The 57671-nt window shown below is 64.8% G+C and carries 49 protein-coding genes (1 of these 49 running past the window's edge); 28 read left to right on the forward strand and 21 right to left on the reverse strand.

What is annotated here, in order from left to right:
• Window positions 1-354: 354 nt before the first annotated feature.
• Both dapF and mtaB read left to right on the forward strand, forming a co-directional pair.
• Entirely contained in the window at window positions 355-1233 is an 879-nt protein-coding gene (gene dapF, locus QMZ05_RS14715; RefSeq protein WP_353701409.1) for a diaminopimelate epimerase, read from the forward strand.
• 5 nt (window positions 1234-1238) lie between these two features.
• Window positions 1239-2516, forward strand: a complete 1278-nt coding sequence (mtaB, locus tag QMZ05_RS14720; protein ID WP_353701410.1) for a tRNA (N(6)-L-threonylcarbamoyladenosine(37)-C(2))-methylthiotransferase MtaB — start codon at window positions 1239-1241, stop codon at window positions 2514-2516.
• A gap of 75 nt (window positions 2517-2591) precedes the next feature.
• Here the strand turns inward: mtaB and QMZ05_RS14725 are convergent, their stop codons facing one another.
• The 3 genes from QMZ05_RS14725 to QMZ05_RS14735 all read right to left on the reverse strand — a co-directional run bounded on the left by QMZ05_RS14725 (window position 2592) and on the right by QMZ05_RS14735 (window position 4435).
• Complete coding sequence (locus tag QMZ05_RS14725) at window positions 2592-3887, reverse strand: NAD(P)/FAD-dependent oxidoreductase (RefSeq protein ID WP_353701411.1); 1296 nt, start codon at window positions 3885-3887, stop codon at window positions 2592-2594.
• A 16-nt stretch (window positions 3888-3903) separates the two neighbouring features.
• A complete protein-coding gene (locus QMZ05_RS14730; protein WP_353701412.1) occupies window positions 3904-4125 on the reverse strand; it encodes a hypothetical protein in 222 nt (73 codons plus the stop codon).
• Window positions 4126-4192: 67 nt separating this feature from the next.
• The gene (locus QMZ05_RS14735; RefSeq protein ID WP_353701413.1) at window positions 4193-4435 is read right to left on the reverse strand and encodes a DUF1127 domain-containing protein; all 243 of its coding nucleotides are present in this window, start codon (window positions 4433-4435) and stop codon (window positions 4193-4195) included.
• Between the two features lie 169 nt (window positions 4436-4604).
• Between QMZ05_RS14735 and QMZ05_RS14740 the strand changes: the two genes are divergently transcribed.
• Entirely contained in the window at window positions 4605-8576 is a 3972-nt protein-coding gene (locus QMZ05_RS14740) for a BTAD domain-containing putative transcriptional regulator (RefSeq protein ID WP_353701414.1), read from the forward strand.
• 453 nt (window positions 8577-9029) lie between these two features.
• Here the strand turns inward: QMZ05_RS14740 and QMZ05_RS14745 are convergent, their stop codons facing one another.
• Together QMZ05_RS14745 and QMZ05_RS14750 are read right to left on the reverse strand one after the other, a co-directional pair.
• Complete coding sequence (locus QMZ05_RS14745; RefSeq protein ID WP_353701415.1) at window positions 9030-10169, reverse strand: DUF2336 domain-containing protein; 1140 nt, start codon at window positions 10167-10169, stop codon at window positions 9030-9032.
• Window positions 10170-10274: 105 nt separating this feature from the next.
• Entirely contained in the window at window positions 10275-10976 is a 702-nt protein-coding gene (locus QMZ05_RS14750) for an RNA pseudouridine synthase (protein ID WP_353701416.1), read from the reverse strand.
• A 49-nt stretch (window positions 10977-11025) separates the two neighbouring features.
• On the opposite strand from QMZ05_RS14750, the gene ftsY reads away from it, so the two are divergent.
• On the forward strand, window positions 11026-11973 hold the full coding sequence (ftsY, locus tag QMZ05_RS14755) for a signal recognition particle-docking protein FtsY (RefSeq protein WP_353701417.1): 948 nt from the start codon (window positions 11026-11028) through the stop codon (window positions 11971-11973).
• 37 nt (window positions 11974-12010) lie between these two features.
• A complete protein-coding gene (locus QMZ05_RS14760) occupies window positions 12011-12610 on the forward strand; it encodes a septation protein A (protein ID WP_353701418.1) in 600 nt (199 codons plus the stop codon).
• A gap of 155 nt (window positions 12611-12765) precedes the next feature.
• Here QMZ05_RS14760 and QMZ05_RS14765 read toward each other — a convergent pair whose 3' ends face one another.
• From QMZ05_RS14765 to ccmA, 6 genes are all read right to left on the reverse strand, one after another.
• Complete coding sequence (locus QMZ05_RS14765) at window positions 12766-13143, reverse strand: helix-hairpin-helix domain-containing protein (protein WP_353701419.1); 378 nt, start codon at window positions 13141-13143, stop codon at window positions 12766-12768.
• Window positions 13144-13312: 169 nt separating this feature from the next.
• Window positions 13313-13906: a DsbE family thiol:disulfide interchange protein gene (locus QMZ05_RS14770; RefSeq protein ID WP_353701420.1), complete on the reverse strand. Its 594-nt coding sequence runs from the start codon at window positions 13904-13906 to the stop codon at window positions 13313-13315.
• Window positions 13903-14082 carry a heme exporter protein CcmD gene (ccmD, locus tag QMZ05_RS14775; protein WP_353701463.1) on the reverse strand — a complete coding sequence of 60 codons (180 nt, stop codon included), beginning with the start codon at window positions 14080-14082 and terminating at the stop codon, window positions 13903-13905. Before ccmD ends, QMZ05_RS14770 begins: the two co-directional genes overlap by 4 nt.
• Window positions 14083-14086: 4 nt before the next feature.
• On the reverse strand, window positions 14087-14872 hold the full coding sequence (locus QMZ05_RS14780; protein ID WP_353701421.1) for a heme ABC transporter permease: 786 nt from the start codon (window positions 14870-14872) through the stop codon (window positions 14087-14089).
• Between the two features lie 64 nt (window positions 14873-14936).
• Window positions 14937-15605 (reverse strand): heme exporter protein CcmB, encoded by a 669-nt coding sequence (ccmB, locus tag QMZ05_RS14785; RefSeq protein WP_146989868.1) that lies wholly within the window; start codon window positions 15603-15605, stop codon window positions 14937-14939.
• A 262-nt stretch (window positions 15606-15867) separates the two neighbouring features.
• Window positions 15868-16470: a heme ABC exporter ATP-binding protein CcmA gene (gene ccmA, locus QMZ05_RS14790; RefSeq protein ID WP_353701422.1), complete on the reverse strand. Its 603-nt coding sequence runs from the start codon at window positions 16468-16470 to the stop codon at window positions 15868-15870.
• A 242-nt stretch (window positions 16471-16712) separates the two neighbouring features.
• On the opposite strand from ccmA, the gene acnA reads away from it, so the two are divergent.
• From acnA to QMZ05_RS14805, 3 genes are all read left to right on the forward strand, one after another.
• Complete coding sequence (gene acnA, locus QMZ05_RS14795) at window positions 16713-19433, forward strand: aconitate hydratase AcnA (RefSeq protein ID WP_353701423.1); 2721 nt, start codon at window positions 16713-16715, stop codon at window positions 19431-19433.
• Window positions 19434-19658: 225 nt separating this feature from the next.
• Window positions 19659-20420 carry a DUF1223 domain-containing protein gene (locus QMZ05_RS14800; protein ID WP_353701424.1) on the forward strand — a complete coding sequence of 254 codons (762 nt, stop codon included), beginning with the start codon at window positions 19659-19661 and terminating at the stop codon, window positions 20418-20420.
• 527 nt (window positions 20421-20947) lie between these two features.
• Window positions 20948-21319 (forward strand): DUF2794 domain-containing protein, encoded by a 372-nt coding sequence (locus QMZ05_RS14805; RefSeq protein ID WP_050400886.1) that lies wholly within the window; start codon window positions 20948-20950, stop codon window positions 21317-21319.
• Window positions 21320-21507: 188 nt separating this feature from the next.
• Here QMZ05_RS14805 and QMZ05_RS14810 read toward each other — a convergent pair whose 3' ends face one another.
• From QMZ05_RS14810 to QMZ05_RS14820, 3 genes are all read right to left on the reverse strand, one after another.
• Window positions 21508-22299 (reverse strand): Bax inhibitor-1/YccA family protein, encoded by a 792-nt coding sequence (locus QMZ05_RS14810; protein ID WP_353701425.1) that lies wholly within the window; start codon window positions 22297-22299, stop codon window positions 21508-21510.
• 234 nt (window positions 22300-22533) lie between these two features.
• Complete coding sequence (locus QMZ05_RS14815) at window positions 22534-25131, reverse strand: FtsX-like permease family protein (RefSeq protein ID WP_353701426.1); 2598 nt, start codon at window positions 25129-25131, stop codon at window positions 22534-22536.
• Window positions 25128-25847 (reverse strand): ABC transporter ATP-binding protein, encoded by a 720-nt coding sequence (locus QMZ05_RS14820; protein ID WP_074125617.1) that lies wholly within the window; start codon window positions 25845-25847, stop codon window positions 25128-25130. The genes QMZ05_RS14815 and QMZ05_RS14820 overlap by 4 nt, the downstream gene beginning before the upstream one ends.
• Window positions 25848-25902: 55 nt before the next feature.
• On the opposite strand from QMZ05_RS14820, the gene QMZ05_RS14825 reads away from it, so the two are divergent.
• From QMZ05_RS14825 to QMZ05_RS14880, 12 genes are all read left to right on the forward strand, one after another.
• On the forward strand, window positions 25903-26550 hold the full coding sequence (locus QMZ05_RS14825; protein WP_353701464.1) for an arylesterase: 648 nt from the start codon (window positions 25903-25905) through the stop codon (window positions 26548-26550).
• Window positions 26551-26717: 167 nt separating this feature from the next.
• Entirely contained in the window at window positions 26718-27254 is a 537-nt protein-coding gene (gene thpR, locus QMZ05_RS14830; protein WP_076864751.1) for an RNA 2',3'-cyclic phosphodiesterase, read from the forward strand.
• A 150-nt stretch (window positions 27255-27404) separates the two neighbouring features.
• Window positions 27405-28592: a cell division protein ZapE gene (gene zapE / locus QMZ05_RS14835; protein WP_353701427.1), complete on the forward strand. Its 1188-nt coding sequence runs from the start codon at window positions 27405-27407 to the stop codon at window positions 28590-28592.
• 222 nt (window positions 28593-28814) lie between these two features.
• Window positions 28815-29783 (forward strand): malate dehydrogenase, encoded by a 969-nt coding sequence (gene mdh, locus QMZ05_RS14840; RefSeq protein WP_021078790.1) that lies wholly within the window; start codon window positions 28815-28817, stop codon window positions 29781-29783.
• A 160-nt stretch (window positions 29784-29943) separates the two neighbouring features.
• The gene (gene sucC, locus QMZ05_RS14845; RefSeq protein WP_353701428.1) at window positions 29944-31140 is read left to right on the forward strand and encodes an ADP-forming succinate--CoA ligase subunit beta; all 1197 of its coding nucleotides are present in this window, start codon (window positions 29944-29946) and stop codon (window positions 31138-31140) included.
• A 2-nt stretch (window positions 31141-31142) separates the two neighbouring features.
• On the forward strand, window positions 31143-31619 hold the full coding sequence (locus QMZ05_RS14850; protein ID WP_146989856.1) for a DUF1579 family protein: 477 nt from the start codon (window positions 31143-31145) through the stop codon (window positions 31617-31619).
• Window positions 31620-31712: 93 nt separating this feature from the next.
• On the forward strand, window positions 31713-32594 hold the full coding sequence (gene sucD / locus QMZ05_RS14855) for a succinate--CoA ligase subunit alpha (protein WP_028340814.1): 882 nt from the start codon (window positions 31713-31715) through the stop codon (window positions 32592-32594).
• 258 nt (window positions 32595-32852) lie between these two features.
• Window positions 32853-35813, forward strand: coding sequence for a 2-oxoglutarate dehydrogenase E1 component (locus QMZ05_RS14860; RefSeq protein WP_353701429.1), 2961 nt, complete (start codon window positions 32853-32855; stop codon window positions 35811-35813).
• Between the two features lie 173 nt (window positions 35814-35986).
• The gene (gene odhB / locus QMZ05_RS14865) at window positions 35987-37225 is read left to right on the forward strand and encodes a 2-oxoglutarate dehydrogenase complex dihydrolipoyllysine-residue succinyltransferase (protein WP_353701430.1); all 1239 of its coding nucleotides are present in this window, start codon (window positions 35987-35989) and stop codon (window positions 37223-37225) included.
• A gap of 72 nt (window positions 37226-37297) precedes the next feature.
• Window positions 37298-38047 carry an SDR family oxidoreductase gene (locus QMZ05_RS14870; RefSeq protein WP_353701431.1) on the forward strand — a complete coding sequence of 250 codons (750 nt, stop codon included), beginning with the start codon at window positions 37298-37300 and terminating at the stop codon, window positions 38045-38047.
• A gap of 83 nt (window positions 38048-38130) precedes the next feature.
• On the forward strand, window positions 38131-39531 hold the full coding sequence (gene lpdA / locus QMZ05_RS14875; protein ID WP_353701432.1) for a dihydrolipoyl dehydrogenase: 1401 nt from the start codon (window positions 38131-38133) through the stop codon (window positions 39529-39531).
• Between the two features lie 138 nt (window positions 39532-39669).
• Window positions 39670-40209 (forward strand): hypothetical protein, encoded by a 540-nt coding sequence (locus QMZ05_RS14880; RefSeq protein ID WP_279707190.1) that lies wholly within the window; start codon window positions 39670-39672, stop codon window positions 40207-40209.
• Between the two features lie 200 nt (window positions 40210-40409).
• Here the strand turns inward: QMZ05_RS14880 and QMZ05_RS14885 are convergent, their stop codons facing one another.
• Both QMZ05_RS14885 and QMZ05_RS14890 read right to left on the reverse strand, forming a co-directional pair.
• The gene (locus QMZ05_RS14885) at window positions 40410-41000 is read right to left on the reverse strand and encodes a DUF4337 domain-containing protein (RefSeq protein ID WP_353701433.1); all 591 of its coding nucleotides are present in this window, start codon (window positions 40998-41000) and stop codon (window positions 40410-40412) included.
• Between the two features lie 145 nt (window positions 41001-41145).
• Window positions 41146-42117, reverse strand: coding sequence for a tyrosine recombinase XerC (locus QMZ05_RS14890; protein ID WP_353701465.1), 972 nt, complete (start codon window positions 42115-42117; stop codon window positions 41146-41148).
• Between the two features lie 223 nt (window positions 42118-42340).
• Here QMZ05_RS14890 and QMZ05_RS14895 point away from each other — a divergent pair, with 223 nt between their 5' ends.
• Window positions 42341-44551: a primosomal protein N' gene (locus QMZ05_RS14895; RefSeq protein WP_353701434.1), complete on the forward strand. Its 2211-nt coding sequence runs from the start codon at window positions 42341-42343 to the stop codon at window positions 44549-44551.
• A gap of 192 nt (window positions 44552-44743) precedes the next feature.
• On the opposite strand, the gene QMZ05_RS14900 is transcribed toward QMZ05_RS14895, so the two are convergent.
• The gene (locus QMZ05_RS14900) at window positions 44744-45235 is read right to left on the reverse strand and encodes a septal ring lytic transglycosylase RlpA family protein (protein ID WP_353701435.1); all 492 of its coding nucleotides are present in this window, start codon (window positions 45233-45235) and stop codon (window positions 44744-44746) included.
• Window positions 45236-45865: 630 nt separating this feature from the next.
• Here QMZ05_RS14900 and QMZ05_RS14905 point away from each other — a divergent pair.
• The 7 genes from QMZ05_RS14905 to QMZ05_RS14935 all read left to right on the forward strand — a co-directional run bounded on the left by QMZ05_RS14905 (window position 45866) and on the right by QMZ05_RS14935 (window position 53940).
• The gene (locus tag QMZ05_RS14905; RefSeq protein ID WP_353701436.1) at window positions 45866-46426 is read left to right on the forward strand and encodes a F0F1 ATP synthase subunit delta; all 561 of its coding nucleotides are present in this window, start codon (window positions 45866-45868) and stop codon (window positions 46424-46426) included.
• On the forward strand, window positions 46426-47955 hold the full coding sequence (gene atpA / locus QMZ05_RS14910) for a F0F1 ATP synthase subunit alpha (RefSeq protein WP_353701437.1): 1530 nt from the start codon (window positions 46426-46428) through the stop codon (window positions 47953-47955). The genes QMZ05_RS14905 and atpA overlap by 1 nt, the downstream gene beginning before the upstream one ends.
• 91 nt (window positions 47956-48046) lie before the next feature.
• On the forward strand, window positions 48047-48925 hold the full coding sequence (locus QMZ05_RS14915) for a F0F1 ATP synthase subunit gamma (protein ID WP_074125632.1): 879 nt from the start codon (window positions 48047-48049) through the stop codon (window positions 48923-48925).
• A 26-nt stretch (window positions 48926-48951) separates the two neighbouring features.
• Window positions 48952-50394 (forward strand): F0F1 ATP synthase subunit beta, encoded by a 1443-nt coding sequence (atpD, locus tag QMZ05_RS14920; protein WP_050424259.1) that lies wholly within the window; start codon window positions 48952-48954, stop codon window positions 50392-50394.
• Between the two features lie 116 nt (window positions 50395-50510).
• Window positions 50511-50918, forward strand: coding sequence for a F0F1 ATP synthase subunit epsilon (locus tag QMZ05_RS14925; RefSeq protein ID WP_353701438.1), 408 nt, complete (start codon window positions 50511-50513; stop codon window positions 50916-50918).
• Between the two features lie 218 nt (window positions 50919-51136).
• Entirely contained in the window at window positions 51137-52792 is a 1656-nt protein-coding gene (locus tag QMZ05_RS14930; protein WP_353701439.1) for an adenylate/guanylate cyclase domain-containing protein, read from the forward strand.
• Window positions 52793-52944: 152 nt separating this feature from the next.
• Entirely contained in the window at window positions 52945-53940 is a 996-nt protein-coding gene (locus QMZ05_RS14935; RefSeq protein WP_353701440.1) for an AraC family transcriptional regulator, read from the forward strand.
• Here QMZ05_RS14935 and QMZ05_RS14940 read toward each other — a convergent pair.
• From QMZ05_RS14940 to QMZ05_RS14955, 4 genes are all read right to left on the reverse strand, one after another.
• Entirely contained in the window at window positions 53898-54398 is a 501-nt protein-coding gene (locus QMZ05_RS14940; RefSeq protein WP_353701441.1) for an RNA pyrophosphohydrolase, read from the reverse strand. The two genes, QMZ05_RS14935 and QMZ05_RS14940, sit on opposite strands and share 43 nt — an antisense overlap.
• A gap of 45 nt (window positions 54399-54443) precedes the next feature.
• Entirely contained in the window at window positions 54444-54947 is a 504-nt protein-coding gene (locus QMZ05_RS14945; RefSeq protein WP_050424263.1) for an RNA pyrophosphohydrolase, read from the reverse strand.
• Between the two features lie 78 nt (window positions 54948-55025).
• Entirely contained in the window at window positions 55026-56237 is a 1212-nt protein-coding gene (locus QMZ05_RS14950) for a divergent polysaccharide deacetylase family protein (protein ID WP_353701442.1), read from the reverse strand.
• A 147-nt stretch (window positions 56238-56384) separates the two neighbouring features.
• Window positions 56385-57671 carry the 3' portion of a S41 family peptidase gene (locus tag QMZ05_RS14955; protein ID WP_353701443.1) on the reverse strand. The gene runs 90 nt beyond the window's last position, so the window shows 1287 of its 1377 coding nt (coding positions 91-1377); its start codon lies off the right edge, out of view; the stop codon is at window positions 56385-56387.

The raw sequence follows: 57671 nt of genomic DNA on the forward strand, positions 1-57671 counted from the left end.
TCACAGACCCCGGCGCCGCCGCCGGGGTCGGGGCGGGGGTCGGGCTCGGGCTCGCCGCTGGAGCGGGCGAGGCGGACGGCGACTGGGCAGGCGCCGGGCTTGCCAGTGCGATTGCGGCCAAAGGGAGTAGCGCGACCAGGGCCGCGCGGAGCGTGTTGATACGGTTCATTGATACTTCTCCATCCCCTTCCTCAGACGGCCGCTCGATCTGTCCCGGCGCGCGCGGTCCGCGAGGTGCGATATTCCTAACACGCGAGTTCTGCATTCGTCCCATGACAGATGTGTCATAGGGCCATTCAGACTGGCCTTCCGGCCACCACTCGCCATATAACCGGGCAGAATTTGGGAAAATCGATGAGCGCGCTCGCCAATCACGCATTCGCCAAGATGAACGGCATCGGCAACGAGATCGTCGTCGTCGACCTGCGCGATTCCCAGGGTCGGGCACAAGTCTCGGCAGCCGAGGCGCGCGCGGTGGCGTCGCCGGCCGGAGCGCCCTATGACCAGCTGATGGTGCTGCAGCCGCCGCGGCTTGACGGCACCGAAGCGTACATCACGATCTACAACAATGACGGGTCGGAGGCCGGGGCCTGCGGCAACGGCATGCGCTGCGTGGTGCGGCGGATCTTCGAGAAGACCGGCCAGGCCACGGCGACGTTCCAGACCCGCGCCGGCCTGCTCAACTGCTGGCAGGGGCCGGCGCCGGATCTCTACACTGTCGACATGGGCGCGCCGAAGTTCGGCTGGCAGGACATTCCGCTGGCTGAGGAATTTCGCGACACCCGCTACATCGAGCTGCAGGTCGGGCCGATCGACAATCCGGTGTTGCATTCGCCCTCGGTGGTCTCGATGGGCAACCCGCATGCGGTGTTCTGGGTCGATGACGTCAATGCCTACGACCTCGAACGTTTCGGGCCGCTGCTGGAAAACCATCCGATCTTCCCGGAGCGCGCCAACATCACGCTGGCCCATATCGTCGATCGCGACCACATCACGATCCGCACCTGGGAGCGCGGCGCCGGCCTGACCAGGGCCTGCGGCTCGGCAGCCTGCGCCACGGCGGTCGCAGCGGCGCGGCTGAAGCGTGCCAACCGCATCGTCGAGATTACGCTGCCCGGCGGCAAGCTCGGCATCGAGTGGCGCGAGCGCGACGATCACGTGCTGATGACCGGCACCGCCGATTTCGAATATGAGGGCCGCTTCGATCCGGCGCTGTTCGCCAGCGTAGCTTAATTGCGATGGGCGTCGATGTCGTCACCTTTGGCTGCCGCCTCAATTCGTTCGAATCCGAAGTAATTCGCCGCGAGGCGGAGCAGGCGGGACTTTCCGACACCATCGTCATCAACAGCTGCGCCGTCACCAACGAGGCGGTGGCGCAGGCCCGGCAGTCGATCCGCAAGCTGAAACGCGAACGCCCCGAGGCGCGCATCGTGGTTACCGGCTGCGCGGCGCAGACGCAGAGCCAGATGTTCGCAGACATGGCCGAGGTCGATCGCGTCGTCGGCAATGACGAGAAGATGCGTGGCGACGCCTGGCGCGCGACACGTTCAGCATTCGATATCGGCGCAAGCGAGAAAGTCGCGGTCGCCGACATCATGGCAGTGAGGGAGATGGCGCCGCATCTGCTCGATGGATTCGAGCGCGGCCTGCCGCGGGTGTTCGTGCAGGTGCAGAACGGCTGCGATCATCGCTGCACCTTCTGCATCATCCCCTATGGCCGCGGCAATTCGCGCTCGGTGCCGATGGGCGCGGTGGTCGACCAGGTCCGCGCGCTGGTCGAGCGCGGCCATGCCGAGATCGTGCTGACCGGCGTCGATCTGACGAGTTATGGCGCCGACCTGCCGGGCGCGCCGAAGCTCGGCCAGTTGACCCGGCAGATCCTGCGCCATGTGCCCGAGCTGAAGCGGCTGCGCATCTCCTCGATCGATTCGATCGAGGCCGATCGTGATCTGCTCGACGTCATCGCCGACGATGCGCGGTTGATGCCGCATCTGCATCTGTCGCTGCAGTCCGGCGACGACATGATCCTGAAGCGGATGAAGCGCCGCCATTCACGCCGGGACGCGATCGATTTCTGCGCGCAGGTGCGCCGGCTGCGGCCCGACATCGCGTTCGGCGCCGACATCATCGCGGGCTTCCCGACCGAGACTGAGGAGATGTTCGCGCGCTCGCTCGATCTGGTCGAGGAATGCGATCTCACCTTCCTGCATGTGTTTCCGTATTCGAAGCGTCCCGGCACGCCCGCTGCACGGATGCCGCAGGTCGCAGGCGGCGCGATCAAGGAACGCGCCAGGCGGCTGCGTGCGGCCGGCGACGCCGCGCTGCTGCGGCGGCTGGCAGCAGAGGTTGGCGCGACGCGCGAGGTGCTGATCGAGAGCGATAGGCAGGGCCGCACCGAACATTTTCTGCCGGTCGCGATCGATGGCGATGTGCCGGGCGCAGTGCGGCGGCTCACCGTGACCGGTCATGATGGCGCGCGCCTCGTTGGATCGCGCGGCGTCAAAACAATGAGCTAGCGCCCCGTTCCGATTCCGTTGGATCGAAGTGGCTCCAGGTCCGCCTCCGAAAGCGGGCGTGAATGCACGTCGGCTTCAGAGCCAACAAGCGATATCGCGATTGATGGACTCGCCATCTCGCTCGAACCGGGGATGATCCCGGCGTCGTGCGATAATGTGGTCGACGAGACGATGCGCCTCTTCCACGATCCCAAAGATGGTGCCTGATTTGCGGGTTGAGGAAAAATCGACACCAGCGAAATAGAGCCCGGGTGCTTCGGTCAACCCCTCGCTCTCCAACGGCTGGCCGTCTGTCTTGAGCACGCCCGGCACCTGCACAAAGCTGTAATCACCCTTGAGACCAGTGCACCAGATCACCGTCGTAAGGTGATACTCGCTCGGGTCCAAAGACAGAATCGGCGGATCAGGCAGGCGCGGCGCAACAGTCTCGGCTGGATCGTCAACCGCCGGCGGCGCATCGAGGTAGTTGCGGGCAATGTAATCGTCGATGTGCTGCCTTGACCTCGCTGCGACTTCGTCGCCCAGCCGTAAACTCTCGTGGACATCGTCCGCGAAAGTAAGCCGGCCGTTGGCGATCCCTGTGAAGCGGCCGAGCAGCACGACACCCTGCGCGCTCAGCGATTGCAGGCTTATCGTGTGGAGCGCACCGAGCAGCGGCCGCCCCGCAAGGCGCCCATCGGGGCCGACGAAGTCCTTGCGTGGGACGTCAAATAGACCGCTTTCCCGCTCCCAGAACCCGATATCGCGGCCCCGATATCGCCGCGGCTTCCGCCCGGTCCGTCCAGTGGACAGGAAGACGGTTCGCCCCGCCATGACCAGGTCTTCGGCAATCTGGCCCCCGGATTGAGCGCTTCCAACCACCAGGACTGCCCCCGCAGGGAGCGCCTGTGGATTGTGATAGGCAGATGAGTCGATCTGCAGCAGGTGCGGTGGAAGCGCTCGCGCCGCCGCCGGTCGCCGTGCGCAGTTCAGGCTGCCGCTGGCGATGATCACGGCTCGGGCCGTGAGTTCGCCGGCTGAGGTGATGAGGCGGTAGATGCCGGCCTTCCAGTCGCGCGTCAGCGCCGTCACTGCCGTGTTGATCGCCACCGGAAGACGGTGGACCTTCGCATATTCCTCCAGCAGATCGACGAATTCCTCGTGCGTGAAAAACCCGTCAGGGTCGGATCCCTCATAACGGCTACCCGGCATCAAGGTCAGAGACTTCGTCGTGTTCAAATGGAAGGAGTCCCAGCGTTGCGTAAGCCAGGTCTCGCCGATCCGGCCGCGCTCCAGCACGAGATGCGAGAGGCCGGCTTTGGTCAATACATAGCTGACACCGAGCCCGGCCCAGCCAGCTCCGATCACCGCCGCGTCAAGTGGTCTGATCATGCTGATGACTCAGGTCTCAAATCGCGCCGCCGATTCGGCTGCGAATGAAAGCGGCCAACCCCGAAACCATCGCCGCGTACAGCTGGAAATGAAGCTGCATGATCGAATGGCGCCATTTGATTGCAGCAGGCTGCGAGGTCTCCTTCGGCTTCAACCAGTATTCCTCGTACCAATCGGGACGAACCTGAAACGCTCTCGTCGCCCGCTCGAGATCCAGAGGAAGGTTTTTGGGCCTCATGACGCAACTCCTTTCAGTCGGCGCAGGGTTTCCCGTCGCTCACGATTCCTGCGGTCGAGCATTTCTGTCATGGAGGGCAGACGGCGCTTCGTGGGTCCATCGCGCGGTTCGATGCGACGTATTCGATCTCGCCGCGTGAAATGCCGATGTCCGTCAGCTCACTGTCACTCAGGCCGGACAAGGTGGTGCGTAGCCGTGCGCTTTTGCGCCGTTCCTGAAACGCCTCGCAATGTCCTTCCAGGAAGCTGACGACCCGCCGGGCAAAAGCGAACGGCCTGTCCCACCCCGTTGCGATATAGGTCGTACTCATTGCGCAATCTCCGGATGCTCAACTCGGCCGGGCACGCGCATCACCGGTGCCGCCTTGCGAAAATGAACTACCGCTGTGTCGCAATCGACCTGTGGCGCCGAGCGTGATAAATTCGCAAAATCCTCGGCCCGGGCGCGTTTGTTGCCCCTAAGACCCAAGTGCGACCGATATGGCGACGGTCAATCTCGCACTTCTTGGTGGTTTCCGGTTTCAGACCGAGCCCGGAGAGCCGATTCCGCTGTCGACCAAGAAGGCTGCGGCGCTGCTGGCTTATCTGGCGCTCCATCCGGGCCAGGCTCAGGCGCGCGCAAAACTGGCGACCTTGTTGTGGGGTGACCGCAGCGAGGTGCAGGCGCGCGACAGCCTGCGACAGGCGCTGAGTCTGGTGCGCAAGGCGCTGTCGCACGTCGACCCAGGCGCCTTGATCGCTCACGAGGATACAATCAGCTTTGAGCCGACGGCGTTGACCATCGATGCGACCGTGTTCGGAGATCTGGCCGCGCGCCAGGAAATCGCGAGTCTTGAGCAGGCGATCGCGCTCTATGACGGCGAGCTTCTCGATGGCTTCGAGGTTGTCGCACCGGAGTTCGAAGGCTGGCTGACGGCGGAACGTGAGCGATTTCGCGAAATCGCGCTCGAAGCCATGACCAGATTGCTGGACCACCATCTGTCCAACGGCGCGATCGAAGGCGGCATTCGCATCGCGGCGCGGCTGCTGGCCGCCGACCCGTTGCAAGAACGTGTCCATCGCACCCTGATGCAGCTCTATTGTCGACAAGGCAGATACGGCGCGGCGCTTCGCCAATATCGCACCTGCGCCGATTTGCTCGCAAAGGAGCTGGGGATCGAGCCGGATGCGACAACCAAGGCATTGCGTCGGGATATCCTTCGCGAGTGGAATCAACGGAAAGGCGCGACCCCGGGCGATGCCGCGGCAATATCTCCCGGAGAGGTCGAGGAGACCGAAGCACCGACAGCGCCACGCTCGCCGGAGCGCCGCCAGGTTACGGTTCTCGCCTGTGATCTGGTCGGCACGAGCGCCCTTGCGGCTCGACTCGATCCGGAGGAATTGCGGTCGTTGATCACTGCCTATCAGCGCTGCTGCATGCCGATCATCGCTCGATCCGGCGGCACGGTGGGCAGGCTGTCCGGCACCGGGATGCTGGCGTATTTCGGCCACCCACAGGCGCACGAGCATGACATCGAATGCGCGGTTCGCGCCGGCCTGAGCCTCGTCGATGCGGTCTCCCGGCTTGATGGCGGCAGCGCCGGCTGCTTTCAGTTGCGTACAGGCATAGCAACCGGTCCGGTCGTGGTCGGCGATCTTTCCGGCAGTGGCGACGATCAGCAGATGATGATCGGCGAGGCCGTGCAACTCGCCGGGGCTCTGGAAAAGATCGCCGAGCCGAACTCCGTTCTGATCGCGTCGAGCACCCGCCAGTTGATCGGCAATCTGTTCGACTGCGACGACCTTAGACCGATGGCGCTCAACGGATTCTCCCAGCCGGTCCCGGCGTGGCGGGTGAAGGGGGCAAGCAGCATCGATAGCCGCTTCGAAGCATTGCGCGCGCCCACCACGCCGCTGATCGGCCGAGATGAAGAGCTCGAATTGCTGTTGCGCCGCTGGCGGCAGGCGGCCAACGGGGGGCGCGTGGTGCTGCTGTCGGGCGAGCCCGGAATTGGCAAGTCGCGGCTAACGGTCGAGCTGGAAGCACGAGTCCAGGGGGAGCCGCGTACCTGCGTGCGTTATTTCTGCTCACCACACCATCAGGACAGCACGCTTTATCCGATCAGCCACCAGCTGCAAGGGGCGGCCGGATTCCGGCGCGATGACACCGATGCGCAGCGACTTGACAGGCTCGAGGCCGTGCTGGCCCGGTCGATCGACGATTACAGCGAAGCTGCCCCGCTCATCGCCAATCTACTGTCCGTGCCGACCGGCGGCCGCTATGCGCACGTCGACCTTGCTCCCCAGAAGCGCAAGGAGAAGACGCTTCGGGTGCTGTTGGCGTGGCTTGAAGGACTGGCTGCTCGGCAGCCGGTGCTTGTTGTCTTCGAGGACATCCACTGGATTGACCTCACCTCACTGGAATTGCTGGACCTGATCGTCGACCGGGCGTCGACGATACCGGCCCTCGTGGTCATCACCTGTCGGCCCGAGTTCACGCCCTCGTGGATCGGCCGTCCCCAGGTGACCTTGCTTGCGCTCAACCGTCTGTCGCCTGCGCAGCGTGCTGAGATGATCGCGGCGGTGGCCGGCGGCAAGGCGCTGCCGCTGGAGATCGCCGACCAGATCATCGATCGCGCCGACGGAGTGCCGTTGTTCATCGAAGAGCTCACCAAGACGGTGGTAGAGAGCGGCTTCCTGGTTGAAGCCAATGATCGTTACGCGCTAACGGGGCCGGCGGCGGCGCTGTCGATCCCGTCGACATTGCAGGGCTCGCTGCTCGCGCGCCTTGATCGTCTTCCCGAGACGCGAGAGGTGGTGCAAATCGGGGCGGCGCTCGGTCGCTCGTTCTCTCACGAATTGATCTCCGCGGTGGCGCAGATGCCGCAGCAACAAGTCGATGATGCGCTCGCACGCCTCGGGAGCGCGGAACTGATCTTCCGGCGGGGCGCTCCGCCCGACGCGTCCTATACCTTCAAGCACGCGCTGGTCCAGGACGTCGCGTACGGCACCCTGTCGCGCAACCAGCGGCACCTGCTGCACGAGCGGATTATCAGGACGCTCGAGCAACAATTTCCAGATACCGTGGCGGCCCAGCCGGCGTTGCTTGCTCACCACTGCGAACAGGCGGGGTTGATCGGAAAGGCGATCAGCTACCGACGGAAAGCCGGGGAGCTGGCGCTTGCACGCTCGGCAACGGCGGAGGCGGAGGTTCAATTACGCAAAGGCCTGGGCCTTCTCGCCAGCTTGCCCGAAGGCCCCGCGCGCGACAACAAGGAGTTCCGCTTGCAAGCGGGGCTTGGCGTGGCTCTGTGTGCCGCCCATGGCTGGGGCGCGCCGTCGGCAGGTCAGGCCTTCGACCGCGCCCGTGAACTCTGCGCAGCTATGGATCAAACGGATCGGCTTCCAAGCATCATCGTGGGCCAATTTGCCCATCGCTTGTATCGCGCCGAGCTGAGGTCGGCATATCGGCTTTGTGACGAGCTTCTGAGTTTGGGCAAGACCTGGAAGAATACAACGGCTACCTTGCCCGCCTGGCGATGGACCTCTGAAGCAATCACATGGGTGGCGCGTTTCTCGAAGGTACAAAGTCGGCTTTGGTTGGGTGAGTTGGCTGCCGCGCGCGCGGGTGCTGAAGAAGCGCTTCGACTTTATAACAGCGCCGGCTTGGATGTCGTCTCCATCGGCGGGCATTGGACCAATGACGTTCGAATTGCTCCACTTTCGGTAAGCATCGAGTCGCTGACCTATCTTGGACACCTTGATCAAGCGCGTCGGCGACGTGATGAGGCGATCGAGCGCGCGCATCAAATCAGACATGCGGGCTCGATGGGCTTCATACTGTCGTGCATTGCAGGTTGCGAAGCGCATACTGAAACCGATCCCGCCATCCGGTTGGATCATGTCCGGGAATTGGAGACCTTCTGTGCGCAGCACGGCTTTGCGCATTGGGAAAATTCCGCAAAATGGCAGCGTGCATGTTGCCTGATGGCCCTCGGCCGCACAGCGGAAGCAGCCGAACTGCAGGCCGATGCCGGTGCGGAATTGCGCGCCACGGGGAGCTATCTTCACAAGCCGACGCGGCTGATGTCGCTTGCGGAAGCGCTTGGGAGAGCTGGTCACCCGAACGAAGGACTGAAAAAGCTCGAAGAGGCGGCAAGTGAAATCGAGGTCACCGAAGAACGTTGGGCTGAATCAAATCTGCACCGTATCCGTGGCGAACTCCTGATTACAATTGGCGACGTAGCGGGAGCGGAAGCAAGTTTCCGCCAGGCTATCGAAATTGGAATCGGCCAGAGCGCAAGATTGTGGGAGCTGAGAGCCGCCACTTGCCTCGCCCGTCTTTGGCGTGACCAGGGCAATCGTGGGCAGGCGCGCGATCTGCTCGCGCCGGTCTACAATTGGTTCACGGAAGGGTTGGACACGCCCGTTCTGAAAGAGGCCAGGGCGGTACTGGCGGAGATCACCGATTGAGCTCGGCGATGCGAAATAGCGCAATCGAGATGCGGCCCTCTGCTCAAGAGAGGCGAGATGAAGAGCAAGACTCGGACGGTTCATGTCGCGAGAACGCGAAGCTGCGACCTCCGCCCGCGCAACACATTCGGTGTCGTCCCTACGAAAGCAGGGACCCATAACCACAGATGCAGATTGTTGCGCGACGGCGGAACGACGAGTCCCAGCCACAACCTCCGCCGCGGCGTATGGTCCCGGCTTTCGTCGGGACGACGTGCGGAGAGAGCCGCGCGCTCCACTCTGTTCAGTGTCATCGCCCGGTCGATGACCGGGCGATCCAGTACGCCGCGGCCTATCGGTTCAAGCACTGCCGCCTCTGGAATACTGGATCACCCGCTTTCGCGGGTGATGACGCTGAGCAAGTTGTTTGACAGGTTAAATCGGTACCTATCGCCTGCGTCGCGCATGACGCGATCAGGGGGTGCGTCCGCCAGGCCTTGCAGGCTGCGACGCGCGAACCTGCCAGAATCGCAGCAGGCGATCGGCGTTTTCGCGGGTCATTTTCGTGAACTGGCCTTTCGCATGGGCGAGCTCGACGGGGCCCATGGAGCCGGTCGTGTAGCGGCATTCCATCACCGCGGCGGTGGTCTCCCAGCTCAGGCCAGCCGCGCCGCACGGCACCAGCAGGCCCTCACTGCGCAGGCTTTGCATCAGCGAGCGGATCACCTCGATGCTCGACTGCGCAAGATCCGCCAGCGCGACGACGGTCTCTTCATATTTTCGCTGCCTGGCAAAGCCGAGCAGGGCGGCTTCATTGAGCTCGCCGCTGTCCCTGAGCTTTGCGACGTGACGCCTCGCTGTGGTGAAATCGCGGACCTGCGACATGTCGCGCTCGACGCCGGCCGCGACCGCGGCGACCGCGTGCCGGATCTCCTCGAACAGATACGGCGGCGCGCGTTCCAGCAAACGGCCGCGAACCTCTTCCGTCGCGCGGCGCAGGAGCTGAAGGCGGAGCTCCGACGGCAGGTCGGCGCGGATACCGGTCTCGACGGCGAGAACCGGATCGTACTCGGCCTGCGCGAGGATGACGGCAAATCCGTCCGGCGATACCTTGGCGCCGGGATTGTTGACCAGGCGGTGGCTCACACTGGCGAAGCGACGCGCCAGAAGCGCATCGGTGACGACTTCCTTCAGCCACCAGCGGCCGGCGACGGCGAGCAGATGCTGCTCGCTCTTGGTCTGCGCGATCTCGACCAGGTCGTCCGCGCTGAGCCGCGACGACTCCTGCAGCACCGGCCGCGCGATCCTGATCTCGTCATTGCCGGCGAGACGGCGAATGATCGCAGGCGGAGCCTGGGTCACGGGTGCGAGCTGCTCGCTGATGTCGGTGAGCGCCATCCGGGCGCTGATGTCGGCAAGCGCCCTCAGCTCGATGGTCTTGACCAGCCGATCGAGCACGTTATCGAACAGCTCGACCTGTTCGCTGTTGAAACTGCCGGCGGAGGCGAGGAACAGGTCGGTGACGCGCTTGGCGGTGGCAATGCATTTTTCGGCGGAGCCGGCGCGTATCGCCGCCTCGACTTCGTCGACAATTGCCTGCCCGGCAGTCAGCATTGCTCGTCCTGAGCCCGTCGTGATGCGCTTTTCTAAGCCGCCTGCAGGACTACCGGACGAGGCTGAAAGTTCCGTAAAGGGTAATGGTCCGTAAAACCCCGGAGATCACTGGCCGGTCCAGCCGCAGGCCCTGAGCCGCTGCCACATATGCTCAGGCGCCGGCGCGACCACATGCACCGGGTCCTTGTTGCGGGAAATCGGGATGCCGATTTCGCGGGAATGCAGATGCAGGGTCGGTTCGCCGAAGCGGGGGCCATTGCCATAGATATTGTCGCCGACAATCGGCCAGCCCATCGCCGACGCATGCACCCGGAGCTGATGGGTGCGGCCGGTGACCGGCTCCATCGCCAGCCAGGCAAGGCCCTCGCCGCGCCCCAGCACCTTCCAGTTGGTGATCGCCTTCTGCCCGTCCGGATCCGGCTTCTGCCACCAGCCGCGCTCGGCGTTGAGCCGGCCGAGCGGCATGTCGATGGTGCCTTCGTCCTCGACGGGGCCGCCCTCGACCACGGTCCAATAAGTTTTCGAGATCTTGCTGTGCTTGAACAGCAGCCCGAGCGAGGCGGTCGCCTTGCGGTGACGTCCCAGGACGAGGCAGCCGGAGGTGTCCTTGTCCAGCCGATGCGCCAGCACCGGCGGCCGCGGCAGGCCGAACCGCAACGCGTCGAAGGAGGCCTCCAGGTTGGGCCCGCCCTTGGGGCCGCGATGCACCGGCAGGCCGGCCGGCTTGTCGATGACCAGCATCAACCCGTCACGGTGGAGCACCCGGCCCAGGATTTCTTCCGCGGTCAATTGGGGAACATCGATCAATTCGTCGAGACTTTCGTTTATGGGCCGAAACGGCTAACACGTCCGCGTCATGAACGATACCACTGCAGGAACTCCAAAACAGAGCTGGTGGCAGCGCCTGAAGGGCGGCCTGAAGCGGACCTCGAGTTCGATCGGGACCGCGGTCGCGGACCTCGTCACCAAGCGCAAGCTCGATTCGGCTATGCTCGATGACATCGAGGATGTGCTGCTGCGCGCCGATCTCGGGACCGATGTCGCGGTCCGCATTGCGGAGGCGGTCGGCAAGGGCCGCTACGACAAGGCGATCTCCGCCGACGAGGTCAAGGACGTCGTTGCGACCGAGGTCGAGAAGGTGCTGGCGCCGGTGGCGAAGCCGCTCGAGATCGACGCCGCGAGGCAGCCGTTCGTCATCCTGGTCGTCGGCGTCAACGGCTCCGGCAAGACCACGACGATCGGCAAACTGTCAGCCAAATTTGCCGCCGAGGGTCGCAAGGTCATGCTGGCTGCCGGCGACACCTTCCGCGCCGCCGCGATCGAGCAGCTCAAGGTCTGGGGCGAGCGCACCAAATCGCCGGTCATCGCGGGGGCCCAGGGCTCGGATTCGGCAAGCCTCGCCTTCAGCGCGCTGACCGCCGCCAAGGAGCAGGCGCGCGACGTGCTGCTGATCGACACCGCCGGCCGGCTGCAGAACAAGTCCGAGCTGATGAACGAGCTCGAGAAGGTCGTGCGTGTCATCAAGAAGGTCGATGCCTCGGCGCCGCACGCGGTGCTGCTCGTGCTCGATGCCACCGTGGGACAAAATGCGCTGTCGCAGGTCGAAGCGTTTCATCGTACGGCGGGCGTCACCGGCCTCGTGATGACCAAGCTTGACGGCACCGCGCGCGGCGGCATCCTTGTCGCGCTGTCGGAGAAGCACAAGCTGCCGGTGCATTTCATCGGCGTCGGCGAAGGCGTCGAGGACCTCGCGCCCTTCACGGCGAAGGATTTTGCCAAGGCGATTGCCGGGATCGAGGCATGACCTCGAAAATCATGCCTCAAACCAACATAGAAAATTAATGGACAAGACCCAACCGCATCCGCTGTTCAAACTTGCGACCGAGCTCGGGCCACTGCTCGTGTTCTTCATCGCGAACGCCAAGTATCATCTGTTCGTCGCCACGGCTGCGTTCATGGTGGCGATCGTCGCGGCGATGATCGCATCCTATGTGGTGACCAGGCACGTGCCGATCATGGCGCTGGTGACCGGCGCGATCGTCTTGGTGTTCGGCACGCTGACATTGGTGCTGCACGATGAGACCTTCATCAAGGTCAAGCCGACCATCATCTACGGCCTGTTCGCGGCCGTGCTCGGCGGCGGGCTGCTGTTCGGGCGCTCCTTCATCGCCGTGATGTTCGACCAGATGTTCAACCTGACGCCGCAGGGCTGGCGCATCCTCACCATGCGCTGGGCGCTGTTCTTCGCCGGCATGGCCATCCTCAACGAAATCGTCTGGCGCACGCAGACCACGGATTTCTGGGTGAACTTCAAGGTGTTCGGCGTGACGCCGCTGACCATGATCTTCGCCATCGCGCAGATGCCGCTGACCAAGCGCTATCATCTGGAGCCGGTCTCGCTGGAAACCAGCGAGGCCGACGCCGGCGATCTGCGGAAGTAACGAGCCGTTTTTTGGCCGTCATTGCGAGCGCAGCGAAGCAATCCATTGCGCGGCATATGTGGAACGATGGATTGCTTCGCTGCGCTCGCAATGACGAGAGGCAAGAGCTTCGACCTCTCCCCGTGAGAAACGGGGAGAGGTGAAGGCGATTGCCATCAGCTCTTCTGCTTGGCGACGATCTTGTCCTTGATCTTGTCGTAGGTCGCCTGCGGAAGGATGTTCTTCTGCACCAGCTCATCCTTGCCCTTATAGGGGCGGCCCTTGATGATCGCGGCCGAATAGGCCTTGCCGACACCAGGCAGCGCGTCGAGCTGGTCTGCGCTGGCGCTGTTGATGTCGAGCAGGTCGTCTTTCGCCATTCCCGTCGTCTTCGCATCGGGTGCCGCCGCCTTCGGCGCCGGCGCCATCTTGCCGGTTTCCGACTTGGTGGCGGGCGTAGCCGGCTGAACGCTCTGGGCCATCGACGGCGTGGCCGTCAGCATGCCGAGCGTAAGCGCGGTGGCGAGCAGTGAAGCGAGTGTGGTCTTGCGCATATGTCCCCTCCAGAGGAACGTTGATGTCAACGCTGCTGAGTTGGGGTTGCGTTCGTGGCGTTGCCGTGGCCGCGAAATGAACCGCAGATAAACGTGTCGAAATATTTTGTCGCAGGCATTTCGCTCGCCATTCACCGGCGGTTCACGGTACCGCTGAATGACGGTGCGCTTACTGTCCGGCGCGCAGCGCCTTCTCGATCTCGGCCTTGAGCACGCTGTTGACGTTCTCAGGCGTCACCGGTCCGACCAGCTTGTAGACGATGGTGCCCTCGCGTCCGACCAGGAAGGTCTCGGGCACGCCATAGACGCCCCATTCGATCGAGGCGCGGCCGTTGCCGTCGACGCCGACGATGCCGAACGGGTTGCCGTAACGGCCGAGGAAGCGCCGCGCGTTCTCGGGCGAGTCCTTGTAGTTGATGCCGATGATCTGGAAGCGCTTGTCTTTGCCGAGCTCGGTCAGCAACGGCGCTTCGTCGTGGCAGGGCACGCACCAGGACGCCCAGACGTTGACGACCGAGACCTTGCCCTTGAACGCTGCGGGATCGAGACCGGGGACCGGCGCGCTGTCCTTCACAAGGCCGTCGAGCGCGGGCAGGGCGGTCTGCGGCGCCGGCCGGCCGATCAGCGCCGACGGAATGCGCGAGGGATCGCCGCCATAGAGCCGCAGCAGGAACAGTCCGGCGAGGCCGAGGAAGATCAGCAGTGGCAGCACCACCAGCAGGCGGCGGGCTTGCGGTGGGCCGTTGGTCGCCTGCTCGCTCATCTGATATCCGCCGCGCTGCGGCCGGAGCGGCGCGTGACGCCGCTGGCCTCGATCTCCTTGAGGCGTGCCTGCTGGCGGCGATAGTCGGCGATGATCCAGACGATCAGGAGCAACACCACGGCTGCGACCAGCAGATAGGACGTCACGATGAAGGAAGCGTAGGGACCAAGCGATATCACGTCACGCCGCTCCAATTTCTTTTGGACCGCTGCTCGCCTCGCTCGTGAACGAGACGCGGCTGGCCTGCATCATCTGCAGGCTGCGCACGCGCCGGCGCAGGATCTCGTTGCGCATTGCCGCGAGGTGCAGGGTGATGAAGAGCAGCGAGAACGCGATCGCCATCACCAGCAGCGGCCACAGGAACGCCTTGTCGAGCGTCGATCCGCCCATCCGGAGCACGGATGCCGGCTGATGCAGCGTGTTCCACCAGTCGACCGAGAATTTGATGATCGGGATGTTGATCGCGCCGACCAGGGTCAGCACCGCCGCCGCGCGCGCCGCGCGCGAGGGATCCTCCACCGCGCGCCACAGCGCCATCAGGCCGAGATACATCAGGAACAGGATCAAGACCGAGGTCAGCCGCGCATCCCACTCCCAGTAGGTGCCCCACATCGGGCGGCCCCACAGCGAGCCGGTGACGAGCGCAAGGAAGGTGAAGGCGGCGCCGATTGGCGCGGCGGCTTTCGCGGCGACGTCGGCGAGCGGGTGCCGCCACACCAGCGTGCCGAGCGCAGCCACGCTCATGACGCTCCAGACGAACATCGACAGCCACGCGTTCGGCACGTGGATGAACATGATCTTGACCGTGGCGCCCTGCTGGTAGTCGTCGGGCGCCATCGCCGACTGGTAGAGCCCGATCGCCAGCAGGATAGCGGTCGCGGCCGCGAGCCACGGCAGGATGCGCGCGGTCAGCACCAGAAACCTGGTCGGGTTGGCGAGGTCGGTCAGCGTCTCGGTCAGCTTCATGGCACCCTGATAGTCGTCCGCTGTGAGCGAGGCAATTGGCCGAATTCCCCTCGGCGAGATTTGATCAGTCCAGCCCGTGCCGCAGGCTCGCCGCGGCGGCAAACGGGCCGATCACGAGGCTGGCAAGCGAGAGCGCGCAGAGGATCGAGAACGGTGTTCCAAACGGCAGCGGCCCCGAGATCGCCGCCTGTGAGGCCGCGACGCCGAAAATCAGCACCGGGATCGACAGCGGCAGCACCAGCACCGCGAGCAAAAGCCCGCCGCGATGCAGCGTCACTGCCAGCGCCGCGCCGATCATGCCGGTGAAGGTCAGCGCCGGCGTTCCCGCCAGCAGGGTCGCCGCGACGGCGAGCGTCGCCGTGCCGTCGAGATTGAGCAACAGGCCGAGCACCGGGGTTGCGACGATCAGGGGCAGCCCGGCGGCGATCCAGTGCGCCAGCGCCTTGGCCGCGCAGGCGAGTTCCAGCGGCGTCCGGCTCATCACGATCAGGTCGAGCGAGCCGTCCTCGTGGTCGGCCGTGAACAGGCGGTCGAGGGTCAATAGGCTCGCCAGCAATGCGCCGAGCCAGAGGATGGCGGGGCCGAGCCGCGACAGCAGCGCCAGATCCGGCCCCACCGCAAACGGCATCAGCACCGTGACGGTGAGGAAGAACAGCACGCCGATCAGCGCGCCGCCGCCGACGCGCAGCGCAATCTTGATGTCGCGGCGGATCAATGCGGCCAGCGCACTCATGCCGCGCCTCCGCGGCGAACGTAGCGACTGGCGTGCCGCGAACTGGCTGCGCTCCCTCCCCCCTTGCGGGGGAGGGTTGGGGAGAGGGGTGGCCCCGGGCGAGATGTTCGACGTGAATGTCGCCCTCGCAATCTCGGCCACTGATCGCAAAGAGACGAATGGACAGAGCCCGCCGTGTGGCACCCCTCTCCCTGACCCTCCCCCGCAAGGGGGGAGGGGACGGAGAGACCTGTGCGCAGCGACGAGAGATAGAACAGCGCGCTCATGCCGGCGCTCCCATCCGCAAATCGCGCGCTTCGATGCCGAGCGGCAGATGGGTCGCGGCGACGATCAGGCCGCCGCTGGCGAGATGGTCGCGCATCAGGGCGACGAACAGCGCCTGTCCGGCCGCATCGAGCGCCGATGTCGGCTCGTCCAAGAGCCAGACGGGCCGCCGCACCGAGAGCAGGCGCGCGATCGACAGGCGGCGGCGCTGGCCCGCGGAGAGGTAGGCCGCCGGCAGATGCGCGGCGTGGTCGAGCCCGACGGCCGCAAGGCACCGGCCGGCATCCTGCGTCTCGCCGCCGAGGAATTCCCGCCAGAAGGAAAGATTTTCCGCAACGCTCAGCGCCGGCTTCAGGGCGTCGCGGTGGCCGAGATAGTGGGCCTGCTCGGGCAGGCTGAGCTCGGCGTCGCCGCCTTCGAGCGCAACGGTCCCTTCGGCTGGAACCAGCAGCCCGGCGAGCACGCGCAGCAGCGAGGTCTTGCCCGCGCCATTGGGACCGGTGACGGCGAGCGCCTCGCTGGCCGCAGCCGAAACGTCGAGGCCGGAAAACACCTCGCGTCCGCCGCGCACGCATTTCAGATTTCGTCCCGAGAGCCGCATGGTTCGTCTTGTCACAGCCCTCTGAAATCTTTCGCTACCGCGTGAGAATTTTTGGGTCGCGCGATGCCGCCGCACGCTTGTCGGTGTGGCGGTGCTTCTAGAAAGGTTCTATAAGCCCGGAACTTGATGCAGCACACACAATCGGCGGCCGCAACCCACCCTCCGGGCTATCCCTTGGCCAGTGTCGTTCGCCGGTGTTTAGTTACCCTTGCCGGGTATAACTGAGAATTGGGATTCCTCGCATGACCTCACTCGACAGCTTCAAATGCCGCAAGACCATGAAGGTCGGCGCCAAGTCCTACGTCTATTACAGCCTGCCCCAGGCGGAGAAGAACGGACTGAAGGGTATTTCGAAGCTGCCGTACTCGATGAAGGTTCTGCTCGAGAACCTGCTGCGCAACGAGGACGGCCGCACGGTCAAGAAGGAAGACATCGTTGCGGTGTCGAAGTGGCTGAAGAAGCGCCAGCTCGAGCACGAAATCGCGTTCCGCCCGGCGCGCGTGCTGATGCAGGATTTCACCGGCGTTCCGGCCGTGGTCGATCTCGCGGCGATGCGCAACGCGATGCAGAACCTCGGCGGCGATGCCGAGAAGATCAACCCGCTGGTGCCGGTCGATCTCGTCATCGACCATTCGGTGATCGTCAACTTCTTCGGTGACAACAAGGCGTTCGCGAAGAACGTCACCGAAGAATACAAGCAGAACCAGGAGCGCTACGAGTTCCTGAAGTGGGGCCAGAAGGCGTTCTCGAACTTCTCGGTGGTGCCGCCCGGCACCGGCATCTGCCATCAGGTCAATCTCGAATATCTCGCCCAGACGGTGTGGACCAAGAAGGAGAAGATGACGGTCGGCAAGAAGACCGGCACCTTCGAGGTCGCCTATCCCGACTCGCTGGTCGGCACCGACTCGCACACCACGATGGTCAATGGCCTTGCCGTGCTCGGCTGGGGCGTCGGCGGCATCGAGGCGGAAGCCTGCATGCTCGGCCAGCCGCTGTCGATGCTGCTGCCCGAGGTGGTCGGCTTCAAGCTCAAGGGCCAGCTCAAGGAAGGCGTCACCGCGACCGACCTCGTGCTCACCGTCACCCAGATGCTGCGCAAGCTCGGCGTGGTCGGCAAGTTCGTCGAGTTCTTCGGTCCGGGCCTCGACTATCTCTCGGTCGCTGACAAGGCCACCATCGGCAACATGGCGCCCGAATACGGCGCGACCTGCGGCTTCTTCCCGGTCGATGCCGCGACCATCGATTATTTGAAGACCTCGGGCCGCAAGGCCGATCGCGTCAAGCTGGTGCAGGCCTATGCCAAGGCGCAGGGCCTGTTCCGCACCGCCAAGTCGACCGACCCGGTGTTCACCACCACGCTGACGCTCGATCTCGGCGACGTTGTGCCGTCGATGGCCGGACCGAAGCGTCCCGAAGGCCGCATCGCGCTGCCGGCGGTGTCGACCGGCTTCGCGACCGCGCTGGTCGGCGAATACAAGAAGCCCGAGGGTGAGCAGAAGCGCTACGCCGTCGAGGGCCGCGACTTCGATCTCGGCCATGGCGACGTCGTGATCGCGGCGATCACCTCCTGCACCAACACCTCGAACCCGAGCGTGCTGATCGGCGCCGGCCTGCTGGCGCGCAAGGCGGCCGCCAAGGGCCTAAAGGCCAAGCCGTGGGTGAAGACTTCGCTCGCCCCGGGCAGCCAGGTGGTGGCGGAATATCTCGCCAATTCCGGCCTGCAGGCCGATCTCGACAAGGTCGGCTTCAACCTGGTCGGGTTCGGCTGCACCACCTGCATCGGTAACTCCGGCCCGCTGCCGGAGGACATCTCGAAGTCGATCAACGAGAACGGCATCGTCGCCGCCGCAGTGCTCTCCGGCAACCGCAACTTCGAAGGCCGCGTCTCGCCGGACGTGCAGGCGAACTACCTCGCCTCGCCGCCGCTGGTGGTCGCGCATGCGCTGGCCGGCACCGTGACCAAGGATCTCGCGGTCGAGCCGCTCGGCATCGGCAAGGACGGCAAGCCGGTGTTCCTCAGGGATATCTGGCCGACCGCCAAGGAGATCAACACCTTCATGAAGAAGTACGTCACCGCGACGATCTTCAAGAAGAAGTACGCCGACGTGTTCAAGGGCGATACCAACTGGCGCAAGATCAAGACCACGGAAAGCGAGACCTATCGCTGGAACATGGGCTCGACCTATGTGCAGAACCCGCCCTATTTCGAAGGCATGAAGAAGCAGCCCGACCCGGTCACCGACGTGGTCGACGCGCGGATCCTCGCGATGTTCGGCGACAAGATCACCACCGACCACATCTCGCCGGCCGGTTCGATCAAGCTGACCTCGCCCGCCGGCAAGTTCCTCAGCGAGCACCAGGTGCGCCCCGCCGACTTCAACCAGTACGGCACGCGGCGCGGCAACCATGAAGTGATGATGCGCGGCACCTTCGCCAACATCCGCATCAAGAACTTCATGCTGAGGGGCGCCGACGGCAATATTCCGGAAGGCGGTTTGACCAAGCACTGGCCCGACGGCGAGCAGATGTCGATCTACGACGCCGCGATGAAGTACCAGCAGGAGAACGTGCCGCTGGTGGTGTTCGCCGGCGCCGAATACGGTAACGGCTCGTCGCGCGACTGGGCCGCCAAGGGCACGCGCCTGCTCGGCGTCCGCGCGGTGATCTGCCAGAGCTTCGAGCGCATCCATCGCTCCAACCTGGTCGGCATGGGTGTGCTTCCGCTCACCTTCCATGAAGGCACGTCGTGGTCCTCGCTCGGCCTCAAGGGCGACGAGAAGGTCACGATCCGCGGGCTGCAGGGCGATTTGAAGCCGCGCCAGACGCTGACCGCCGAGATCGTCTCCGCTGACGGCGGCAAGCGGGACGTCCCGCTGCTCTGCCGCATCGATACGCTGGACGAGCTCGATTACTATCGCAACGGCGGCATCCTGCATTACGTGCTGCGCAAACTCGCGGCCTAAGGGCCCTTGTTTGAGCATGGTCTGTTCGGAAAACCGCTTCACACTTTTCCGGACCATGCTCCAACGCGGATTTGTGATCGGTGCCTCACTGCTTAGTGAGTAGCGGCTAAAAAGAAGGCGGCCTATGACAAGGCCGCTTTCTCGCGTTTTGGGGCACGCAAGTTCAGGGACAGACTTCATGCTCCGTACAATTACGGATGGAAATCATCACGACTGGTTCGCAGTATGACAGCGATGATGGCCTATAATTCGATTTCGCGATGGTCCAGCGCGCTTGGTATCTGCGCGATCGTCGCGATCATCCGCCCCGCTCACGCCGATCCGCGTGCAGTCGTCGAACTCTTCACCTCGCAGGGATGCTCGTCCTGTCCGCCCGCGGACAAGATCATCGGTGATCTCGCCAAGGACCCCAACGTCATCGCGCTCAGCATGCCGATCGACTATTGGGACTATCTCGGTTGGAAGGACACGCTGGCCGATTCCCGTTTCAGCGCGCGCCAGAAAGCCTATTCCCACATGCGCGGCGATCGCGACGTCTACACGCCGCAGGCGGTGATCAACGGCTCCGCGCATGTCATCGGCAGCGATCGCGCCAGCATCGAGGACGCCATCAAGAGCACCGAGAAGGGCGGCACCGTGATGTCGGTGCCGGTGACGATGACGCTGACCGGCAAGCAGATCAACGTGTCGGTCGCGGCGTCGAAGTCGCCCGCGGTGTCGCGCGGCGAAGTCTGGATCTGCTCGATCTCGAAGTCGGTGCCGATCTCGATCTCGCGCGGCGAGAACCGTGGCCACGAGATCACCTACCACAACGTGGTGCGCAATCTGCTGAAGGTCGGTGACTGGAACGGCTCGTCCGGCAGCTGGACCGTGCCGCTGGAGAATATCACGCGCGATGGCGTCGATGCCGCGGCGGTGTACGTCCAGGACGGCAATCGCGACAAGCCGGGCCCGATGCTCGGCGCCGCATTCACTTCGCTTCACTAGCGCGTTGCTGCGCTCAGCCGGGCCGCACGCAGGCTGTCGTGCAGGCTTGTGCGGCGACCAACCTGCATCCAGTGATTTGCTGAAGAGAGAGCCGAAGGCTTGCGCGCGTATTTCGATCGCGCGTGGTCGAGCAGGTCCCCAAAAACAAAAAGGACCAACTTTCGTTGGCCCAGTGTTGGGATTCTAACTCCCCTGCGAACAGGCCCGATCCCGACGGCCCCGGGGGGCTGGGGGCTGAGGAATCCGGAACCGAAAGGACCGGGCCAACGCAGGATTTTCTTTTCGCAGGGCAGCGGGGCGGGCGATGGGCGGAAGTGGGGCAGCAATATGATTCCGCTAACGTTCCCGTGACTCTTCGGTTTTCCGGACAATCCGTCGCGGCTGACCCTGGTTAAGGCCCGGTTGCGGTGCGAATGGCCCCTTGCGGGTCCCCGCGCTTAGCGCGATCATGTCACTCTCGTGACGATCCCGAAGCAGGGGGCACCGGCTTTCGGAACCGTCGTCACCGGGATGACAGGAGGCGCTCGATGAGTTTGATCTCGGAGGACACCGATCCGAGCGGGAGCCGTGCCGCGGCGCGCCCCGCCGCCGCGACACCCCAGCCCAACCGCGTGACATTCAATCGACTTGAGCTCAACCGCATTCTCAATCTCTACGGCCGCATGGTCGCCGACGGCGAGTGGCGCGACTATGCGATCGACTTCCTGAAGGACCGTGCCGTGTTCTCGGTGTTCCGGCGCGCCTCCGAAATGCCGATCTACCGGATCGAGAAGGATCCCCGGCTGGCGCGCAAGCAGGGCATGTACAGCGTGATTTCGGCGACGGGCCTGATCTTGCGCCGCGGCCACGAACTCGAGCGGGTGCTGTTCGTAATCGACCGCAAGCTGTCGCTGGTGTAGGCCGCACCGGCTAGCCTTCGTAGCCCGGATGGAGCGCAGCGTAATCCGGGGCAGTATCATCCGCGGGGACAGTCCCCCGGATTACGCTGCGCTCCATCCGGGCTACGCCGCTGATCTCATCCTCTCCGCCCAAAACAAAAGCCCCGGCCGATGGCCGGGGCTTGGATCGATTGCCTTGCTCGAGGCGCTTAGTCGCGCTGGCCGAGCAGCTGCAGCAGCAGCGTGAACAGGTTGATGAAGTTCAGGTAGAGCGACAGCGCACCAGTGATTGCCGCACGCTCTGCCATCGCGCCGCCCTGCGAGGCGTAGCCGTAGATGTAGTCGTTCTTCAGCCGCTGGGTGTCCCAGGCGGTGAGGCCCGCGAACACCAGCACGCCGACCACCGAGACGATGAACTGCAGCGCCGAGCTCGCCAGGAACAGGTTGACCAGGCTCGCGATGATGATGCCGATCAGGCCCATGAACAGGAACGAGCCCATGCCGCTCATGTCACGCTTGGTGGTGTAGCCGTAGAGGCTCAGCGCACCGAACGTCGCCGCGGTGATGAAGAACACGCGCACGATCGAGGTGTGCGTGTACACCAGGAAGATCGACGACAGCGACAGGCCCATCAGCGCCGAGAACACCCAGAACAACAGCTGGGCGGTCGCAGGCTGCAGGCGGTTGATGCCGGCCGAGATGACGAACACCATCGCCAGAGGGGCGAGGATGAACAGCCACTTCAGCGGGCTCACGAACATCGCGTAGCCGAACTGCGTCAGATAGGCATTGCCGAACTTGGCGACGGCGGCGGACTGGTCGGTCGTCACCGCGCCCATATAGACGCCGAGCGCGGCCAGGCCGGTGATGGCGAGGCCGATGCTCATGTAGTTGTAGATGCGCAGCATGTAGGCGCGCAGACCGGCGTCGACGGCCGCAGCGTCAATGCGCCCGGCGGCCCGGCCGAAAGGAGAAGCGTAGTTGCGGTCTAGGTCCGACATGGTCGAATTCCCGTGGTTGGTCCCGGTGGAGCGCAAGGGATTTGCGGCGCCGGTTATAAATCTATCTCAGATGGCTCGGTTTGCGGAGCATTAATTCCGTGTCATTCAAACCGACTATCCGACCCGATTGGTATGTGGGAAATTAACACATCCGACGCAAGCTTCCACGCGCGGCCGAATGTCGCTCTGGTCTAGCATGAGAGGCAAAAACGGCGCTTCCGCCGCTACAAATTGTCACAAATTCCGCAACACCGAGGCGGGCTTCTGGTTCAACGCAAGCAGCGTTCCGGCCAGCCCTAATCCGACGGTGACGACCAGCGCGGCGGCCACGACCAGGGCGGCGCTGCCGGCCTGCCAGATGAAACTCAGCGTCATCAGCCGCGTCACGATCAGCCAGGCCGCGACCGAGCCGGCGATCACGCCGAAAATCGCGGTTGCAAAGCCGATCATCAGATACTCCAGCGCGTAGGCGCCGAGCAATCGCGCCCGCGTGGCACCGAGCGTCTTGAGGATCACGGCGTCATAGACACGGTGGCGATGCCCGGCGGCGAGCGCGCCGCCCAGCACCAGGATCGCCGAGATCAGCGTCACGGCGCTGGCGCCGCGGATCGCCAGCACGAGGTTGCTGACGACGCTGCCGATGGTCTCCAGCGCCTCGCGGACCCGCACGCTGGTCACCATCGGAAATGCGTCGGCGACCTGCTTGATGATGCGCGCGTCGTCGTTGGAGCTCGCTTGGGTCGCGCTGGCGTGTGGCTCCGTCAGCGTCGCGACGTGGCTGTGCGGCGCGCCCTTGAAGGCGTTCGGCGAGAACACCAGCACGAAATTGATGCCGAGGCCCTGCCAGTCGATGTTGCGCAGATTGGCGATCTTCGCCGGCACGTCGCGGCCGAGCACGTTGACCACGATCTCGTCGCCGATCTTCAGGGACAGGCCGTCGGCGATCTTCTTCTCCATCGAGACCAGCGGAGGTCCGCTGTAGTCCGGGCCCCACCATTCGCCCTCGACGATCTTCGAGCCTTTGGGAATTTCACCGGTATAGGTCAGGCCGCGGTCGCTTTGCAGCACCCACTCGGAATCGACCGACGGCTTGAGCTGGTCGGCCTTGACGCCGCGCGCAGCGACGATGCGCCCGCGCAGCATCGGCACGTCCTCGACGGTCGAGCCGGCGGCGATCTGCCCCAGGAAGGCGTTGAAGCGGTCGGCCTCGGTCGAGGGGATGTCAATGAAGAAGAACGACGGTGCTCGCTCCGGCAGCGCGGCCAGGAATTGCCGGCGCAGATTGCCGTCGATCTGGGTGATGGTGACGAGCACGGCGAGCCCAAGGCCGAGCGACAGCACGACCGACGGCGTCAGCGCGCCCGGCCGGTGGATGTTGGCGATCGCGAGCCGCAGCATGGTCATGCGGCTGCGCGGCAGCCGCCGCGCCACCGCCATCAGGATCTCGGCGATCCCGCGCAGCAGCAGGAACACCGCGATCGAGGCGACGACGAACACGGTGGCGACCCGCTTGTCATAGGCGAGCCCGATCGCAACGCCGATCAGCAGCGCGACCACCACGGCCATCAGCGCCAGATAACTCCAGCGCGGGCGATGCCACTCGCTGGCGACGGTCTCGCGGAACAGCGCCGCGACCGGCACGTCGTGGACCCGGCCGAGCGGCCACAGCCCGAACGCCAGCGCGGTGAGCTGGCCGTAGATGAAGGACAGCGCGAGCTCGTCGGGATGCAGGGCCGGCACCACCGGCAGCGGCAGCAGCTTGCCGAACAAGCCGACGATGACGAACGGCAGCGCGGCGCCGAGCACGAGGCCGATTGCCGAGCCGATCCCCGCCAGCACCACAACTTGGGTGCAGTAGATGGTGAAGACGTCGCGGCCGGTGGCGCCGAGCGCCTTGAACGAGGCGATGACGTCGCGGCGGCGGTCGATATGGCTCTTCACTGCGTTGGCGACGCCGACGCCGCCGACCAAGAGCGCAGCAAGACCAACGAGGGTCAGGAACTGGGTGAAGCGATTGATGGTGCGCTCGAGCTGCGGCGAGGCGTTGCTGCGGCTGCGGACCTCCCAGCCGGCCTCCGGCGCCGCGGCGCGCGCGCCGTCGATCAGCGCGGTGGTGGCGCGATCGTCGTTGGCGCCGTCCGGCAGCTTCACCCGGTAGATCCAGCGCACCAGGCTGCCCGGCTGCAACAGGTCGGTGGCGCGCAGGCTGGCTTCGCTGATCAGGAAGCGCGGCCCGAGGCCGACGCCGCCGGCGAGCTTGTCGGGTTCGGCCGCCACCACGCTGCGGATCTGGTAGGTCGCGCTGCCGATGGTGACGCGGTCGCCGAGTTTCAGGTCGAGCCGCGCCAGCAAGGTCGAGTCGGCAGCCGCGCCAAAAACGCCGTCGCGCTCAGTGAGCAGATCGGCGATCGGCATGCTCGGCTCGAGCGTCAGCTCGCCGAGCATCGGATATTTGCCGTCGACCGCCTTGAGTTCGACCAGCGCCAGCTTGCCGTCGCCGCTGCGCGCCATTGCGCGCAGCGTGGCCGCAACCGAAACCTCGCCGCGGGTGCGCAGATACGCGACCTCGTTGGGCTTGGCCTCGCGCGAGATCAGCGAGAACGCGACGTCGCCGCCAAGCAGCGTGCGGCCCTCGCGCGACAGGCCATCGCCAAGGCTCGCGGCGACCGAGCCGACGCCCGCGATTGCCATCACGCCGAGCGCGATGCAGGCGATGAACACGTAGAAGCCGCGCAGGCCGCCGCGCAGTTCGCGCAGTGCGTAACGGAAGGCAAGCGACGACGCGCGGCCCTGGGTACGGACCTGCACCGCGACTTCGGACGCAATGCTCATGTGGTTGATTGTCCGTCGATGCGGCCGGAGCGCAGCCGCACGACGCGGTCGCAGCGTTGCGCGAGCGCGAGGTCGTGCGTCACCAGCACCAGGGTCATGCCGCGCTCGGCGTGCTTGGTGAACAGCAAATCGACGATCTGCTTTCCCGTCGTCTCGTCGAGATTTCCGGTCGGCTCGTCGGCGACCAGGATCGCCGGATCGGGTGCGAGCGCGCGTGCGATCGCGACGCGCTGCTGCTCGCCGCCGGACAGTTGCGTCGGATAGTGATGCAGCCGTTCGCCGAGACCGACCGATTGCAGCTCCTGCGCGGCACGCGCGGCGGCATCGGGATTGCCGGCGAGCTCGAGCGGCACGGCGACGTTCTCCAGCGCCGTCATGGTCGGGATCAGATGGAATGACTGGAAGACGATGCCGACCTGGCGGCCGCGGAAGCGCGCCAGCGCATCTTCATCGAGGGCATTGAACGAGGTGCCGTCGACGACCACCTCTCCGCTGTCAGGACGTTCAAGCCCCGCCATCACCATCAGCAAGGTCGACTTGCCCGAGCCCGACGGGCCGATCAGGCCGATGGCCTCACCCGCTGCCACACGAAGGCTGATATCTTTGAGGATATGAACCCGTGCCGCGCCGGTGCCGAGCGAGAGATTGACGTTCCTGACGGCAATGGTGTCCGGCTCGACGTCGGTCAGTGAAGAGGATTCGATGAGACTGTCCATGGTTCGGTCATATGGCACTTCCGCCGCTGCGGTCGAGGCCCGGTTGCGAATCTTCGTGCACATACTCGTGTTGCTTATGGGCTTGATGACGGCGGCCAGCGCGCAGACGCCAGACCAGGGGAAAGCTTCCGCGAAACCGATCAAAATGGTGGTTCTGGGCGATTCCCTGAGCGCCGGGTACGGCCTTCCGGCCGAGGCGGCATTTCCGGTTCGGCTGCAAAAAGCCTTGGAAGCCAAGGGGATAAAGGTCGATATGACCAATGCCGGGGTGTCCGGCGACACTGCCTCGGGCGGCCGTGAGCGGCTCGACTGGTCGGTGGCCGATGGAACCGATGCGGTGATTGTCGAGCTCGGCGCCAACGATGCCTTGCGCGGCATCGATCCCGCTGTGACGCGCGCCGCGCTCTCCGACATCATCACAAAGTTGCAGGCGCGCAAGATCGCGGTGCTCTTGTGCGGCATGCTCGCGCCACCGAACTATGGCAGTGAGTATGCGGCGAAGTTCAACGCGATCTATCCGGATCTGGCGAAATCGCTCGGCGTGCCGCTCTATCCGTTCTTCCTCGACGGCGTTGCTGCTAATCCGAAGATCAATCAGGCCGACGGCATGCATCCGACGGCGGAAGGTGTGGACATCCTTGTGAAGAATATCCTGCCCACGGTGGAGGCATTTCTCGGCGCATTATCAGGGCAGCGCAGTTGAAACGCAGGCAGTGCGCCGCGTTGCGTCCGTAGGTTTACGAGCTGTTAACGCCTCATGCTTCGCAGAGTCACATATCTCGGGTACAAATAAGCATCGGTGATTCGTCGCCGGGCTTGTTACAGGGTGCGGGCTCCCAAAACCCGCGCCAAGCATCGAGGATTATAGCGATGCCGCGTCTGTTCACTGGTCTGGAAATTCCGGCCGATATCGGCCAATCCCTCTCCAATTTGCGTGGCGGCCTTCCCGGCGCACGCTGGATCGATCCCGAAAATTATCACGTCACTCTGCGCTTCATCGGCGATATCGATGGCCTCTGGGCCAACGAGATCGCGACGATGTTGTTTCGGGTGAACCGCAAACCGTTCGAGGTCAAACTGCAAGGCCTGTCGAGCTTCGGTGGACGCAAGCCGCGTGCGGTGGTTGCCGCCGTCGAGCCGAGCCGGCCGCTGATCGAACTGCAGGCCGAGCTCGAGCGGATGATGCAGCGGATGGGGCTCGATCCCGAGGGCAGGAAATTCACGCCACATGTCACGCTCGCGCGTTTGCACGACGCGTCGAGCCAGGACGTCGCGGATTATCTGTCCGTGCGCGGCTACTTCCCGAGCCGCACCTTCCTGGCGGACCGCTTCGTGCTGTTCTCGTCGCGTGCGTCGACAGGCGGCGGCCCCTACGTGGTCGAGGATGCCTACGAGCTCTGCGCGTAAGGGTTTCCTGAGATCGCGGTTTGAGGCGCCGGCGAGGCGCGTGCGGTCGGCCGTGGTATGCAAGGGTTCGCGCTTGCATACCTGCTGCATGCTCCTTGGCGCAATTCACGGCTTGCAATTTACCGCGCACTAGGGCCGTAAGGTGGGCTCATGCTGTCCACCTCGCCCAGTTCGTTCCTCGAACACTACAAATCCCTGGTCGCCTCCGGCGCGATCGAGGCTGATCCCGCGCAGGCCGTCGCCGCCGATGCGTTCGGCGCGCTGGAGGAGCGGCTCGCGAGCTACAAGCCGCAGCGCAAGCAGGGCCTGTTCGGACGGCTGTTCGGCGGCGACAAGGACGACAAGCCGCCGCGCGGGCTCTACGTCCATGGCGAGGTCGGCCGCGGCAAGACCATGCTGATGGATCTGTTCTTCCAGCAGAGCCCGGTCGAGCACAAGCGCCGCGCGCATTTCCACGAATTCATGGCCGAGGCGCATGAGCGCATCTACGGCTACCGCCAGCAGATCGCGCGCGGCGAGATCTCAGACGGCGACGTGATCGCGCTCACCGCGCAGGCGATCTTCGACGAAGCCTGGCTGCTCTGCTTCGACGAATTCCACGTCACCGACATTGCGGACGCGATGATCCTCGGGCGGCTGTTCGCAAAGCTGTTCGATCTCGGCACCGTCGTGGTCGCGACCTCGAACGTCGCGCCGGACGATCTCTACAAGGGCGGTCTCAATCGCGCGCTGTTCCTGCCGTTCATCGCGCAGATTACCGACCACATGGATGTGCTGCGGCTCGATGCGCGCACCGACTTCCGGCTCGAGAAGCTCGTCGGCGTGAAGATGTGGCTGGTGCCCGCGGACGATGCAGCCGATGCCGCGCTCAACGCGGCCTGGCGCAAGATGACCGGCAATGCGCCGTGCAAGGCGCGTCTCATTCCGATCAAGGGACGCATCCTGAACGTGCCGTGCTCGGCGCACGGCGTCGCGCGCTTCAGCTTCATGGACATCTGTGAGAAGCCGCTTGCCGCGTCCGATTATCTGAGGCTCGCGCACGACTACCACACGATCCTGATCGACCACATCCCGGTGATGGATTACGCCGAGCGCAACGCCGCCAAGCGCTTCATCTCGCTGATCGACACGCTCTATGACAATGCCGTGAAGTTGATGGCCTCCGCCGAGGCCGATCCGGTGTCGCTGTACCTTGCCAACGAAGGCATCGAGGCGATGGAGTTCAAGCGCACCGCTTCGCGCCTGATCGAGATGAGCTCGGAATCCTACCTGGCTTTGCCGCACGGCCGGAAGGATTCGTCGGCGAGCGGTTCGACGACCGGACTGGTCGAGACCTGACATTCAGCCCTGAAATTTGGTCTCGAAATTTGCTCTTGCCCGCGGCTCGGTTCGGAGCAACTTTTCGTGTCTCCGGGCTGACGTTGCTGGCATGCCTGACCGAATTGCAGGCAGGGCCCGCAATCGGGCAGGCCCTGACTTGAATGGATCATTCGAAAGGGATAACCACCCTTGCAACCGACTTCCCTCCCTCCTGCATCCAGTTCAAAGGACTGATTTCCCATGGCACGCGACAAGATTGCACTGATTGGCTCCGGACAGATCGGCGGAACGCTGGCGCACCTCGTTGGCCTTAAGGAACTCGGAGACGTCGTGCTGTTCGATATCGCCGAGGGTGTCCCGCAGGGCAAAGCGCTCGACATCGCGCAGTCGTCGCCGGTCGACGGCTTCGACTCCAACCTGGTCGGCGCCAACTCCTATGAAGCGCTCGACGGCGCCAAGGTCTGCATCGTCACCGCAGGCGTGCCGCGCAAGCCCGGCATGAGCCGCGACGATCTCTTGTCGATCAACCTCAAGGTCATGGAGCAGGTCGGCGCCGGCATCAAGAAGTACGCGCCCGACGCCTTCGTCATCTGCATCACTAACCCGCTGGACGCGATGGTGTGGGCGCTGCAGAAGGCCTCCGGCCTGCCGCACAAGAAGGTGGTCGGCATGGCCGGCGTGCTCGACTCCGCGCGCTTCCGCTATTTCCTGGCCGACGAATTCAACGTCTCGGTCGAAGACGTCACCGCCTTCGTACTCGGCGGCCACGGCGACACCATGGTGCCGCTGACCCGTTACTCGACGGTTGCCGGCATTCCGCTGCCCGACCTCGTCAAGATGGGCTGGACCTCGCAGGCGCGCATCGACGAGATCGTCGATCGCACCCGCAACGGCGGCGCCGAGATCGTCAACCTGCTCAAGACCGGCTCCGCCTTCTACGCGCCGGCCGCGTCCGCGATCGCGATGGCCGAGAGCTATCTGAAGGACAAGAAGCGCGTGCTGCCCTGCGCCGCCTATCTCAACGGCGAGTACGGCGTGAAGGACATGTATGTCGGCGTGCCCACCGTGATCGGCTCCAAGGGTGTCGAGCGCGTGGTCGAGATCGAGCTGGCCGGCAAGGACCGTGAAGCCTTCGACAAGTCGGTCGGCGCGGTGCAGGGCCTGGTCGACGCCTGCAAGAAGATCGCGCCCGATCTGCTCGGCAAGTAATCTCAATCGGCAATGACCCGATAGGCGATTCCAATCGCCTGTCGGGTGCAAGATGATGAAATTCTGGCGGATTTTGTAGTTGCGCGAGCCTTGGTATATGGTATGCCAGCGTCAGGGCTGACGTTAAGTTCGCCGCACGAGGGTTTGGGAGCGTCTTTCCATGAATATCCATGAATACCAGGCCAAGGCACTGCTGCACGAATTCGGCGTGCCGATCTCGCGCGGCGTTCCGGTGCTGAAGCCGGAAGAAGCCGACGCTGCGGCCAAGCAGCTCCCCGGCCCGATCTGGGTTGTGAAGAGCCAGATCCATGCCGGCGGCCGCGGCAAAGGCAAGTTCAAGGAAGCCTCCGCCGGCGACAAGGGCGGCGTCCGCATCGCCAAGTCGGTCGCCGAGGTCGGCGAGTTCGCCAAGCAGATGCTCGGGGCGACGCTGGTCACGGTGCAGACCGGCCCGCACGGCAAGCAGGTCAACCGCCTCTACATCGAGGAAGGCTCCGACATCGACAAGGAGTTCTACCTCTCGATCCTGGTCAATCGCGAGACCTCGGAAATCTCCTTCGTGGTGTCGACCGAAGGCGGCGTGAATATCGAAGAGGTCGCCCATTCGACCCCGGAAAAGATCGTCTCCTTCTCGGTCGATCCCGCCACCGGCATCATGGCCCATCACGGCCGCACCGTTGCCAAGGCGCTGAAGCTGACCGGCGATCTCGCCAAGCAGGCCGAGAAGCTGACCAGCCAGCTCTATGCAGCGTTCGCCGCCAAGGACATGGCGATGCTCGAGATCAACCCGCTGGTCGTCACCAAGCAGGGCCAGCTCCGCGTGCTCGACGCCAAGGTGTCGTTCGACAGCAACGCGCTCTACCGTCACCCGGACGTGGTCGCGCTGCGCGACGAGACCGAGGAAGACGCCAAGGAGATCGAGGCGTCGAAATACGATCTCAACTACGTCGCGCTCGACGGCACGATCGGCTGCATGGTCAACGGCGCCGGCCTCGCGATGGCGACGATGGACATCATCAAGCTGTACGGCATGGAGCCGGCGAACTTCCTCGATGTCGGCGGCGGCGCCAGCGTCGAGAAGGTCGCGGCCGCGTTCAAGATCATCACCGCCGATCCGAACGTGAAGGGCATCCTGGTCAACATCTTCGGCGGCATCATGAAGTGCGACGTGATCGCCGAGGGCGTGGTCGCCGCGGTGAAGCAGGTCGGCCTCAAGGTGCCGCTGGTGGTGCGCCTCGAAGGCACCAATGTCGAGCAGGGCAAGAAGATCATCCGCGAGAGCGGTCTGAACGTTCTGCCCGCCGACAACCTCGATGACGCCGCACAGAAGATCGTGAAAGCCGTCAAGGGAGGCTAACGATGGCCGATCATCTCGACGCTCCGACACCACTGGAAGAACACCGCAAGCTCGCGGTTTTCGCCGGCGAGTGGAACGGCGAAGAGATGGTCTTTCCGTCGCGCTGGACCGCCGGCGGTCCGGCCACCTCGCATGTCGTTGCGCGCATCGCGCTCAACGGCTTCTATCTGATCCAGGACAGCGTGCAGACCCGCGACGGCAAGGAAAGCTTCGCCACCCACGGCGTCTTCACCTACGACCGCGACGATCGCGCCTACAAATTGTTCTGGCACGATTCGCTCGGCTACTACCCGCCGTCGCCGGCGTCCGGCGGCTGGGCGGGCAAGTCGCTGATCCTGGTGCGGGGCTCGCTGCGCGGCAATGCCCGTCACGTCTACGAGGTCGTCGACGACAACACCTACAACATGAAGATCCAGTTCTCGCCTGACGCGGAAGGGTGGGCCGACGTGCTCACCGGCGTGTACCGGCGTATCCACTGAGCATGATCCGGAAAAGTGGCCCCCGGTTTTCCGATATGATCATGCTCAAACCATAGTGTCCTTCACCGCTGTCTCGCGAAAGCATCTCGAACCATGTCCATTCTGATCGACAAGAACACCAAGGTCATCTGCCAGGGCTTCACCGGCAAGAACGGCACGTTCCATTCGGAAGCGGCGATCGCTTACGGCACCAAGATGGTCGGTGGCGTCGCGCCGGGCAAAGGCGGCTCGACCCATCTCAATCTGCCGGTGTTCGATACCGTCGCCGAAGCGCGCGAGAAGACCGGCGCCGACGCCAGCGTGGTCTATGTGCCGCCGCCGGGCGCGGCGGATGCGATCTGCGAGGCGATCGATGCCGAGATCCCGCTGATCGTTTGCATCACCGAGGGCATCCCGGTGCTCGACATGGTGCGCGTGAAGCGCTCGCTGTCGGGTTCGAAGTCGCGGCTGATCGGGCCGAACTGCCCCGGCGTGATGACCGCCGGCGAGTGCAAGATCGGCATCATGCCGGCCAACATCTTCAAGCCCGGCTCGGTCGGCATCGTCTCCCGCTCCGGCACTCTGACCTATGAAGCGGTGTTCCAGACCACCCAGGAAGGCCTCGGCCAGACCACCGCGGTCGGCATCGGCGGCGACCCGGTCAAGGGCACCGAGTTCATCGACATGCTGGAGATGTTCCTGGCCGATGAGAAGACCAAGTCGATCGTCATGATCGGTGAAATCGGCGGTTCCGCCGAGGAAGACGCCGCCCAGTTCCTCAAGGACGAGGCCAAGCGCGGCCGCAAGAAGCCGATGGTTGGCTTCATCGCCGGTGTCACCGCACCTCCCGGCCGCCGCATGGGCCACGCCGGCGCGATCATCTCCGGCGGCAAGGGCGACGCCGGTTCCAAGACCGCGGCAATGGAAGCCGCCGGCATCAGGGTGTCGCCGTCGCCGGCGCGGCTCGGGCACACGCTCGCCGAGATGCTGAAGTAATCGCCGTCCGGCGAGGTTCCCTGCGATATTGGCGCGATTTCGGGCGGGTTCTCCTCGGAGAACCCGCCCTTTTTCATGCGTTTTGCTATCAGAACGCAGATCAATAAAATATGAAAATTGATTCATTCTTTAGTTCTTTTAGGCAGGAATATCCGACCTAGATAGGGTAAAGGATATCCATCCAGCCGGCGCTCTTCCCAGACCGGCACTTGCGCCGTCTCCTACGCGCGAACCGAAAAAAATCACCAGGACTGCCTCATGTCTCGCCAAGACGCGAACGCCGCTTTTGCTCTCTCCTCATTCCTGCAGGGCACCAACGCCGCCTATATCGACGACCTCTATGCCCGCTACGAGCAGGACCCGTCGTCGGTCGACGCCGAATGGCAGGATTTCTTCAAGAGCCTGAAGGACGCCCCGGCCGACGTGCAGAAGAACGCCGAAGGCGCCTCGTGGGGCCGCGCCAACTGGCCGGTGACGCCGCGCGACGAGCTGACCTCGGCGCTCGACGGCAACTGGGCCCAGGTCGAGAAGGCGGTCGGCAGCAAGCTGGCGGCCAAGGCACAGGCCAAGGGCGCCGAACTCTCCGACGCCGACGTCCACCAGGCCACCCGCGATTCGGTCCGCGCGCTGATGCTGATCCGCGCCTACCGCATGCGCGGCCACTTCCACGCCAAGCTCGATCCGCTCGGCATCGAGGCGCCGCGCGACCGCGAGGAGCTCGATCCGCGCTCCTACGGCTTCACCGAGGCGGACTTCGATCGCAAGATCTTCCTCGACCACGTGCTCGGCCTCGAATACGGCACGCTGCGCGAGATCGTCCAGATCTGCGAGCGCACCTACTGCCAGACGCTCGGCGTCGAGTTCATGCACATCTCCAACGCCGCGCAGAAGGCGTGGATCCAGGAGCGCATCGAAGGTCCGGACAAGGAGATCAGCTTCACGCCGGAGGGTCGCCGCGCGATCCTCAACAAGCTGATCGAGGCCGACGGCTTCGAGAAGTTCTGCGACACCAAGTTCACCGGCACCAAGCGCTTCGGCCTCGACGGCGGCGAATCCCTGATCCCGGCGCTCGAGCAGATCATCAAGCGCGGCGGCAATCTCGGCGTGAAGGAAATCGTGTTCGGCATGCCGCATCGCGGCCGCCTCAACGTGCTGACCCAGGTGATGGGCAAGCCGCACCGCGCGCTGTTCCATGAATTCAAGGGCGGTTCGGCCAACCCGGATTCGGTCGAAGGCTCCGGCGACGTCAAGTATCACCTCGGCGCCTCCTCGGACCGCGAGTTCGATGGCAACAACATCCATCTGTCGCTGACCGCAAACCCGTCGCATCTCGAGATCGTCGATCCCGTCGTGATGGGCAAGGTGCGCGCCAAGCAGGACCAGCACGGCGATCCGCCCGACATGCGCATCTCGGTGCTGCCGCTCTTGATGCACGGTGACGCGGCGTTCGCCGGCCAGGGCGTGGTGGCGGAATGCTTCAGCCTGTCCGACCTGAAGGGCTATCGCACCGGCGGCTCGCTGCACTTCATCGTCAACAACCAGATCGGCTTCACCACCTATCCGCGCTACTCGCGTTCGTCGCCCTATCCGTCCGACGTCGCGAAGATGATCGATGCGCCGATCTTCCACGTGAACGGCGACGATCCCGAAGCCGTGGTGTTCGCGGCCAAGGTCGCGATCGAGTTCCGGCAGAAATTCCACAAGCCGGTCGTCATCGACATGTTCTGCTACCGGCGCCACGGCCACAACGAGGGCGACGAGCCGGCGTTCACCCAGCCGGTGATGTACAAGCGCATCGCCTCGCACCCCACCACGCTGGAGATCTACGCCAAGCGGCTGGTCGCCGACGGCGTTTTGACCGACGGCGAGGTCGAGAAGGCCAAGGCCGACTGGCGCGCGCGGCTCGATGCCGAACTCGAAGCCGGCTCGGGCTACAAGCCGAACAAGGCCGACTGGCTCGACGGCAAATGGGCAGGCTTCAAGTCGGCCGATCAGGAAGAAGACGCCCGCCGCGGCGTCACCGGCGTCGATCTCACCGTGCTCAAGGAGATCGGCCGCAAGATCACCAAGGTGCCGGACGGTTTCCGGGTTCACCGAACGATCCAGCGCTTCCTCGACAATCGCGCCAAGGCCATCGATACCGGCGAAGGGATCGACTGGGCGACCGGCGAGGCGCTGGCGTTCTGCACGCTGCTGCAGGAAGGCCATCACGTGCGCCTGTCCGGTCAGGATTCCGAGCGCGGCACCTTCTCGCAGCGCCATTCGGTCCTGATCGACCAGGAGGACGAGAGCCGCTACACGCCGTTCAACCATCTCGGCGGCGAAGACACCGGCCATTACGAGGTCATCAACTCGCTGCTGTCGGAAGAAGCGGTGCTTGGCTTCGAATACGGCTACTCGCTGGCCGAGCCAAACGCGCTGGCACTCTGGGAAGCGCAGTTCGGCGACTTCGCCAACGGCGCCCAGGTCGTGTTCGACCAGTTCATCTCCTCGGGCGAACGCAAGTGGCTGCGCATGTCGGGCCTCGTCTGCCTGCTGCCGCATGGCTATGAAGGGCAGGGGCCGGAGCATTCCTCCGCGCGCCTCGAGCGTTATCTGCAGATGTGCGCCGAGGACAACATGCAGGTGGTCAATCCGACCACGCCGGCGAACTACTTCCACGTGCTGCGGCGCCAGCTGCATCGCGAGATCCGCAAGCCGCTGATCCTGATGACGCCGAAGTCGCTGCTGCGCCACAAGCGCGCCGTGTCGCGGCTCGACGAGCTCGGCAAGAACGCCACCTTCCATCGCATCCTGTACGATGACGCGCAGATGCTGCCGGACGAGAAGATCAAGCTGGTGCCGGACGACAAGATCCGTCGCGTCGTGCTGTGCTCCGGCAAGGTCTATTACGACCTGTACGAGGAGCGCGAGAAGCGCGGCATCGACGACATCTATCTGATGCGCATCGAGCAGCTCTATCCGGTGCCGCTGAAGGCGCTGGTCCAGGAGTTCGGCCGCTTCAAGAACGCCGAGATGGTCTGGTGCCAGGAGGAGCCCCGCAACATGGGCTCCTGGCACTTCATCGAGCCCTATCTGGAATGGGTGCTGAACCAGGTTCACGCAGCCAACAAGCGTCCGCGCTATGCCGGCCGTCCGGCATCGGCGGCGACCGCCACCGGGTTGATGTCGAAACATCTCGCGCAGCTCAAGGCGCTGCTCGACGACGCACTGAACTAACGATCTTCACCAACACCATGCCCCGCCTTGTGCGCAATTGCGCACTGGAGCGGGGCATCCGGTATCCCGCGTCATCCAGCACAAGCGCTGTCGTCACGGAGTACCGGGTCGTCCGCTTTGGCGGATGGTGGCCGGATAAATTTTTCGACCGCAAGGTTATCGAGGAAAAGACCATGACTGAAATTCGCGTTCCAACGCTCGGCGAATCCGTAACCGAGGCCACGATCGGCCGCTGGTTCAAGAAGGCCGGCGAGGCCGTTGCGGTGGACGAGCCGTTGGTGGAGCTGGAAACCGACAAGGTCACCATCGAGGTGCCCGCGCCGGTCGCCGGCACGCTCGGCGAGATCATCGCCAAGGATGGCGAGACCGTTGCTGTCGGCGCGTTGCTCGGCCAGATCAATGACGGTGCTGTCGCCGCGGCCAAGCCCGCTGCCGCAGCCGCTGCTCCCGCCAAGGCCGCCGCGCCGGCGCCCGCAGCGGCACCTGCCGCGTCCAAGGTGCCGCCGTCGGATGCGCCGCTCGCGCCGTCGGTGCGCAAGCTGTCCGCCGAAAGCGGCGTCGACGCCTCGACCGTTCCGGGCTCCGGCAAGGACGGCCGCGTCACCAAGGGCGACATGCTGGCCGCGATCGAGAAGGCCGCCTCGGCGCCGACCCCGGTCAACCAGCCGGCCGCCGCCGTGCAGGTTCGTGCGCCGTCGCCGGCGGACGACGCCGCGCGCGAGGAGCGGGTGAAGATGACCCGGCTGCGCCAGACCATCGCGCGCCGCCTCAAGGACGTGCAGAACACCGCCGCGATGCTGACGACCTTCAACGAGGTCGACATGACCGAGGTGATGAAGCTGCGCGCGCTCTACAAGGACACGTTCGAGAAGAAGCACGGCTCGAAGCTCGGCTTCATGGGGTTCTTCACCAAGGCGGTGGTGCAGGGACTGAAGGACATTCCGGCCGTCAACGCCGAGATCGACGGCTCTGACCTGATCTACAAGAACTACTACCACATTGGCGTTGCGGTCGGCACCGACCGCGGCCTGGTGGTGCCTGTCGTGCGCGACTGCGATCACAAGTCGATCGCCGAGATCGAGAAGTCGATCGCCGATTACGGCCGCCGCGCCCGCGACGGCCAGCTCAAGATCGACGAGATGCAGGGCGGCACCTTCACCATCACCAATGGCGGCATCTACGGCTCGCTGATGTCGACGCCGATCCTCAACGCGCCGCAGTCCGGCATCCTCGGCATGCACAAGATCCAGGAGCGGCCGATGGTGGTCGGCGGCAAGATCGAGGTCCGCCCGATGATGTATCTGGCGCTGTCCTACGATCACCGCGTCATCGACGGCAAGGAAGCGGTCACCTTCCTGGTGCGCGTCAAGGAGAGCCTGGAGGATCCGGCCCGCCTGGTGCTGGACCTCTAAGGTCATATCGCGCGCGGCGTCCGATCGGATCGGGCGCCGCGATTCGTTGGGTGCTTACCTTTGGGGATCAATGTGACGGACAAGGTCGTTGTCATCACCGGCGGCAGCCGCGGCATCGGCCGCGCTACCGCGCTTGCAGCTGCCGCGCGCGGCTATCGCGTCGTCGTCGGCTACGCGTCCAACCAGGCTGCGGCCAATGAGGTCGTCGCCGCGATCGAGGCCAGGAACGGCAAGGCGATCGCGGTGAAATGCGACGTCGGCAGCGAGGCCGACATCCTGGCGCTGTTCAAGGCGGCGGATGGCTTCGGCACGCTCGGCGCGCTCGTCAACAATGCCGGCATCGTCGGCAAGAGCGGTGTACGTGTCGACGAGATGTCGGCCGAGCGCATCCAGCAGATGATGGCGGTGAACGTCACCGGCAGCATCCTGTGCGCGCGCGAGGCGGTGAAGCGGATGTCGACCAAGCACGGCGGCAAGGGCGGCGTCATCGTCAACCTGTCCTCGGTCGCGGCGAAGCTCGGCGCGCCCAACACCTATGTCGACTATGCCGCCTCCAAGGGCGCGATCGATTCCTTCACGGTCGGCCTCGGCTACGAGGTCGCGAATGAAGGCATCCGCGTCGCCGGCATCCGGCCCGGGCTGATCGACACCGACATCCACGCCGCGGGCGGTGAGCCCGATCGCGCGCATCGGCTCGCCCATATGGTGCCGATGAAGCGCGTCGGCACCGCGGATGAAATCGCCAACGCCATCGTCTGGCTGATCTCCGACGAGGCGTCCTACGTCACCAGCGCGATCCTCGACGTGTCGGGCGGTCGCTAAACATAAATCCGACGCGGGTCCCGATCTGCCGATCAGATCGGACTCGCCTCATTGTCACAGAGTTAGCTACAGGACCTTCCATCATGGCTTCTTACGATCTCGTCGTCATCGGCACCGGCCCGGGCGGATATGTCTGCGCGATCCGCGCGGCGCAACTCGGCATGAAGGTTGCCGTCGTCGAGAAGAATGCGACGCTGGGCGGCACCTGCCTCAATGTCGGCTGCATGCCGTCGAAGGCGCTGCTGCACGCCTCCGAGATGTTCGAGGAAGCCGGGCATTCCTTCGCCAAGATGGGCGTTAGCGTCCCGGCGCCGAAGCTCGATCTGCCCGCAATGATGAACTTCAAGCAGCAGGGCATCGACGGCAACGTCAAGGGCGTCGAGTTCCTGATGAAGAAGAACAAGATCGACGTGCTCAAGGGCACCGGCAAGATCCTCGGTGCCGGCAAGGTCGAGGTCTCCGGCGACGGCAAGTCCGAAACCGTCGAGACCAAGAACATCGTGATCGCCACCGGCTCCGACATCGCGCGGCTGAAGGGCATCGAGATCGACGAGAAGCGCATCGTATCGTCGACCGGCGCGCTGTCGCTGGAGAAGGTGCCGGAGAAGCTGCTGATCATCGGCGCCGGCGTGATCGGGCTCGAACTCGGCTCGGTGTGGCGCCGCCTCGGGGCGGAGGTCATGGTCGTGGAATTCCTCGACCGCATCCTGCCTGGTATGGACGGCGAAGTGGCAAAACAATTCCAGCGCATGCTGGAGAAGCAGGGCTTTGTCTTCAAGCTCGGCACCAAGGTCACCGCGGTCGACACCTCGGGCAAGACGCTGCAGGCCAAGGTTGAGCCGGCGGCAGGCGGTGCTGGGGAGACCATCGAGGCCGACGTCGTGCTCGTGTGCATCGGCCGCGTGCCCTACACCGAGGGCCTCGGGCTGAAGGAGGCCGGCGTTGCGCTCGATAATCGCGGTCGCGTCGAGATCGACGCGCACTTCTCGACCTCTGTGAAGGGCATCTACGCGATCGGCGACGTCGTCGCCGGGCCGATGCTCGCGCACAAGGCGGAAGATGAGGGCGTTGCCTGCGCGGAGATCATCGCGGGCCAGGCCGGTCACGTGAACTACGACGTCATTCCAGGTGTTGTGTATACCACGCCGGAAGTGTCGTCGGTCGGCAAGACCGAGGAAGACCTCAAGCAGGCCGGCATCGCTTATACCGTCGGCAAATTCCCGTTCACCGCGAACGGCCGCTCCAAGGTCAATCAGACCACCGACGGCTTCGTGAAGGTTCTCGCAGATGCGAAGACGGATCGGGTGCTCGGCGTCCACATTGTCGGCATCGAGGCCGGCGAAATGATCCATGAAGCCTGCGTTCTGATGGAATTCGGCGGTTCGGCGGAGGATCTGGCGCGCACCTGCCACGCACATCCGACCCGCTCCGAGGCGATCAAGGAAGCTGCGCTTGCGGTGGCCAAGCGTGCCATCCATATGTGATGGTCGAACGTCCGGCGCGAGCCGGGCTGGGGCATGATCCGGAAAAGTGTGAAGTGGTTTTCCGAGAAGATCATGCTCAAACAAGGAGCTGAAGCGCGATGATTCAACTCGGTCTCATCGCGCTTTAGGGTCATAGCGATGCTACGCCGCCTGCTTCAGCCGTTCTGGGTCCTGCTTGCGATCATCTTCCTGATCGAGGCCTGGCTGTGGGACCACCTCGAGCCGATCGTGGCCCGGGTGGTCGCCTGGATCCCGCTCCGTGCGCTCAAGCAATGGCTGGCCGACCGGGTCGATTCACTGTCGCCGGCGATGACGCTGATCGTCTTCGTCGTGCCGCTGATCCCGCTGTTTCCGCTCAAGCTGGTCGGGCTCTGGCTGCTGGCGAACCAATATTGGTTCAGCGCAGTCTCGCTGATCCTGTTCGCCAAATTCCTCGGCGTCGGCGTCACGGCCTTCCTGTTCGACGTGACGCGGTCGAAGCTTTTGGAGATGCCCTGGTTCGAGGCGCTCTATAATTACGTGATGGCGCTACGGGCCAAGGCCACCGCGCTGGTCGAGCCGATCAAGCGGCGCATCCGCGAGATGATCAGCGGCGACGGCGAAGGCTGGGCCGCGCGCACGCTGCGCCTGATCGCCCGCTTCCGCAAAAGTGTGCATCAGACCAGCAAGGTTCTCTAAGCGGCGCTGTCGCTCCCGTCATCCTGACAGGATGTGAAGCCACTGTTGTCGTCGCCCGGCTCGACCGGGCGACCCAGTACGCCGCGGCCTATCGGCTCAAGCACGACCGCCTCTGGAATACTGGATCACCCGCATGCGCGGGTGATGACACTGAGCAAGCCAATTCCGTGACCCTGTTAGGGGAGCGGAGCCCAGCCGCCTCAATGCAGAGGCAGCAAGTGCGGCTGGAATAGGCCGAGCACGGTCATCACGACGCCGGCCAGTGTCACCAGGCCGGACACCCAGACAAGCGCGGCAATACCGGTGATGATGGTCGCGGACGCCAGCACGATGGCGATCTGGAAGGCGGCGGAGGCAAGCTCGAAGTGATGATATTTCGCGGTGGCCTCGTCGCGCTCATGCTCGGCGTGTTTGGCGCGCTCGGCGAGCTGCTCGGTGCCCTCGCCGGTCTCAGGCTCCGAGCGATAGCGCGCCGCGGTCTTCTGCCAGTCGTCAATCTGCTTCTGCAGCGCGGCCTTGGCCGCCTCGTCGGTGGTGGTCGCGAGGTTCAGCTTGCCCTGTTCGGCCGCGGTCTGCACCGCGGTGCGGCGGATGCTCTTGGCCTGGAAGAAGGCCCAGAGGTTGGAGGCTTCGACGTTCTTGCTGATCGATTCGGTCTGGGCACCCTTGCCGAGCGTTTCCGACAGCGCGAGGCAGAGCGCGATCACGGCGATCAGGAGCGCGATCTTCTTGTTCTCGCCCGACGCATGCTCGGCATGCTCCGCGTGCTCCATACTTTCATGTGCGCTCATGATTCCCCTCCGATGAGACTGTGCCACGATTGCCGAATGCGATGCACAAGGCAAGGGGCGGCAGTTTGTGGTTAGCCGTATGAAGATGAACGCAGCATGACGGCGAACCAAGTCCGGCGTCTTATCTGCACCCGGATCCGGCCGTTCAGCCGCGCGGGTGCGCGGAGCGATAGACTTCGAGCAGGCGCTCGCTGTCGATGCCGGTGTAGATCTGCGTGGTCGACAGCGAGGCGTGGCCGAGCAATTCCTGGATCGCGCGCAGGTCGCCGCCGCGGCTCAGCAGGTGGGTGGCGAAGGAGTGCCGCAACGCATGCGGCGTTGCGCTGTCGGGCAGGCCGAGCGCGCCGCGCAGCCGCTCCATGGTGAGCTGGATGATGCGCGGGCTTAACGGGCCGCCGCGCGCACCGACGAACATCGGTCCGGTCGGGCTGAGCTGGTGCGGGCAGATCGCCGCATAGTCCGCGATCAATTTCAGCACGTTTTGCAGCACCGGCACCATGCGGGTCTTGTTGCCCTTGCCGGTCACGACCAGCACGTCGCCTTCGCCCGGTTTCGGCACGTCGCGGCGCTTCAGCCCCAGCGCCTCGGAGATGCGCAAGCCCGAACCATAGAGCAGCGCCATGACCGCGGCGTCGCGCATCAGGATCCAGGTCTCGCGCTCCTCGCCGGCGCGCTCATCGGCATCGGCAAAGCGCTTCGCCGCCTCCATTTGGATCGGCTTCGGCAGGCTCTTCGCCACCTTGGGCGCGCGGATCGCCGAGAGTGCGCCGACCTTGCCCTTGCCTTCGCGTTCCAGGAAGCGCCCGAACGAACGCAGCCCCGCCAGCGCCCGCATCAGCGACCGTCCGCCGATCTCGTCCGCGCGGCGCATCGCCATGAAGGCTCTGACATCGCTCGCCTCGAGCGCGGAGAATGCCTCAAGCGTCACGCGTGCGCCCCAGTGTTCAGCGAGGAAGGCCAGGCACTGCCGCACGTCGCGGGCGTAGGCCTCGAGCGTCTTCGGCGACAGTCGCCGCTCGGCGCGCAGATGCGACAACCAGCGCGTCATCTCCTGCGTGACTGATGTGTCGGCGCAGTCGAGCTCGAGCGGTTGCATGGGCTGATCGGTCCGGGCCATCTGTAAAGGGCTATTGGCGCTGCGAATCTCCTGATTATATCGCATTGCCTTCGTTTACCGATCGCTAAGACCGCGCAGCGGTGACAGAGCGTTTTCGAGCGAAGTGGAGGCCGGTTCGCGTAAAGAAAACGCGTCAAAACAAGAAGCTGGAGATTTGGTTCTGATTCATTCAGAACCAAATCTCTAGCCCGGTGCAAAGTTCGGATTCAAAAGCCCTGATTCAATGGACCACGCCACGCGCCCCAGCCCAGCCGCCGCATCGACGACACGTGTCGTCGACGTGCTGGTGCCTGTGGCGCTGAATCAGACCTATTCCTACCGCGTGCCGCGGGGCATGGAGCTTGCGCCCGGCGATGTGATCTCTGTTCCGCTCGGGCCGCGCGAAGTCGTCGCGGTGGTGTGGGCCGAGAATGCCAGGCCGGATCCGCGGCTGCACAACCGCCTCAAGGACGTCAGCGAAAAGCTCGATGTTCCGCCGCTCCGAGCGGAGCTGCGCCAGCTGGTCGACTGGGTCTCTACCTACACGCTGTCGGCGCGCGGCATGGTGCTGCGGATGACGCTGCGGATGGGCGAAAACCTTGGGCCGGAGCGGACGCGGCTCGGCGTCCGCCTCGTCGGCGAGCCGCCGCGGCGCCTGACGCCGGCGCGCCGGCGCCTGATCGAGGTGCTGTCGGACCGCTTGCTGCACGGCAAGTCGGAGGCGGCACGGGAGGCCGGGGTCAGCTCGGGTGTGATCGATGGCCTGGTCGACGAAGGCACGCTGACGGTCGAGGCGATGCCGCCGCCGGCGGCGCCGCCCGTTCCGGATCCCTCCTACGCCCAACCGGATTTCTCGCGCGAGCAGCGCAGTGCGGTCGATGTGATGCGGACGCTGGCGGCGAGCGGCAGCTTTCACGTCGCGCTGCTCGACGGCGTCACCGGTTCCGGCAAGACCGAGGTCTATTTCGAGGCGATCGCGGAGAATATCCGCCGCGGCAAGCAGACGCTGATCCTGATGCCGGAAATCGCGCTGACCGGCCAGTTCCTCGACCGCTTCGCCCAGCGCTTCGGCGTGCGGCCGCTGGAATGGCATTCGGAGCTGACGCCGCGCACGCGGGCGCGCAACTGGGCGGCGATCTCAGAGGGCAAGGCGCCGGTCGTGGTCGGCGCCCGCTCGGCGCTGTTCCTGCCCTATGCCGATCTCGGGCTGATCATCGTCGATGAGGAGCACGACCAGGCCTACAAGCAGGACGACGGCGCGCATTACCACGCGCGCGACATGGCGGTGGTCCGCGCCCATATCGCCAAAATCCCGATCGTGCTGGCGTCGGCGACGCCGTCGGTCGAGAGCGAGGTCAATGCGCGCAAGGGGCGCTACCAGCGCGTCGCGCTGCCGTCGCGGTTCGGCGGCCAGCACATGCCGCATATCGAGGCGATCGACATGCGCCGCGCGCCGCCGCCGCGCGGGCGGTTCATTTCGCCCGTGCTGGCCGAGCAAATTCGCCATGCGATCGAGCGCCGCGAGCAGGCACTGCTGTTCCTCAACCGCCGCGGCTATGCGCCGCTGACGCTGTGCCGCGCCTGCGGCCACCGCTTCGCCTGCACGATCTGCGATGCCTGGCTGGTCGATCATCGCTTCCGGCAGCGGCTGGTCTGTCATCACTGCGGTTTCTCGATGCCGCGCCCGAACATCTGCCCGCATTGCGCGGCCGAGGAATCGCTGGTCGCGGTCGGCCCCGGCGTCGAGCGCCTGCAGGAGGAGGCCGCCAGCATCTTCCCCGAATCCCGCACCATGGTGCTGTCGAGTGACCTCATCACCTCGATCGAGACCATGCGCAGCGAGCTCAACGAGATCGCCGAGGGCCGCGTCGACATCATCATCGGCACCCAGCTGGTGGCGAAGGGGCACAATTTCCCGCGGCTCAATCTGGTCGGGGTCATCGACGCCGATCTCGGCCTCAGCAACGGCGATCCCCGCGCCGCCGAGCGCACGTTCCAGCTGTTGAACCAGGTGGTCGGCCGCGCCGGCCGCGAGCAGGGCCGCGGCGTCGGCTATCTGCAGACCCATCAGCCGGAGCATCCGGTCATCAAGGCCCTGATCGCGAACGACCGCGAGGCGTTCTACGCCAGCGAGATCGATATCCGCGAACGCACCGGCTATCCGCCGTTCGGCCGGCTGGCGAGCCTGATCGTCTCGGCCGGCGACCGCCCGACCGCGGAAGGATTTGCCCGCAAGCTCGCCGCGGTCGCGCCGCTCGACGAGCGGATCCAGGTGCTCGGTCCCGCCGAGGCGCCGCTGGCCGTCATCAAGGGCCGCTATCGGTTCCGCCTGCTGGTGAAGTCGCTGCGCAATGTCGACCTGTCGCAATATCTGCGCGAATGGCTCGAGGCAGGCCCGAAGACCAAGGGCAATCTGAAGCTCGAAGTCGACGTCGATCCGCAGAGCTTTTTGTAGAGGCCGTCATTCCGGGATGGTCCGGAAGGACCAGACCCGGAATCTCGAGATTCCGGGTTCGATGCTGCGCATCGCCCCGGAATGACGGCAGAAAAGTCGAAAAGAAAAAGCCTGCCGTCATTCGCGACGGCAGGCCCTTTTGGCGCGAAGCAGGCCTCGCGGCCGTTACGCAACGCAACGCTTACTGAACGCTTAGGACACGACCTCGGCGGTGACGCGGCCGACGCCGGCGCCGGTCAGGCCGATGGCGCGGGCTGCGCCGGTCGAGAGGTCGAGCACGCGGCCGCGGACGAACGGGCCACGATCGTTGATGGTGACGACGACGCTGCGGCCGCCATGGGTGACGCGGACCTTGGTGCCGAACGGCAGCGAGCGGTGGGCCGCGGTCATGGCGTTCTGGTTGAAGCGCTGACCGGAAGCAGTGCGGCTGCCCGACTCATTGCCGTAGAACGAGGCCATCCCCGAGAACGTGTGGCCGCCGGACGGCTGGATCGATGCATTGGCGTCGCGCCAGGAGGAAGCTTCGGCGCGGGCCTGGTGATGATGGTGGTGGCGATGATGGTGGTGCCTGGACTTCGCGGACGCCTCCGTCACGCTGCCCCCGACCAGGATAGTTGCGGCTACAAACGCAAGCGCCGTGCGCGAGCGGGTTACATTGCCCGCCGCTTTCTTGATATTCAGCATTGATAAGACCCTCAGACAGTATTGCCGCTAACACGGCAAGTGGAACCCCCGTCCCTTCGTTGACCAAGGCCGTTTGATTTCGCAATGAGGCACGAATTGGGCAGTAAATCCTGATTGTCTCGGGCTGAAATATCTTGTTACCGCCTTGGGGTATTCAATCGAGGTTCCGTAACCTTGGCCGTTAACGAATTTTTAACGATACGAATACTTACGAATACTGATTATCTTTCCGGTTGTAAGTTTTCGGTAAGTAATCGCGAAATGAAACGGCGGCCGGCTCGGGGTTCCTTGCGCCCGAGCCCATAGGCCCATGCAAATTTCGATGGAACAAAATCGAGGGACGCGAATCGAAGCCGGCCGCGCCCGATTTCCGCGCGCCGAATTTTTCCGATTCGACCGCTGGTCGCGGTCGCGAAAAACCGCATGCGACAAGGCGGCTCTCACGATGCCGTCATGTTGCACCTGCGCGATTGCTATGTTAGCAAAGCCGCGATTTTAACGGTCCCGGCATGTCCTGTGCCGGTCGAAAATCGAAGTCCCGCTTGAATTCCAAGGGCTTGGATCGCTAGGCGCTGCTTTGGTGGCGACGGTTTTTCCCTTGCGAATTTGACAGCAAAAAAGAGCGAGCTCGTGGCTGCTGAAGATCCGTCCGTTTCGGGAGTTTCCGGTCGTTATGCAACGGCCCTGTTCGAGTTGGCGCGCGACGAGCAATCCGTCGATCAAGTCCGGGCCGACCTCGACAAATTCGAAGCCATGCTCAACGACAGCGCCGATCTGAAGCGCCTTGTTCGCAGCCCGGTGTTTGCCGCCGAGGCCCAGCTGAAGGCGCTGACCGCGGTGCTCGACAAGGCCGGCATCGCCGGTACGTCGGCAAAATTCCTCAAGGTGCTCACCGCCAATCGCCGGCTGTTTGCCGTATCCGATGTGATCCGCGCCTATCGCGCGCTGGTGGCGAAGTTCAAGGGCGAGGCGACTGCGGAAGTCACCGTCGCCGAGCAGCTCAGTGACAAGAATCTCGACGCCCTGAAGACCGCACTGAAGTCAGTGACGGGCAAGGACGTCGCGCTCAACGTGAAGGTCGATCCCTCCATTATTGGTGGCCTGGTGGTCAAGCTCGGCAGCCGCATGGTGGATAGTTCGCTTCGCACCAAACTCAATTCGATCAAGAACGCGATGAAAGAGGCAGGCTGATGGACATCCGCGCCGCAGAAATTTCTGCGATCCTCAAGGACCAGATCAAGAATTTCGGCCAGGAAGCCGAGGTCACCGAAGTTGGCCAGGTGCTGTCGGTCGGCGACGGTATCGCCCGCGTCTACGGTCTCGACAACGTTCAGGCCGGTGAAATGGTCGAGTTCGAGAACGGCACGCGCGGCATGGCGCTGAACCTCGAAACCGACAACGTCGGTATCGTGATCTTCGGTGCCGACCGCGAGATCAAGGAAGGCCAGACCGTCAAGCGCACCCGCGCCATCGTGGACGCGCCGGTCGGCAAGGGCCTGCTCGGCCGCGTCGTCGATGCGCTCGGCAACCCGATCGACGGCAAGGGCCCGATCCAGGCCACCGAACGCAAGCGCGTCGACGTCAAGGCGCCCGGCATCATTCCGCGCAAGTCGGTGAACGAGCCGATGGCCACCGGCCTCAAGGCAATCGACGCGCTGATCCCGATCGGCCGCGGCCAGCGCGAGCTGATCATCGGCGACCGTCAGACCGGCAAGACCGCGATCGCGCTCGACACCATCCTGAACCAGAAGCCGCTGAACGCCCAGCCGGACGAGAACCTCAAGCTGTATTGCGTCTACGTCGCGATCGGCCAAAAGCGCTCCACCGTCGCGCAGTTCGTCAAGGTGCTCGAGGAGCAGGGCGCGCTGGAATACTCGATCATCGTCGCGGCGACCGCGTCCGATCCGGCGCCGATGCAGTACATCGCGCCGTTCACCGCCTGCACCATGGGCGAGTACTTCCGCGACAACGGCATGCACGCCGTGATCATCTATGACGACTTGTCCAAGCAGGCCGTCGCCTACCGCCAGATGTCGCTGTTGCTGCGCCGCCCGCCGGGCCGCGAGGCCTATCCGGGCGACGTGTTCTATCTGCACTCCCGCCTGCTCGAGCGCGCCGCCAAGCTCGGCAAGGACCATGGTTTGGGCTCGCTGACGGCGCTGCCGGTCATCGAAACCCAGGCCAACGACGTGTCGGCCTACATCCCGACCAACGTGATTTCGATCACCGACGGTCAGATCTTCCTGGAAACCGACCTGTTCTTCCAGGGCATCCGTCCCGCGGTGAACGTCGGTCTGTCGGTGTCGCGCGTCGGTTCGTCGGCGCAGACCAAGGCCACCAAGAAGGTCGCCGGCAAGATCAAGGGCGAGCTCGCGCAGTACCGCGAAATGGCGGCGTTCGCGCAGTTCGGCTCCGACCTCGACGCGTCCACCCAGCGCCTGCTCAACCGCGGTTCGCGCCTGACCGAGCTGCTCAAGCAGCCGCAGTTCTCGCCGCTGAAGATGGAAGAGCAGGTCTGCGTGATCTGGGCCGGCACCAACGGCTATCTCGACCCGCTGCCGCTCAACAAGGTGAAGGCGTTCGAGGATGGCTTGCTGTCGCTGCTGCGCGGCAAGCACGTCGATATCCTCAACGCGATCCGCGACAGCCGCGACCTGTCTGACGACAGCGCCGCCAAGCTGAAGTCGGCGGTCGATGGCTTCGCCAAGACGTTTGCATAACGAATGGGGCGTCGCCCGGCTCGCCGCCGGGCGTGACGAACAGAGGCTTGCGATCTGACCATTGTGGTCGGATCGCCGGGGTGAACGAAGAATGGCGTCACTAAAAGACATGCGGGTCCGCATCGCCTCGACCAAGGCGACGCAGAAGATCACCAAGGCCATGCAGATGGTCGCAGCCTCGAAGCTGCGCCGCGCGCAGAACGCCGCCGAAGCGGCGCGGCCCTATGCCACCAAGATGGATGCGGTGATTTCCAACATCGCAGCCGCGGCCAATGGCACGCCCGGCGCGCCGGCACTGCTTGCCGGCACCGGCAACGACCAGGTGCACCTGCTGCTGGTCTGCACCGGCGAGCGCGGCCTGTCCGGCGCTTTCAACTCGGCCATCGTGCGCCTGGCGCGCGAGCGGGCGAACGCGCTGCTCGCGCAGGGCAAGGAAGTGAAGTTCTTCTGCGTCGGTCGCAAGGGCTACGAGCAGCTGCGGCGGACGTTCGAGAAGCGGATCGTCGAGCATCTCGACCTGCGTTCGGTGCGGCAGATCGGCTTCGTCAACGCCGAGGACATCGCGAGCAAGGTGCTGGCGCGTTTCGAGGCCGGCGAGTTCGATGTCTGCACGCTGTTCTATTCGCGCTTCCAGTCGGTGATCGCACAGATCCCGACCGCGCAGCAGATCATCCCGCTCGAGGTGGCCGCGCCTGCGGCCAACGCGGCTCCCGCAACCTCGTACGAATACGAGCCTGAAGAGGACCAGATCCTCGGCAGCCTGCTGCCGCGCAACCTCGCGGTGCAGATCTTCCGCGCGCTGCTGGAGAACAACGCCTCGTTCTATGGCGCGCAGATGAGCGCGATGGACAGCGCGACCCGCAATGCCGGCGAGATGATTCGCAAGCAAACCCTGATTTACAACCGAACCCGTCAGGCCCAGATCACGAAGGAGCTGATCGAGATCATCTCCGGCGCTGAGGCGGTCTAAGGCAGATTTTCGAAGGAGAACAGTCCATGGCTACAGCAGCCAATCCGATCGGTCGCGTTACCCAGGTCACGGGCGCCGTGGTCGACGTGCAGTTCGAAGGCCACCTTCCGGCGATTCTGAACGCGCTCGAGACCAAGAACGGCGGTAACCGCCTGGTGCTCGAAGTCGCGCAGCATCTCGGTGAATCGACCGTCCGCACCATCGCGATGGACATCACCGAAGGTCTGGTCCGCGGCCAGGAAGTGACCGACACCGGCGAACCGATCCGGGTGCCGGTCGGCGAAGGCACGCTCGGCCGCATCATCAACGTCATCGGCGAGCCGATCGACGAGGCCGGCCCGATCAAGGCCGACGGCGTGCGCGCCATCCACCAGGAAGCGCCGACCTACACCGACCAGTCCACGGAAGCGGAAATTCTCGTCACCGGCATCAAGGTCGTCGATCTTCTTGCTCCGTACGCGAAGGGCGGCAAGATCGGCCTGTTCGGCGGCGCCGGCGTCGGCAAGACCGTGCTGATTCAGGAGCTGATCAACAACGTCGCGAAGGCGCACGGTGGTTACTCCGTGTTCGCCGGCGTCGGCGAGCGCACCCGTGAAGGCAACGACCTCTATCACGAGTTCATCGAGTCCAAGGTCAACGCCGATCCGCACAACCCGGATCCGAGCGTGAAGTCGAAGTGCGCGCTGGTGTTCGGCCAGATGAACGAGCCGCCGGGCGCCCGCGCCCGTGTCGGTCTGACCGGTCTGACGGTCGCCGAGCACTTCCGCGACCAGGGCCAGGACGTGCTGTTCTTCGTCGACAACATCTTCCGCTTCACCCAGGCGGGTTCGGAAGTGTCGGCGCTGCTCGGCCGTATTCCTTCGGCGGTGGGCTATCAGCCGACGCTCGCGACCGACATGGGCGCGCTGCAGGAGCGCATCACCACCACCCAGAAGGGCTCGATCACCTCGGTGCAGGCGATCTACGTGCCGGCCGACGACTTGACCGACCCGGCGCCGGCCACCTCGTTCGCGCACTTGGACGCCACCACGGTGCTGTCGCGCGCGATCTCGGAAAAGGGCATCTATCCCGCGGTGGACCCGCTCGACTCGACCTCGCGCATGCTGTCGGCGCTGGTCGTCGGTGAAGAGCACTACAACACCGCGCGTCTCGTCCAGCAGATCCTCCAGCGCTACAAGTCGCTGCAGGACATCATCGCCATTCTCGGCATGGACGAACTGTCGGAAGAGGACAAGCTGACGGTCGCCCGCGCCCGCAAGGTCGAGCGCTTCCTGTCGCAGCCGTTCCACGTCGCTGAAGTGTTCACCGGCTCGCCGGGCAAGTTCGTCGACCTCGCCGACACCATCAAGGGCTTCCGCGATCTCTGCCAGGGCAAGTACGACCATCTGCCGGAAGCGGCGTTCTACATGGTCGGCACCATCGAAGAAGCCGTCGAGAAGGGCAAGAAGCTCGCCGCCGAGGCGGCCTGAGCTTCATGATGTCGTCATCGCCGGACTAGATCCGGCGATCCATCGAACGAAAACTGTCTTGACTGATGGACCCGCGGGTCGAGCCCGCGGGTGACAGCGCAAAGAACGGAAAGACCATGGCCACCTTCCACTTCGATCTCGTCTCTCCCGAAAAGCTCGCCTTCTCCGGCGACGTTGATCAGGTTGACGTCCCCGGCGTGGAGGGTGATTTCGGCGTGCTCGCCGGCCACGCTCCGGTCGTCGCCACGGTTCGTCCGGGCATCCTGACGATCACGGCCGCCGGTAAGCGCGACAAGGTGATCGTGCTCGGTGGCCTTGCCGAGATGTCGGACAAAGGCCTCACCGTGCTCGCCGACGTCGCGACCACGATTGCCGAACTCGACCGCGTGAAGTTCGCGGAGACCATCAAGGAGATGGAAGAGAAGCTCGCCGAGAAGGAGGGCTCCGAGCTCGATCACGCGATCGAGCGGCTCGACCACTTCAAGAGCATCCAGAACGAGCTCAACACCACGGCTATGCACTAAGGCGCGATTGCCGACCAGCGATCGCGCCGATGCGCCGAGTGAGCCGGCCCCCTTTGTGAAATCGCTCGCAGTCTCCCAGTCACCGTTTGCCAGGACTTGAACAAAGGCCTTGAATGATTCAACGCTCGCCGCACCCCGGCGGGCGTTGAATGCTTATTGCACCCGCGAACGTCTGGCGGCATTCTGCCCGACATATTTGGATTCCGGGGCTGGTGCTCATGAAGCGCAAGATCGCGGCGATCTTTGCGGCCGATATTGCAGGCTATAGTCGATTGGTTGCCGAGGATGAGGAAGAGACGCTGCGGCGGCTCGCCTCCTATCGGCAGGTCACCGATGACTTCATTGCAAAATGCGGTGGCCGCATCTTCAACACCGCAGGCGATGCGGTGCTCGCTGAATTTCCCAGCGCCGTCGAAGCCGTGCGTTGCGCGATCGACATCCAGGAAAGCCTGCGCACGCGTAACATGGCCTATCCGCCGAGCCGGCAGATGTCGTTCCGGATCGGCATCACCATCGGCGACGTGGTCGAGCGCGACGGCGATCTGCTCGGCGACGGCGTCAATATCGCAGCCCGGCTCGAGGGCCTCGCCGAAGTCGGCGGCATCTGCGTGTCGCGCGCCGTGCACGAGCAGGTCGCCAACAAGCTGTCGGTGCAATTCGCCGACATCGGTGCGCAGGAAGTGAAGAACATCCCGACCCCGGTGCACGCCTACATGGTGGCGATGCGGCGCGAGGACGGCAGCTACGCAACGCCGCAGGTCAAGAAGCCGGTCAAGTCCGCGCCGCCAGCTGCGCCAGCCTGGATGTGGCCCGCTGCCATCACCGTGGTGCTGCTGGCCGCGATCGGCGTCGGCGGCTTCCTCTATTACACCAAGCTGGAAACCTCGGCGGCGAAGCCCGCTGCCGTAGCGAGTTCTACGCGGGCGTCCGCGCCCTTGGTATCGGCTTCGCCGGCCCCGTTGGTTGCGCCGTCGCCGCCGGCATCGACGGCGCCATCTGCCCCTTCGAAACCCGCGCCGGCATTGGCGGCGACGGCTTCGACTGCGCCGGGTGATAAGCTCGCGGCCGACATCGTTCCGTTCGTCAGCGATCGCACCCGCAACATGCTCGCGACCGAGTATTTGCCCGCAGGCGATTCCAAGGCGGTCGCTCTCAACATCAATGGCTTCGTCGGCTGGAGCGTGGCGCAGCCCAGCGAGGACGCGGCGAAGACGGCTGCGCTGGATCTGTGCCAGAAGCGCGCCGACAATGCCGGCTCGCCGCGCAAATGCGAACTGTACGCCGTCGGCAACACGATCGTGTACACCCGTGGCCAGCCTCCGGTGCCACCCTTGCCGTGGGTCAAGCGTGACGTGCTGGTCGAGAAGCCGTACGCCACCAAGGACGTGCCGCTGCTGCGCGACGCGGCCAGGGCCCGGCTCGATAGCCTGTTCGTGCCGGGCCGCAAGACGCGGACCATCGCGCTCGGTCCGGGCGGTCACTACTTCTTCAATGCGGGCATCGATTCGTTGGAGGAATCGGCGCGGCGCAACCTGCAAGCCTGCGGCGCGGTCGCCGGCGTGCCCTGCACGATCGTCGTGGTCGACGACGTCTTCGTGGTGCCGATTCCGGCGACGTTGCACGTCACCGGCTTCCTCAGGGCAGCGGACAGCTCGGTCATCGCTCCGAGCGAGCGGGCCGATGTCGTTCGCAAGCTTGCCGATGCGACGGCAGGCTGGAATGCGGTCGCGGTCGGGACGCAGGGACGGCCGGGACTTGGATTGAAGGCGGAGAACGAGCAGGGCGCGGTCGACGCCGCGCTCGGCGCGTGCGCCAGGCGCGACAGCGATTGTCATGTCATCGCGATCGGCCCGTTCACGGTCGGCCCAAACTAGAACACGGTCCGCAACGTGCAAAGCGGTGAACCGATCCGGAAAATGTGAAGCAGCTTACAGCTGAGATCGGGCACAAATGACAAGCTGCGGCGCAACGACGAGCCGACTCGATCGGATCGCGATTCCACTTTGGACGTAATGGACAAGATTCCGTGCTGACCTTCTCCACCGATGCGCTCCGCCCGCAGGACCGTTTCGAGCACTGGTGCGATGTGCGCGGCAAGAGCCTGTTCGGGGTCACGATCGAGCTCGAGCGCGACAAGCGGCCTGATTTCCGTGGGCACTTTTCCGCGACGCCGGTCGGCGATGCCGTGCTGGCGGAAATGTCGGCATCCTCCTATCGGGTCAGCCGTACCTCATCGGACATTACGCGCGTCCCGAGCAACAGCCTGCAACTCGCGTGGCAGGTGCGCGGCCCCGGCCACCTGAATATCGGTCGCGATCGTGTCCAGTTCGTACGCAACGGAGATCTGGTGTTCGGCCACTCCAATCGCCCGTATTTCTCGACGCCCGAGCGGACCGACGGTTTTCATTTCTTCAGCCTCAAGATCCCCGTCACCAGCGAGCTCGTGCTCGGTGCGCGAATCGAGGATGCGCCGCCGGTCGCGCTGGCGCGTGATGCGCGCCTGACCCGACTGGTCGGCGCCATGTTCCGCGCCATGACCCGCGATCCGGCGCAAGCCGGGCAGTTCGCCGGCGAGGTGACGCATATGGTGCGCCTCGCGCTGCTCGCGCGCGGACGTTTGCGGCCGCGACAGGATGAAATCCGTGCCGCGCTGCATGCGGGCTACCTCCATGCCGCGCGCGAGATCCTGCTGCGCGATCTGCATCGCGCCGCGCTGACGCCGGCCGCGGTCGCCACCGAGCTCGGCATCTCGCTGCGGCAATTGCATGCGCTGTTCGAGCCGACCGGCCTGTCGTTCACGCGAACGCTGACGGCGACGAGGCTGCGGGAGGCGAGGCGGCTGCTCTACAGCATGCGGGAACGCGGCATCGACGAGATCGCGTTCGCATGCGGCTTCGACAGCATCGCAACCTTCTATCGCGTGTTCCGTGCGACCTACGGGATGACGCCGGGCGACGCGCGGCGCACGCCGCCGCAGGATCAGCCGGCGAATTCCGCGAACCGGGTCGCGACCGCGCGATAGACCTCGCGGCGGAACGGCACCACGAGGTCGGCGACGCGGTCGAGGCGCTCCCAGCGCCATTGATCGAATTCCGCGGGCTGGCCGTTGCGCGGCGTCAGCGGATCGATCTCCTCGTCGCGTCCGGTGAAGCGCAGCGCAAACCATTTCTGGCGCTGGCCGCGGAATTTGGCGAGCCGATGCGATGCCGGCCCGTCATAGGCCGGGAATTCGTAGGTCATCCAATCGGTCTCGCCGAGATAGTCGGCGCTGACCGCCCCGGTCTCTTCCCACAACTCGCGCATCACGGCCTGGCGCGGATCCTCGCCCGCGTCGATGCCGCCCTGCGGCATCTGCCATTCGAGGCCGGGCAGCACGATCTCCGGACCATCGTCCTTGATCCGGTGGCCGATCAGCACGCGTCCAAGGCTGTTGAACAGCGCGATGCCCACGTTGGGGCGATAGGGCTTATCCGATGACATCTCGATGGCTGCGTCGCGCGTTGATCTGGCCGGTCGCCCGGCCACCTACTTCGCCGCCAGACCGGCGAATTCCTTCACGACGCGCTCATAGACCGGGCGCTTGAACGGCACAATCAGCTCCGGCAAATTCTTCATCGGCTCCCAGCGCCAGGTGATGAATTCGGCCTTGTGGCCGCCACCGGGGTTGGCGACGTTGATCTCGTTCTCGTCGCCGGTGAAGCGCAACGCGAACCACTTCTGCCGCTGGCCGCGATAGCGGCCCTTCCACGCGCGGCCCGCGACGGTGCGCGGGATGTCGTAGATCAGCCAGTCGGAGACCTCGCCGAGCTTCTCCACCGACTTGACGCTGGTCTCTTCATAGAGCTCGCGCCGCGCGGCCTGAAACGTATCCTCGCCGGGATCGACGCCGCCTTGCGGCATCTGCCAGACATGCGCGTCGTCGACATGCTCGATGCCGCCCGCTCGGCGTCCGATGAAGACCAGCCCAGCCGTATTCAGCAGCATGATGCCGACGCAGGTTCGATAGGGCAGGTCCTCATAACGTGCCATGCTGCCGCTACCTCGCATTTCCTGATGCCATCAGACCCGGCCCCCCGGCTAGGTCATGCTGCACCAACAGATTGATCTTTAGCCCGATTTTGATTTCAGCATCGCCGTTGTCAATGGCACAAGCATAATGCCCTTGGAATCCAGTGTCTTGAGCCAGGCGCCGAGCCGCTCGATCGAGACCGGCAGCGCCGAGGCGACGCCCACGGCGGTGCCGCGTTCCTTGGCGATCGTTTCCAGCTTGACCAGCGCGCGGTCGATTTCTGCCGACGTCGGCACGGCGTCGATGGCGAAATCAGCCTTGGCGAACGGCAGCGACTGGCCGGCGGAGAGGCTCTGCGCGACGCTGCGCGGGGTGGAACCATCGTCGAAATAGCTGAGGCCGCGCTTGGCCGCTTCGCGCACGATCGGCTGCATCACGGGATCGGTCGCGACGAACCGGGCGCCCATGAAATTGGCGATCCCGGCATAGCCCTGCAGGCGGCTGAGGTGCCAATAGAGCCGGTCGAGATTCTGTTCGCCGCTCAGCGTGGTGAGCAGGGTCTGCGGCCCCGGATCGTTGTCGGGATAGTCGAACGGCTCCATCGGGATCTGCAGCAGGATCTCGTGGCGCTGCGCCCGGGCGCGTTCCGCGAGCTTGCCGGGGTCGGCGCCATAGGGCGTGAAAGCCAGCGTCACGGCCGGCGGCAGCTTCATGATCGCATCGGCCGTCTTGGCGGCACCGACGCCGAGGCCGGCGACCACGACGGCCACCACCGGCATCCGGGCGGCCTTGGCGCGGTCGGCCTCGGCCGCATAGACCGTGAACGGCTTCAGGCCGTCGGCAACGACCGGGATCATGCCGTAGCGCGACTTTTCCAGCAGGCGCGGGTCGATGCCGGCCATCGCGAGCGGCGGCGCGTCGCCGTCAGCCTTCTCGGCCGGATCGCCGGCGCCGATCACCACGTCCTGGCGCTTGCCGCTGGAGCCGTCGATGATGGTGACCGTCCTGGCGTCGTTCTTGGCATCGCCGGCCGTGGCCGGTGCCTTGGCGGCGGATTTGACCTCCGGTTCGACCGGGGCGTGCTTGTCATCGGCGGATGCGGGTGGGGGATTACGGAGGGTGATGCGGGCCATCGGCTCGCCACCGAGCGGGTTGTCGTTGAACAGTGCAACGCCAACGAAACCGACCAGCACGAGCCCCAGCAGCACGGCGAGCGCCTGCATCGCCGTGAATGGCAGGCGGAAACGGCGCGTCCTGCCCACGGTCTGTTGCCCAAGCGGCGTGCTCAGTTCATCGGCCGCTTCTGCCATGACCCTCCCCGAATCAACAGCGCGAACGATAGCACGATGCGGTGCATTCCCGCGCGCCGGCCTCCCCGGCAAAGCACGGGTGGGGGAATCCAACAGCAAAAAGGGCGGCCCGAGGGCCGCCCTTTTCGTCTAGACGATTGGATTGGATCAGTTCGCGGACTTGTTGGCCGGCTTGTCGGCGGCGGCCTTGTCACCAGGCGCCTTGTCACCGGCCGGTGCCGGCGTGGCGTTCGAAGTCGACTTGATGCCGTGCAGCAGGTCGTCCGCCATCTTCAGCGCCTTGTCGTCCTTGGCGTCCGGCGGGACGTAGGACTGCGACCCGGTCTTCTCGTCGCCATCGTTCTTCAGATGGCCGCGCAGCGAAGCCTCGCCCTTGGTGTCGGTACGCGCCTTCAGCTCGTCCGGCACGTCCTGCAGCACCTCGATATCGGGCACGATACCCTTGGCCTGGATCGACTTGCCCGATGGCGTGTAATAGCGCGCGGTGGTCAGGCGCAGCGCGCCGTTGCCCGAGCCGAGCGGGATGATGGTCTGCACCGAGCCCTTGCCGAACGAGCGGGTGCCGACCAGCGTCGCACGCTTGTGGTCCTGCAACGCACCGGCGACGATTTCGGAGGCCGACGCCGAGCCGCCGTTGATCAGCACGATGACCGGCTTGCCCTTGGTCAGGTCGCCGGGATGCGCCGCGCGGCGCTGGGTTTCCTCGGCATTGCGGCCGCGGGTCGAGACGATCTCGCCACGCTCCAGGAAGGAGTCGGACACCGTGACCGCTTCCTCCAGCAGGCCGCCGGGGTTGTTGCGCAGGTCGATGATGTAGCCCTTCAGCTTGTCGCCGATCTGGCCCTGCAGATTGGCGACCTCCTTCTTCAGGCCTTCGGTGGTCTGCTCGTTGAAGGTGGTGATGCGGATATAGGCGATGTCGTCGGCCTCGACGCGCGCGCGCACCGAGCGGACGCGGATGTTGTCGCGCACCAGCGTGACGTCGATCGGATTGTCCTGGCCCTTGCGGATGATCTTGAGCTTGATCTTGGTGTTGACCGGACCGCGCATCTTCTCGACGGCCTGGTTCAAGGTCAGGCCCTGCACGGCTTCGTCGTCCAGCGTGGTGATGATGTCGTTGGCCATGATGCCGGCCTTCGAGGCCGGGGTGTCGTCGATCGGCGAGACGACCTTGATCAGCCCGTCTTCCATCGTGACTTCGATGCCGAGGCCGCCGAACTCGCCGCGGGTCTGCACCTGCATGTCGCGGAAGCTCTTGGCATCCATGTAGCTCGAATGCGGATCAAGGCCGGACAGCATGCCCGAGATCGCGGATTCGACCAGCTTGGAGTCGTCGGGCTTCTCGACATAGTCGCTGCGCACACGCTCGAACACGTCGCCGAACAAATTGAGCTGGCGGTAGGTGTCCGACGTCGCGGCGCGCGCGCTCGATCC

Origin of the sequence: Bradyrhizobium sp. INPA03-11B (assembly GCF_040446015.1) — a bacterium.
Lineage (GTDB): Bacteria > Pseudomonadota > Alphaproteobacteria > Rhizobiales > Xanthobacteraceae > Bradyrhizobium > Bradyrhizobium macuxiense_A.

Coding starts and splice junctions, on each gene's coding strand:
- dapF (WP_353701409.1), top strand. CDS start 355: ATGAGCGCGCTCGCCAATCACGCATTCGCCAAGATGAACGGCATCGGC.
- mtaB (WP_353701410.1), top strand. CDS start 1,239: ATGGGCGTCGATGTCGTCACCTTTGGCTGCCGCCTCAATTCGTTCGAA.
- QMZ05_RS14725 (WP_353701411.1), bottom strand. CDS start 3,887: ATGATCAGACCACTTGACGCGGCGGTGATCGGAGCTGGCTGGGCCGGG.
- QMZ05_RS14730 (WP_353701412.1), bottom strand. CDS start 4,125: ATGAGGCCCAAAAACCTTCCTCTGGATCTCGAGCGGGCGACGAGAGCG.
- QMZ05_RS14735 (WP_353701413.1), bottom strand. CDS start 4,435: ATGAGTACGACCTATATCGCAACGGGGTGGGACAGGCCGTTCGCTTTT.
- QMZ05_RS14740 (WP_353701414.1), top strand. CDS start 4,605: ATGGCGACGGTCAATCTCGCACTTCTTGGTGGTTTCCGGTTTCAGACC.
- QMZ05_RS14745 (WP_353701415.1), bottom strand. CDS start 10,169: ATGCTGACTGCCGGGCAGGCAATTGTCGACGAAGTCGAGGCGGCGATA.
- ftsY (WP_353701417.1), top strand. CDS start 11,026: ATGAACGATACCACTGCAGGAACTCCAAAACAGAGCTGGTGGCAGCGC.
- QMZ05_RS14760 (WP_353701418.1), top strand. CDS start 12,011: ATGGACAAGACCCAACCGCATCCGCTGTTCAAACTTGCGACCGAGCTC.
- QMZ05_RS14765 (WP_353701419.1), bottom strand. CDS start 13,143: ATGCGCAAGACCACACTCGCTTCACTGCTCGCCACCGCGCTTACGCTC.
- QMZ05_RS14770 (WP_353701420.1), bottom strand. CDS start 13,906: ATGAGCGAGCAGGCGACCAACGGCCCACCGCAAGCCCGCCGCCTGCTG.
- QMZ05_RS14780 (WP_353701421.1), bottom strand. CDS start 14,872: ATGAAGCTGACCGAGACGCTGACCGACCTCGCCAACCCGACCAGGTTT.
- ccmB (WP_146989868.1), bottom strand. CDS start 15,605: ATGAGTGCGCTGGCCGCATTGATCCGCCGCGACATCAAGATTGCGCTG.
- ccmA (WP_353701422.1), bottom strand. CDS start 16,470: ATGCGGCTCTCGGGACGAAATCTGAAATGCGTGCGCGGCGGACGCGAG.
- acnA (WP_353701423.1), top strand. CDS start 16,713: ATGACCTCACTCGACAGCTTCAAATGCCGCAAGACCATGAAGGTCGGC.
- QMZ05_RS14800 (WP_353701424.1), top strand. CDS start 19,659: ATGACAGCGATGATGGCCTATAATTCGATTTCGCGATGGTCCAGCGCG.
- QMZ05_RS14805 (WP_050400886.1), top strand. CDS start 20,948: ATGAGTTTGATCTCGGAGGACACCGATCCGAGCGGGAGCCGTGCCGCG.
- QMZ05_RS14810 (WP_353701425.1), bottom strand. CDS start 22,299: ATGTCGGACCTAGACCGCAACTACGCTTCTCCTTTCGGCCGGGCCGCC.
- QMZ05_RS14815 (WP_353701426.1), bottom strand. CDS start 25,131: ATGAGCATTGCGTCCGAAGTCGCGGTGCAGGTCCGTACCCAGGGCCGC.
- QMZ05_RS14820 (WP_074125617.1), bottom strand. CDS start 25,847: ATGGACAGTCTCATCGAATCCTCTTCACTGACCGACGTCGAGCCGGAC.
- thpR (WP_076864751.1), top strand. CDS start 26,718: ATGCCGCGTCTGTTCACTGGTCTGGAAATTCCGGCCGATATCGGCCAA.
- zapE (WP_353701427.1), top strand. CDS start 27,405: ATGCTGTCCACCTCGCCCAGTTCGTTCCTCGAACACTACAAATCCCTG.
- mdh (WP_021078790.1), top strand. CDS start 28,815: ATGGCACGCGACAAGATTGCACTGATTGGCTCCGGACAGATCGGCGGA.
- sucC (WP_353701428.1), top strand. CDS start 29,944: ATGAATATCCATGAATACCAGGCCAAGGCACTGCTGCACGAATTCGGC.
- QMZ05_RS14850 (WP_146989856.1), top strand. CDS start 31,143: ATGGCCGATCATCTCGACGCTCCGACACCACTGGAAGAACACCGCAAG.
- sucD (WP_028340814.1), top strand. CDS start 31,713: ATGTCCATTCTGATCGACAAGAACACCAAGGTCATCTGCCAGGGCTTC.
- QMZ05_RS14860 (WP_353701429.1), top strand. CDS start 32,853: ATGTCTCGCCAAGACGCGAACGCCGCTTTTGCTCTCTCCTCATTCCTG.
- odhB (WP_353701430.1), top strand. CDS start 35,987: ATGACTGAAATTCGCGTTCCAACGCTCGGCGAATCCGTAACCGAGGCC.
- lpdA (WP_353701432.1), top strand. CDS start 38,131: ATGGCTTCTTACGATCTCGTCGTCATCGGCACCGGCCCGGGCGGATAT.
- QMZ05_RS14880 (WP_279707190.1), top strand. CDS start 39,670: ATGCTACGCCGCCTGCTTCAGCCGTTCTGGGTCCTGCTTGCGATCATC.
- QMZ05_RS14885 (WP_353701433.1), bottom strand. CDS start 41,000: ATGAGCGCACATGAAAGTATGGAGCACGCGGAGCATGCCGAGCATGCG.
- QMZ05_RS14890 (WP_353701465.1), bottom strand. CDS start 42,117: ATGGCCCGGACCGATCAGCCCATGCAACCGCTCGAGCTCGACTGCGCC.
- QMZ05_RS14895 (WP_353701434.1), top strand. CDS start 42,341: ATGGACCACGCCACGCGCCCCAGCCCAGCCGCCGCATCGACGACACGT.
- QMZ05_RS14900 (WP_353701435.1), bottom strand. CDS start 45,235: ATGCTGAATATCAAGAAAGCGGCGGGCAATGTAACCCGCTCGCGCACG.
- atpA (WP_353701437.1), top strand. CDS start 46,426: ATGGACATCCGCGCCGCAGAAATTTCTGCGATCCTCAAGGACCAGATC.
- QMZ05_RS14915 (WP_074125632.1), top strand. CDS start 48,047: ATGGCGTCACTAAAAGACATGCGGGTCCGCATCGCCTCGACCAAGGCG.
- atpD (WP_050424259.1), top strand. CDS start 48,952: ATGGCTACAGCAGCCAATCCGATCGGTCGCGTTACCCAGGTCACGGGC.
- QMZ05_RS14925 (WP_353701438.1), top strand. CDS start 50,511: ATGGCCACCTTCCACTTCGATCTCGTCTCTCCCGAAAAGCTCGCCTTC.
- QMZ05_RS14930 (WP_353701439.1), top strand. CDS start 51,137: ATGAAGCGCAAGATCGCGGCGATCTTTGCGGCCGATATTGCAGGCTAT.
- QMZ05_RS14940 (WP_353701441.1), bottom strand. CDS start 54,398: ATGTCATCGGATAAGCCCTATCGCCCCAACGTGGGCATCGCGCTGTTC.
- QMZ05_RS14945 (WP_050424263.1), bottom strand. CDS start 54,947: ATGGCACGTTATGAGGACCTGCCCTATCGAACCTGCGTCGGCATCATG.
- QMZ05_RS14950 (WP_353701442.1), bottom strand. CDS start 56,237: ATGGCAGAAGCGGCCGATGAACTGAGCACGCCGCTTGGGCAACAGACC.